Source organism: Paraburkholderia kirstenboschensis (assembly GCF_032806925.1).
In the GTDB taxonomy this organism is placed as follows: Bacteria; Pseudomonadota; Gammaproteobacteria; order Burkholderiales; family Burkholderiaceae; genus Paraburkholderia; species Paraburkholderia kirstenboschensis.
This window is the reverse complement of sequence record NZ_CP136512.1, coordinates 2075686-2133356: the sequence shown is the minus strand read 5'-3', so window position 1 is coordinate 2133356 and position 57671 is coordinate 2075686. Positions and strand designations below refer to the sequence as shown.

Sequence of the window (57671 nt, the reverse complement as noted above, 5' to 3'; positions counted from 1 at the left end):
CCGACCATCTACGCGGCGCTCGCACTCGACTATCCGGCCGAGAAGCTGTCGATCCATGTGCTCGACGACGGCCGCCGTCCCGAGTTCAAGGCGTTCTGCGAAGAAGTCGGCGTCAACTGGACGATCCGCACGCACAACCGTCACGCGAAGGCCGGCAACATCAACGAAGCGCTGAAGATCACCAAGGGCGAATACCTCGCCATTTTCGATTGCGATCACATTCCGACGCGCTCGTTCCTGCAGATCGGCCTTGGCTGGTTCCTGCGCGACAAGCTGCTGTCGATGCTGCAAACGCCGCACCACTTTTTCTCCGCCGACCCGTTCGAGCGCAATCTCGGCACGTTCCGCAAAGTGCCGAACGAAGGCGAACTGTTCTATGGGCTCGTGCAGGACGGCAACGACCTGTGGAACGCAACCTTCTTCTGCGGTTCGTGCGCACTGCTGCGCCGGACAATGGTCGAGGAGATCGGCGGCATTGCAGTAGAGACCGTCACTGAAGACGCTCACACCGCGCTGAAGCTGCACCGTCTCGGCTACGCCACAGCGTATCTGGCGATTCCGCAAGCCGCGGGGCTCGCGACCGAGAGCCTGTCGGGCCACATCGGCCAGCGGATTCGCCGGGCGCGCGGCATGACGCAAATCTTCCGGATCGATAATCCGCTCACCGGCAAGGGCTTGAAGTTCGGCCAGCGGCTTTGCTATCTGAACGCGATGATGCACTTCTTCTACGGCATCCCGCGTCTCGTGTTCCTTACAGCGCCGCTGTCGTATCTGTTCTTCGGCGCGCATGTGATCGAAGCCGCCGCGAGCACCATCGCCATCTACGCGCTGCCGCACATGATGCACGCGAGCATCACCAATTCGCGCATGCAGCGCTCGTTCCGACATTCGTTCTGGGCCGAGGTATATGAATCGGTGCTGGCGTCGTATATCACCGCGCCTACCTTGCTCGCGCTCATCAACCCGAAGCTCGGCAAGTTCAACGTAACGGCCAAGGGCGGGCAGATCGAGAAGAACTATTTCGACTGGGCGATCTCGCGGCCGTATCTGTTCCTGCTGTTGCTGAACCTGATCGGTTTCTGCGTGGGCGTCGTGCATATCTATCTGAACTGGCATACGCGCAGCGTCGTGCAGACCACCGTGCTGAACCTCGGCTGGACCACGTACAACATGCTGATTCTCGGCGCGAGCGTCGCTGCCGCAAGCGAGCGCCGGCAGATTCGCGCGGTGCACCGCGTGGCGATGGAAATGCCCGTGATGCTCAAGTTCTCGACGGGCCGCACGCTCGCGTGCAAAACCATCGACTACTCGGAAGGCGGCGTGGGCGTCGCGCTACCCGCCGCCATTCAGGTGCCGATGCACGAGCGCGTCACCGTGTCGCTCTTTCGCGGCGACGAGGAATACGCGTTCCCCGCGACTGTCGGGTTCACGGCGCCGGGCCGGGTCGGCCTGCGCTTTTCCGCGATGACGCGCGAGCAGGAATACGAATTCGTCAAGACCACGTTCGCACGCGCCGACGCCTGGACCGGCTGGGCCGAAGGGCGCCAGCAGGACACGCCGCTGCGCGGCCTCTCGCACGTGCTGACGGTGGGCGTGCGCGGCATCGCAGGCCTCTTCGAGCATCTCTACAACGACCTGCGAAGCTCGATGAAAAGCCGTCCGGTGGACGTCAAGAAGCTAAAAACCAAAGACTGATCTATGCGCAACAGGATGGCGAAGGGAAGCATCGAACGCTCGAATCACGAGCGCAACGAGACGCACAGAGACACAGACTTGCAGCCCCGCAAGGCGCAACGCCCTCGCTCTTCACGGCTGACGCGCGGCGTCGCGTGCTGGCTCGCGTTGCAGACCGCGCTGGCAGCGCCGTTCGCGTCGGTGGCCGAAGCAGCCGCTGCGGCGTCGGGCACCGTCGGAAAGAGCGACTCAGCCGACACCGCCGCGCCACGCACGCAAGCCGCGCCGCGACCGCAGACAACGCCGGCCGCAACCGCGGCTACGAACATGGCCGCACATGCGGCCACCGGCACAGGCAACGGCCCCGCGCCGAGCCCCGCCGTGCCCTACGATCCGACGATGATCGCGCAAGCGCCGTTGGCCACGCCCACGCCGGCGCTCGCCGCGTCGGCGGTAAAAGCGCTGGGCGTCAAGACGCCGACCACCGCCGAACCGGGCACGCTGGTGCCGGGCGGCCGTCGCCAGACGCTCACGTTCGCCGACCTGGGCGCGCTCGATCCGCTGCAATTGCGCGGCACCGACGGCCAGAACGGCGTCGCGTTTTCGGTGCGCGGCGACGAGGTGGTGACGGGCGCGATCCTGCATCTGATCTACAGCTACTCGCCCGCCCTGCTGCCTAACATCTCGCAACTGAAGGTGCTGGTGAACGGCGAGGTCGCCGCAACGCTGCCCGTGCCGCGCGATCAGGCCGGCATGCTGGTCGCGCGCGACGTGTCGCTCGATCCGCGCTTCGTCACCGAATTCAATCATCTGAACGTGCAGTTGATCGGGCATTACACGGCGAGTTGCGAGGACCCGGCGAACTCGTCGCTGTGGGCCACCGTCAGCAATGCGAGCTCGCTCGATCTGACGTATGTGTCGCTCGCCAGCAAGCCGGATCTCGCGGCCTTGCCGCAGCCGTTCTTCGACCGACGCGACGTGCGGCGCCTCGAACTGCCGTTCGTGTTTCCGCAGAAGCCGACAGCCGGCACGCTCGAGGCAGGCGGCATCGTGGCCTCGTGGTTCGGCGCGCTCGCCGGCTATCGCGGCGCGCTGTTCCCGGCGCAGCAGGACAACGTGCCGCTGTCGGGCAACGCCGTCGTGTTCGCCACCGACGACCAACGCCCTGCCGGCGTCACGATTCCAGCCATCTCCGGCCCGACCGTCGCCGTGGTCGACCGCGAAGCGCCGGCGCGCGGCAAGCTGCTGCTGGTGCTCGGACGCACCGACGCCGAGTTGAAGATCGCCGCGCGCGCGCTCGGTATCGGACAGAACACGCTGACCGGGCAGAGCGTGACGATTACGCGGCTCACCGAACTCGCGAAGCGCGCGCCATACGACGCGCCGAACTGGTTGCCGACTCATCGCCCGGTGCGTTTCGGCGAGCTTGCCGATGCGCGCGACCTGACCGCCTCGGGCTACGACGCCGACGCGGTCCACGTGAATCTGCGCGTTCCGCCCGACCTGTTCATGTGGCACACCAAGGGCGCGCCGATCGACCTGCGCTACCGCTACACGGTGCGTCCGCAGCGCGACCGCTCGTCGCTGAACGTGAGCGTGAACAACGGCTTCGTGCAGGCGCTGCCGATTCCGGCCGAGTCGAGTTCGGTATTCGACCTGAGCCATTACTTCGCGCGCGTGCTGCCCGACAAGACGGCCGAGGCTCGCCGCACCGTGCATATTCCGCCGCTGCTGCTGACCCCGCGCGCGCAACTGCGCCTTCACTTCTACTACGACATTCCGAATACCGGCGAATGTCATGGGCGTCTGCTGGAGAACGTGATCGGCGCGGTCGATCCGAATTCGACGATCGATCTGTCGTCGTTTCCGCACTACATGGCCTTGCCCGATCTCGCGGCGTTCGCGAACAGCGGCTTTCCGTTCACGCGCATGGCGGATCTGTCGGAAACCGCGGTGGTCCTGCCGAACGACGCCGATTCGAGCGACTACAGCCTGTACCTGCTGACGATGGGACGCATGGGCGCATCGACCGGCTATCCGGTGGCGGGCGTGACAGTGGGCACCGCCGACGACGTCGACAAATACGCGGACAAGGACCTGCTGATTTTCGGCGCGCCGGGCAAGCAGCCGCTGCTGCAACGCTGGGCGAAGTCCATGCCGTTTTCGAGCGACGGCGACTCGCGCACCTTCCAGCTGTCCGACATCGTTTTCAAACTCGAGGACTGGTGGCACGGCGAGCGCGGCGTCGAGCGCCTGCCCGCGCGCGCCGACCTCACGCTCGTGAGTTCGAACGGCGACGCGCTCCTCACCGGTTTCGAATCGCCGCTCAAAAAGACCCGCAGCGCGGTGGCTCTCGTGAGCGCGGCCGGGCAGTCGGACGCCGATCTGTCGGCCGCCCTGCTCGACGCCGACGTGCTGCCGGAGATTCAAGGCGCGATGGCCGTGATCCACGGCCGCACGGTCACGATCACGTCGAACGGCGACGCGTACTATGTCGGCCATTTGTCGCCGCAGGAGTATCTGCGCTGGGCACTCTCGTCGCATCCGCTGTTGCTGATGCTAGGCGGCGTGCTCGCGGCGCTGATCATCGCGGCGCTGTTCTACCGGATGCTGCGCTCGGTCGCGGCGCGCCGTTTGAAGGACTAACAGGACTGACATGCGGGTTCGAATCAACAAGAAACAACGTGTGGTACTGGCGCTCTCGGTGACGCTGGGAGTGGCCGCATCGGCGGCCTGCGCGAACGTGCTGAAGGTCGCGCAGAATGCAGCCGCGCCCGGCGCGTGTGGTGACTGGGCCGGCTATCGCACTTTCGTCGAGCGCTTCGTGCAGGCCGACGGCCGCGTGATCGACTACTCGACGCCGACACAGCAGACCACCTCCGAAGGCCAGTCGTACGGCCTCTTCTTCGCACTCGTTGCGAACGACCGCGCCACGTTCGACCGGCTTCTGAACTGGACGCGCACCAACCTCGCAGGCAATCAGTTCGATCCGCAAAACCTGCGCTTGCCGTCGTGGCAATGGGGCAGGAAAGCGGACGGCTCGTACGGCGTGCTCGATCCGAATTCCGCGTCGGACTCCGACTTGTGGATCGCCTACGATCTGCTGCAGGCCGGGCGCCTGTGGCATGACGCGAGCTACACGCAGCTCGGCCAGGCGCTCGCGGCGCGCATCGCGCGTGACGAGATGACGAATCTGGCCGGCGTCGGTCCGATGCTGCTGCCGGGGCCCGAAGGCTTCAAAAGCGGTGGCGTGACGCGCCTCAATCCGAGCTACCTGCCGCTGCCCGTGCTGCGCGCGCTCGCTCACGAGGTGCCGAACGGTCCGTGGGCGAAGCTCGCCGACAGCGCCTACAAGCTCGTCAAGACCACGGCGCCGCAAGGCTTCGCGCCCGACTGGGCGGCGTGGCAAAACGGCCAGTTCGTGGTCGATCCGAAAAACGGCGACACCGGCAGCTACGACGCGATCCGCGTCTATCTGTGGGCGGGCATGGCGTCGCCTGCCGATCCGCTTGCGAAGCCGTGGCTCGCCGCGCTCGGCGGCATGCGCGCCAAGGTCCAGCAAAGCGGCTTCCCGCCGGCGAAGGTGTCGTCGACCAACGGCTCGGCAAGCGGCGAAGCCCCTCTCAGCTACTGGGCCGCGCTCGCGCCGTACTTCAAGGCGCTCGGCGACGCGCACGGCCTCGGCCTCGCGCGCACGCATCTGGCCGCGCTCGACGCCAGCCTGCCTGGCCACGAGCCTGTTTACTACGACAGGGTGCTGGGCTTGTTCGGCACGGGTTTTATCGACGGACGCTATCGCTTCGACGAAAGCGGACGTCTCGTGCCGAGCTGGAGGACCGCATGCGATTGAGCGCCCTCGCGTTGTCATTGCGTTTCGCGCTGAGCTTCCCGCTCGCCTGCTGCCTCGCGGCGGCCTCACCCGACGCGTTGGCGCAGGTGCCGGCGCAAGGATCAAAAGATCCGATGGGCGTGCTGATCGATCAGGGCAAGTACTGGCAATCGCATCAGCGCGGCGACCTCGCGGAACAGGCCTGGCTGAAGGTGTTGCGCATCGACCCGAAACAGCCCGACGCGTTGTTCGGGATGGGCATGGTGCTCGCCGACCGCAAGGACGGCGCCGGCGCGCAGCAGTATCTGTCGCGTCTGAAGGCGGTCGCGCCGAACTACCCGAGCCTCGATGAACTCGGCCGGCGGCTCGGCGAATCGAGTCTGCGCGACCAGACCGTGAACGACGCGCGGCGGCTCGCGCAAAGCGGCCAGAGCGCGAGCGCGGTGCAGGAGTATCAGCGCGCCTTGAGCGGCAAGCCCGCCACGCCGGCGTTGCAGCTCGAGTACTACCAGGCGCTGTCGGCTACGCCGCAAGGGTGGGATCAGGCGCGTCGCGGGCTCGAACAGCTCGCGCGTGACAATCCCGACGATCCGCGTTACGCGCTCGCCTACGCTCAGCATCTGACCTATCGCGACGTCACGCGCCGCGACGGTATCGCTCGGCTGCAAAAGCTCGCCGGCGACAGCACGGTGGGCGCGGCGGCGAAAAAGAGCTGGCGGCAGGCACTGCTTTGGCTCGACGCGCGGCCCTCGGACGCCGCGCTGTACCAGGCGTACTTGCAAAGCGCGAACGACGACGCCGCGGTCAAGGCGCGCTTCGATTCGATGGTGCAGCAGGACAAGGCGGCCCGTGAGCGTGCGCAGGAAAACGCTTCCGTCGACGCACGCGGGCGCACCGTCGCCGAGGGCTTCGCCGCGCTCGATCGCAACGACGCGGCCACGGCGCGCGCGAAATTTTCGTCGGTGCTGGCCACCAGCCCGAACGACACCGACGCGCTTGGCGGCATGGGCATCGCCGCGCTGAAGCAGGAGCACTTCGCGGAAGCGCGCAACTATCTGGAGCGCGCGTCGCGCAACGGCAACCCGGCTCGCTGGAAAACCGCGCTGGATAGCGCGACCTACTGGACCTACACGAGCGACGCGATCGGCGCGCGCAGCAACGGCGAATTCGCGAAGGCTAAGTCGCTGTTCGAGCGCGCAATCGCGATGAATCCTTCAGATGTCACCGCGCAAGTGCTGCTCGGTGAAATGCTGCTTGCGAACCACGACGCGGCCGGCGCCGAACAGGCATACCGGATGGCGCTGCGCCGCCAGGCAGACAACCCCGATGCAATTCGCGGACTCGTCGGCGCACTGGCCGCCCAGGGCCGCGGCGACGAAGCGTTGCAGTTCGCCAATCGCCTGAATACGGAACAGCAGTCGAAGGCCGGCGGCATCAACCGTCTGCGCGGAGAAGCGCAGGCGGCACAGGCGCGCGCGGCCGAAGCGCACGGCGATCTGGGCAGCGCGCGCAGTCTCTTCGAAGACGCGCTGCTCAACACGCCCGACGACCCGTGGCTGCGTCTGGATCTCGCGCGCATCTACGTGCGCCAGGGCGCGGTCGCGAACGCACGCAGCATGATGGACGGCTTGCTCGCCGCGCATCCGGACATGACCGATGCGCTGTATGCGAGCGCGCTGCTGTCGGCGGAAACACAGGACTGGTCAGCCGGTCTCGCGCAACTCGAACGCATTCCCGCCGCGCAGCGCACCGACGCGATGGCGGCGTTGCAGCATCGGCTGTGGGTGAATCAGCAAGCCGAACTCGCCACGCGCATGGCGCGCAGCGGTCAGAACCAACAGGCGCTCGCAACCCTGCATGCCGCCGAGCCCGTGGCGGGAAACAGTCCCGAACTGATCGGCGTGATCGCGGCAGCCTACCAACAGGCCGGCGATTCGAACCGCGCGCTCAGTCTCGTGCGCGGCGCGATGAACGCGGCACCCGGCAACACCGATCTGCTGCTGCAATACGCGGGCATTCTGTCGGCCACCCAGCAGCAAGCAGAGCTCGGCATGGTGATGCGCCGCCTGTCGTCGATGCAATTGACGCCGCAGCAGCGCACGGACTTCGGCAATCTGAACCTCGGCATCGTCATCAAACAATGCGATGCCGTGCGTCAGCGTGGCGACCTTGCCAGCGCCTACGACGTGATCGCGCCGTGGCTCGCGGCGATGCCCGACAATCCCGATCTGCAGGCTGCTCTGGGCCGCCTGTATGCATCGGCCGGCGACGACCGCAACGCGCTCGCAAGCTATCGCGTCGCATTGCGGCGCAAGCCGGACGACCTGAACCTGCTGCAGGCGGCGATTTCCGCTGCGTCCGGCGCGAAGCAGTTCAGCTACGCCGAATCGCTGGCGACTCAGGCCTTGAATGCGGCGCCCAACGATCCGGGGGTGCTTGCCACCGTCGGCCGCATGTATCGCTCGGAAGGCAAGCTGTCGCTCGCGTCGACCTATCTGCAACGCTCGCTGGTCGCCGCCAATACACCGTTGATGGCGAATGCGCCGCGCAATGGCGCGGCGAGCAACGTGCCGCGCGGCTGGGAAGCGGCGACGCGCCGTATCGGCGCGACGCCGCTGCCCGGCACCAATCCTTTCGAGGGAAAAACCTCGACGCTCGCGCCGACCGACGCCGATAACGCAGCGCCCGGCTTCAATGCTTCTTCGAATGCCGCGCGAGCTTCCCTTCCGTACTCGCAGTCCTCCTTGCCGACACAGACCGTGCCGAACTATCCGCCGCCCACGCAGCCCGCGCCGTACGTCGCCCCCTACGCGGCGCCCGCGCAGCCCTACACGCCGAACAGCGCGCCCGCCTCGCTGCCGTACAACGCGCCTCGCCAGGGGGCCGATGCAGGCGGCTAGGCGAGGACAGCTACGGCTCGAGCCAGTCCGGCGCGCCGTTGCAGCCCTACCCGGGCCAGAACGGCCAGGCCGCCCAGCCGCAGATGCCGACGCAGGCTCCGATGCAGCCGATGCCGCAGCAATACAACCCGGCTTACGCGCAGCAAGCGCCGTATCCGCAGCAGCAATACGGCACGCCCGATGGCTATGCGCCGACGCCCTGGCCGATGTCGCCCGCCGCACGCGAAGCGCAGGCCAACGCAGGGGCGATGCAGCCACAGCCGTATGGCTCGACGACAACAGCCGCAGCTAACGGCAAAAACGGGAAACGCACCGCGAGCAATAAGCAAAGCGCGTCGAAGAACAACCGTAATGCAGCCGGTTACGCTCACCAACAGCAACCGTATTACGGACAACAAGCCTATCCGCAACAGCAGCAACCGCAAGGCTACGCGCAACAGCCTTATCAATCGTATCCGCAGCAGCAGGGTTACGGCCAGCAGGCGTATCAGCCGTATCCGCCCTATCCGCCGCAGCAACAGGCTTACGCCAATCAGGGCTATTACGGGCAGCAACAGCCGTACATCCCGCAGCCGCCCAGCGGCTACGCGCAAGCGTATTACCCGCAACAGCCTGGCATGAACGGCAATGGCGCCAGTGGCGCGAACTACGCGCAGCCGAACGTCGCGAATATGCAGACGCTCGGCGTGGCCGAGGAACTGGCGCAGGTCAATCGCGAGCAGGCGAGCACGATCTCGGGCGGCATCGTGTTTCGCAACCGCAGCGGCGAGGACGGTCTGTCCACGCTCACCGACATCGAAGCGCCGATACAAGGCCGCATCAAGGCAGGCAACGGCCATGTCGTCGTGACGGCGACGCCCGTCACGCTCGATGCGGGCACCGCGGCAGGCAACGTCTCGACGCTCGCGCGTTTCGGCGCGGGGCTATCGAACAGCACGTCGGCAGCAGCGGCCGTTGCGGGCGCCAACAACTACGGCAGCCAGACGGCGAGCGGCGTGGGCCTTTCGGTCAGCTACGAAAGCCGCAAGCTCAGCGGCGATATCGGCGTGACGCCGATCGGCTTTCGCGAGACGAACATAGTAGGCGGCGCGCAGTACAACGGCGGCATCACCGACAAGGTCTCGTATTCGCTCGCCGTCGCCCGGCGCGCGGTGACCGACAGTCTGTTGTCCTACGCGGGCACGCGCGACGCTGCGTCCGGCCTCGAATGGGGCGGCGTTACATCGACCGGCGGCCTCGCGAGCCTTGCCTGGGACGACGGCACCAGCGGTCTGTACGTGAACGCCGCGTTCCAGTACTACGACGGACACAACGTCGTGACGAATACCGCCTGGAAGGGCGGCGGCGGCATCTACACGCGCCTCTTCAAGGACGCCGACCAGACGTTCACCATCGGTGTGAACACGACGCTGATGGGCTACGACAAGAACCTGTCGTACTTCACGTATGGCCAGGGCGGCTACTTCAGTCCGCAACAGTACGTGATCCTGAATTTGCCGATCGAATGGACCGGCCGCAACGGCGCCTTCACGTATGACCTGAAGGGATCGATCGGCGTGCAGCATTACCGGCAGGACGGGTCGAACTATTTCCCGCTCGGCAACTCGGGCACGTTGCAAGCGGCGGCTGCGGGCGAGGCGGCGCTGATCGGCAGCAGCGTCGATAGCGGCGCCCAGTACCCGGGGCAAAGCAAAACCGGCGTGTCATATTCGCTGAGCGCGGTGGGTGAATACCAACTCGCGCCGCAACTGGCGTTCGGCGCAACGGCTTCGCTCGGCAATGCTTATCAATATCGCGAGTGGCTTGCCGCGGTCTACGTGCGCTACAGCTTTACGAAGCAGACGGGCCTGCAGCCGTTCCCGCCCACGCCGCTCAGTTCGCCGTATTTGTCGCTCTCCAACTAGCGTACGTTGGACCCGGGTCGTGCGTCTGGTCCCGCGGCGGGCCCGTCCGCTGGACCGCCGCCACCGCCGCCACGGTCCCATTAGCCCGCGTCGGGGCCGGTTGCGTATCTGCGGCAATGCTCGAGGTATCCGGCGGCGTGACTGCTCACCAGTTCCACGATGCTTTTCCAGAGCCAGCCGGGTGCGTCGAGTGTCTTCGAGCGGTTCTTGCGCAACTCGCCGAGCCACGCCTTGCGTTCGGCGACATCCATTTGCCGCGCGTGCGCCTTGCCCACTACCAACGCAAGAAAACGCGCCGCCTTCGTCGCTTCGTCGCGAGTCAGTTGCTCGATCGTCAGCTTCATATCCTGTGGCAGCAACTCGCGTATCACCACCGCGCGATCCGCAAGGCGCGCCGATTTCATCCGGTCGCCGAGCAAAGGCGACAGATGCCGCGCGCCCTCCACCACGCGCTCAGCGTTATCGCGCGGCATTCTCGCGCCCGCATAGCGAGGCGCCGCAGCGGGCGCTGCCTCCTTGATGTCGATCAGACACAGGTCGTCGCCGTCCACTGCGGCGCCGTCGATGTCGAGCAGCACTGCGTAACGCAGCCGTCCGAGCGAGCTGCAGCCCTTGACCCAGTAGGCGGCGTCGAGCACCTCGACGTCCGCTTCGTCGCCTGCGCCCCGCAATACAGTGGCGAGTGTGGCAACCGATGTCTTCCTGAAGAACTCGTCGATCTCGCGCCGCTCGTTTTTGGCAAGCGGCCAGAAACGCGAACCGAGCGGAATAGTCGGCTCGCTATCCTCGATACGCTCTTCGGCGAGATGGCGCCATGAGCGCCGCACCGCTTCCTTCATCACGACGCGCACCGCCTCCGGTTTCTCCGCGTGAATGTCGGCCTCGCCCGCGCTTTCGTCGAAGGCGCGTTCATAGCCGTCGGCCAGCGCCTCCATCATCTGCACGGTCGTCACACCGGGCAGGTCGGAGCCGCGCGCGGCCGTCGCGAGCGACAGCCCGAGCCGGATCAGATCGTGCGCGGGATTGCCGATCACCGTCTGATCGAGATCGCGAATCTGTATCTCGACCCGGCCATGCGCATCGGCCACGGGCCCGAGATTGCCGGTATGGCAATCGCCGCAGATCCACACCGCGGGACCTTCGGGTAGCGCGTGCCCTTCGATTCCGTCGAGCCACTCATAGAATCTGTTCGTGCTGCCGCGCACATACGCATGCGCGGAGCGCGCCATTCTCGCGTTGCGGCGCGCGGTCAGAAGCGGCTGGCGCGCTTCGGCTTCGGGAAGCTTCTTCGCCCGCTTGTTGAGCGGCTTGCTGGACAGCTTGTTTGTTGCGACGGGCTTCTTCGGCATCGTACGGTCCGCTCTTATCGACATTCGAAGCCGGCGCGGCACTTGTCCTCGCCAGCGCTTGTCGCGCGCGTCGTCACGCGCGCAAGCAACGACCTTTAGCAGGAATCGCGCCTATGGCGTGAAGCACTCTGTGAAGACACATGCGGCTTCAACGATAAGTCACGCGAGATAGAAAGCGCCGCCAGAAAAACGTCCTGAAGTTCTCTTCAACGCATGTGCATCGGCGCTTCTTTCCGTTTCCAGATGCGCTTGCGCACATTGCACAGGTAAAACTTGCGAGAGCATATAAGCGGCTGGAGACTAAAGCGTGCTGGCGCCGTGCGAAACCTTTACGCGCGCTATGTGAACCGGCAGACTGGAGGCCCCACTCATCATGTGACCCCTATGGAGCGCAGCATGCCATTTCCGGCACAAGATCACGGCTGTCCTGGCTGGAGCGGCGAAATGGCGCGGCGCATCAGTGATTTTGACTGGTCCGCAACCGAGGTCGGCGCGATCCCGAACTGGCCTCGCAGCCTGACCGCCACCGTGCAGCTGCTGCTTGCCTCGCCTGTGCCGCTCGTGCTGCTGTGGGGCAGATCCGGCCACATGATCTACAACGACGCTTACGCCGTTTTCGCGGGCGGACGGCATCCGTATCTGTTGGGCTGTCCCGTCGAGACAGGCTGGCCCGAGGTTGCCGACTTCAATCGTCACGTCATGACTACGTGTCTTGCCGGCGGCACGCTGTCGTATCGCGACAAGGAACTCGTGCTGCTGCGCGAAGGCAAACCCGAAGACGTGTGGATGGATTTGTACTACAGCCCCGTTGCCGACGACAGCGGCGCGCCCGCGGGCGTACTCGCCATCGTCGTCGAGACCACGGGGCGTGTGTTGACCGAGCGCTGGCGGCAACGCGCCGAAGCGGAGCTGCACGAGACCAACGAACGCCTGCAACTCGCGCTCAATACCGGCGCCGTGCTCGGCACCTGCGTCGTCGATATCCGCACTCAAAAGATCACTGGCGACGAGCGCTTCGCCCGTACTTTCTCGTTGTCGGTGGACGAAACCGCTCGGGGTGTCGATCACCGCGCCGCGGCCAGAATGATCCATCCGGACGATCAGTCGCTGCTCGAACATCTAACCACCAAGGCGCTGTCCGGCGGCAAACCGTTTCGCGCCGAGTACCGGATACGCCGCCCAAATGGCGACTACGTGTGGGTGCAAGCGAACGGCCAGTGCGAGTTCGACGATAACGGCGTGCCCACTCGTTTTCCCGCCGTGCTGATCGACATCCACGAACGCAAGATCGCCGAACAGTCGCTGCGTCAGTTGACCGAGACGCTCGAACAGCGCGTCGCCGATGCGGTCGCCGCACGCGCATTCGCAGAGGAACAGTTGCGCCAGGCGCAGAAGATGGAAGCGATCGGCAGCCTCACGGGCGGCGTCGCGCACGACTTCAACAACGTGCTGCAAGTGATCAACGGCAATCTGCAGATGATGGCCGCCGACGCCGGCGATAGTCCCGCAACGCTGCGCCGGTTGTCGGCGGCAACCGATGCGGTGAAGCGCGGCGCGAAACTGGCCGCGCATCTACTGGCGTTCGCGCGCCGCCAGCCGCTTTCGCCGACGGTGCTCAATCCCCGCCGGCTGCTCGCGGGCATGAGCGAGATGCTGCATCGCGCGCTCGGCGAGACCATCACGATCAAAACGGTATTGAGCGACGATCTGTGGAACGTGCAGGCCGACCGGAACCAGCTCGAAAACGCGCTGCTCAATCTCGCGATCAATGGACGCGACGCGATGAATGCCGACGGCACGCTCACTGTCCGTGCCGCGAACCGTGTGCTGGATGCCGCGTTTTGCAGCGACAAGGCGGAGCTGTCGCCAGGCGAATATGTCGTGTTCTCCATCACCGATACCGGCGCGGGCATGCAGCCAGAGGTGCTTGAACACGCGTTCGAACCTTTCTTCACGACCAAGCCCAACGGTCATGGAACGGGCCTTGGCCTCAGTATGGTGTTCGGCTTTGTCCGGCAAAGCGGCGGTCATACGCTGATTGAAAGCGAGGTGGGACAGGGCACGACGGTGTCGCTGTTCTTCCCGCGCTGCTGTGAGCCCGAAACACCCGAAACCGTCGATCAGACCACGACACCGCTGGGCGGCGGGGAAACGATCCTCGTTGTCGAAGACGATGCCGATGTGCGCCTGACCGCCGTCGAAATGCTCGCGCAACTCGGCTACAAGGTGCTTACTGCATCGAGTGGCGATGCGGCGCTCGAATTCATCCACAGCGACGTGCCGATCGACCTGTTGTTCACCGACGTGGTGATGCCGGGCAAGATAAAAAGCGTCGAACTGGCACGCCGTGCCGCGGCGCGCTCGCCCGCGGTGCCGACTTTGTTCACGTCCGGTTATACGCGCGACGAGATCGTCCATCACGGCAAGCTCGATGCCGGCATTACGCTGCTGTCGAAACCGTACCGCCGCGACGATCTCGCGCGCAAGCTGCGAAGCGTACTGCGCGCCTCGGCAGGGCCGGTTGCCGGTGCAGCACATGTCGGCAAGATGACCGACAGGGAGATCGCTGCCTGCGTGCCGCCCGTGGCTTACGATCCGTCGAGCGTCGAGATGCCGGGCGTCGACACGCCGGGCGGCGCCGCGCGCGGGCGAGAAGCTCTACAAGGGGTCGCCCCCCAAGTTGCGCCGGCGCGCTCACCGGCTCACGTGCTGCTCGTCGAAGACGACGCCGATTCGCGCGAGGCGCTGAGCAGCCTGCTCGGCGCGCTGGGCCTCGACTGCACGTCGGTGGCGAGCGCGGAAGAAGCGCTGCCGCTCGTGCCGGTGCAACGCTACGACATCCTGTGCACCGACATCACGCTGCCGGGCATGTCGGGCGACAACCTCGCGCGCGCGGTTCTGCGCGCACAGCCGCACGTGCAAGTGCTGCTGGTGTCCGGTTACGGCGCGCATGCGCCGATCGGCGACAGCATCCCCGGCGCGCGGATGCTCGGCAAACCGCTCGACATCGCTCAATTGCGGCGCGAACTTGCGCAGTGGCTCGATCCAATCGAAGCGGCCTCGTGACGCCGAGCGCCACTGTGCCCGGCATGCGCTTTTCGCACCGCACGCCGGAATGCGGCATATATTGGTTTATATCGATGAAGCCACACGCGGCGCGAAGTGCGCAGCGCATACGCGCCCTGGTATGATGCCGGGCGCGCCGGCTTTTTCTGTTGAATGGGCGCTTCACCGTCCGCCGCTTTTTGTCACGAGAGCTATCATGCCTGCCCAACACGACCCAGCCCCCGCTGCGAGCCCAAGCCCTGCCAAGCCCACGCGCAAAGAGCTGTCCATCACGGCGCGCAATCTTCTGATGGTAGCCGTCGGCGTGCTCGTCTTCGCGATGGTCTCGGGCGTGGTGCTGTATCAGCCGATCGCCTACGGCGACGCAATCCCGAACTTCGGCATCATTCTGATGCTGACGGTGCCGGTGATCGCGGGCGTCGCGTTTCGGGTCGGACTGGATGCGTGGCTCGAACGCAAGTAATGAATGAGTGGGCAGCGGTTCGTCGCCGCCCGCTACCCCGCCCCGCCCGGCACCACCACCCACACCTCCAGGCCGCCGCCCTCGCGCGCGTGAAACTCCACCCTGCCACCGTGCAGCCGCGCGATCCGCTCGACAATCGCGAGCCCAAGCCCGGTGCCGCCGCTATGCGCTCGCGCGTTCCTGCCGCGTTGGAAGGGCGCCTTCAGCTGTTCGAGTTCTTCCGCCGATAACCCCTTGCCGCGGTCGCCGACTGCGACATACACCGCGTCGTCGGTCGCCCAGCTACGCACCGCCAGTCCGCTGCCGCCGTACACGATCGCGTTCTGCATCAGATTCATCAGGAGCCGCATCATGCTCACCGGGCGATAAGGAATCAGCGGCAAGCGCGCGAGCGACAGTTCGAACTCGTGCCCGAGTCCCGCGAAGTCTCCGGCAAGCCGCTCGATCAGCACGTTCAGATCGCCGGGCTCGGCCGGCTCCCGCTCGCCGCTGCCTGCGTAATCCATGAACTGTTGCAAGATGGTTTCGATCTGGTCGAGGTAGGACTCCGCCGCCACCACGAAACTGCTGTCGCTGCTCTCCGGCATCGCCATGGCCATCGAAAGGCGTAGCTTGGTGAGCGGCGTTCGGATGTCGTGCGAGATGCCGGCCAGCATCAGCGCGCGCGTCGCTTCCGCTTGTTGCAACGCGTGCGTCATCTGATTGAAAGCGCTGCTCACCGCGGCAATTTCCAAAGGACCGCTGGTCGGCAGCGGCGGCGGCGTGTCGCCGTCGCTGAGGCGCTGCGCCGCGCGCGTCAACTCCTGAAGCGGCCGGTTCAGGTGAAGCTGGATCGCATAGCCGGTCAACGCCGCCAGCGCGGCGAGGCCGAGCGACAGCAGGATCGCCGCGTCGAGCCCATTGCCCTGGGCGTCTTCGGGAATCGGCAGCGCGATCCAGTACGGCGTAGCGGATGTGTCGGCACCGGATGCAGCAGGGCCCGGCGCAGCGGATGTGTCGGCACCGGACGCCGCAGGGCCCGGCGCGGCGGACGTGTCAGCCCCGGATGCAGCAGGGCCCGGCGCGGCGGATCTGCCAGCCTCGGATGCAGCAGGGCCCGGCGCAGCGGCTCCAGAAGCAGCGCCTGCCGACGCAGCGGCTGCCGACGCACCGGTTGCCGGCGCAGCGCCGCCCGATCCATCGGCGGGCGCATGCATGCGAATCCAGAGGCGTTGGCCGCCTTCCGTCTGCCAGCGCGCTTCCATGTCCGCCGGAAGATGCTCGCGCAGACTCGCGAGAAACACCTTGCGCTGATAGTTGCGGTATCCGCGCAAAAGACCCGCTGGCGGCTCCGCCAGGGCATTGCCGGGAAGCCGTGTATGCGCGTCCAGACGCGCGGCCAACGCATCGCGCGCGGCGCGCGGCGTGGTTTGCAGCAGGTTGTCGAGCGTCGTCACATAGGTCGCGAACACTGCGGCCGCGCGCTCCACGCGAGGCCGCTGCACATAATGCAGCAGCACGCCGAGCGAGCACACCTGGCTCAATACGACGAGCGCGATCAGCAATGCAATATTGCGCGCGAGCAGCGTGCGCGGCAGCGCTCTTTGCAACAGTGAGCGCCTCATGAATCGACGTCCGCGATCAGCATGTAGCCGACGCCCCACACTGTCTTGATGAAGCGCGGCTTGGACGGATCGTCCTCGACGATCTGCCGCAAGCGCAGCACCTGCACGTCGATGCTGCGATCGAGCGCATCGTGATCGCGCCCTCGCGCGCGTGCGAGCAGATTGTCGCGACTTACCGGCCGGTTCGGCGACGACGCGAGCGCAACCAGCAGCAGCATCTGCGCCGAGTGAATTTCCAGCAGCTCGCCGCCGCGCATGAGTTGCTGCTTGCCGACATCGAGCGCGAATTCGCCGAAGCGCACGCATTGCGACGTGACGGTCACTTCGCCCGAAGCCATCTTCTGACGGCGCAGCAGCGCATTGATTCGCGCCACCAGTTCTCGCGGAAGAAACGGCTTCGCGAGATAGTCGTCGGCGCCGGTTTCGAGACCCAGCACCCTGTCGAGCGGATCGCCCTTCGCGGTCAGCATCAAAATTGGCAACGTCTGGCCCTGCTCGCGCAAACGCGCACAAATCGCGAGCCCGTCTTCTTCGCCGATCATCAGGTCGAGTACCAGCAGATCGAACGGCTCGCGCTCGAGATAGCGGTCGAGCCGCTTGCCGTCCTCCGCGACTCTGACGTCGAAGCCCTGCCCGCGCAAGAAACGCTGCAGCATGTTGCGCAGTTCGACTTCGTCGTCGAGCACGATGATTTTAGCGGGGCGATCCATGCGAAAGCTCCTCGTTTCAGACATCGTTTCGTGTCCTGCGCGCGGCCTGGCGTTCGGCAATGCGCTGCAACAGCACGTAGAACGACGGAATGAACAGCACGGCAATGCACGTGGAAGCGAGCATACCGGAGAACACCGCGATACCGAGCGAGCGGCGCGCGCTCGCACTGGCGCCGGTGGCTATCACGAGCGGCACGACGCCGAGAATGAACGCGAACGACGTCATCATGATGGGCCGAAAACGCAGGCGCGCGGCTTCTACGGCGGCCTCCGCAATGCCTACGCCTTGCGTGCGCAAATGCCGAGCGAACTCGACGATCAGAATCGCGTTCTTCGCCGACAACGCGATCAACAGAACGAGGCCGATCTGCGTGTACAGATTATTCGCGGCGCCGAGCAGTGCAAGCGTGCCGGCCGTGCCGAGCAACGCGAGCGGCACCGCGAGCACGACCGCGACCGGCAACAGCCAGCTTTCATATTGCGCGGCGAGCACGCAGAACACGAGCAGCACACCCACTGCGAAGACCCAGTAAGCAGAGTTGCCTACCAGCTTCTCCTGATACGACATCGCCGTCCATTCATAACCAACGCCGGCCGGCAGGATGCGAGCGGCTTCCTGCTCGAAAGCCCGGATCGCGTCCCCGGTGCTGTAGCCGCTCGCCGGATTGCCGTTGATGGCCGCCGCCGGTGCAAGGTTATAAAGCGTCGCGACCGCCGGACCGACGCTCGTATGGGCATCGATGAAAGTGCCCAATTCGACCATATGTCCGCTGTTGCTGCGAATCTGCAAGCGGCGAATGTCGTCGGTCTCGCGGCGAAACGCGCCGTCCGCCTGCACGAATACGGGGAACGTGTGATTGAATGCGGTGAACTGATTGACGTAGGCCGAGCCCACGTAGTCTTGCAGAAGATCGAATACGTTGCCGACCGGCACTTGCAGCGATTCCGCCTTCGTGCGGTCGAGCGTCAGTTCGACGCTCGGCACCGAGGCGCGAAACGGACTGAACACGCGCTGCAGTTCCGGACGTTTCGACACGCTCGCGATCAGCGCATCCGTCGCGCTTTGCAGCCGTCGATAGTTCTGCGAGCCGTCGGTGAGCATCACCTGCATCTGCACGCCGCCGCTGTTGCCGATCCCCTGGATCGGCGGCGGCACGATCACGACCGAGCGCACGTCGGGCAGCTTCGCCAGCTCCCTGTTCATACGCAGATACAGCGAGCGCAGGTCTTCGCCCTTGCCGCGCTTGCTCCAGTCGTCGAGCGTTACGTAAATCAGCGCGGAATTCGGCACCGACGCGTTGTTATCGAGCGGCGATATACCGCCAATGGACACCACATGACTCACGCCGGGAATCGCGCCGATGCGCTTCTCGATCTGAGTGCTGGCCTCGCGTGTTCGCCCGAGCGATGCCGCGTCGGCGAGTTGCGCGGCGATCAGCATGTACCCCTGATCTTCGAGCGGAATGAAACTGGTCGGCACGCGCGTCAGCAGGAACGCCGATGCCGCGCCGAGCGCGAGCGCGATAACGAGCGCGAGCTTGCAGCGCGCAACGAACCACGAAACCACCTTGACGTAGCCGCTCTCCACGCGCGCATAGGCCCTGTCGAACACGCGGTACACCACGTTCGGTTTGCCAGGCCGCTGGTGCCGCAGCCAGCGCACGCTCTGCACCGGCTTGAGCGTCACCGCATTGATCGCGCTGATGACCGTGGTCGCGACCACCACGAGCGCGAACTGCCGGTACATCTGGCCGGTGACGCCGCCAAGAAACGCGGAAGGCAGAAACACGGACACGAGCACGAGCGTAATGCCGATGATCGGGCCGAGCAATTCATGCATGGCGTCGATGGCGGCCTGCTTCGGCGTCTTGCCCTGCTCGATATGCTGCGTGATGCCTTCGACGACGACGATTGCATCGTCCACGACAATGCCGATCGCAAGCACGATCGCGAACAGCGTCAGCAGATTGATCGAGAAGCCCATCATGTAGATGGCGCCGAACGTGCCGACGATCGTGACGGGAATCGTCGTGGCGGGCACGAGCATCGCGCGCCAGTTTTGCAGAAACAGCAGGATCACCGCGAGCACGAGCAACGCCGCCTCGAAGAGCGTCTTGTACACGTCGATCACGGATTGCCGCACGAAGGTCGTCGTATCGAAGGGCAATTGATAGGTGACGCCCTTTGGCATGTCTTTCGCGAGGCGCGCCATGGTCGCCTTTACCGCATTGCCGACCTCGAGCGCATTTGCTTCGGGCAACTGATAGATGGCGATACCGGCCGCGGGCTTGCCGTCGAGATTGAAGAACTGGCCGTAGCTCGACGAGCCGAGCTCGGTGCGCCCCACATCGCGAATGCGCACGAAGTGGCCGCCGTCGTTAGAATCCGCCTTCACGATGATGTCGTCGAATTCATGGGGATTGGAAAGCACGCCGCGCATCGTCACGGTGAGCTGGAACGCCCGGCCGCCCGCGTTCGGTTCCGAGCCGAGCTGGCCCGCGCTCACGTCCTTGCTCTGGCTCTGTATGGCCTGCATGACGTCGGCAGCGCTCAGATTGCGCTCGCTGAGCTTTTGCGGATCGAGCCAGACGCGCATGCTGTACTGCCCGGTGCCGAACACGGTCACGTCGCCGACGCCCGGCAAACGCGCAAGTGTGTCGCGCAGATAAATGACCGCGTAGTTGCTGAGAAAGAGCGAATCGTATTTCGGGTCCGGCGATTGCAGCGTGTACAACTGCAGAATCGCGGTGGAGCGCTTCCTCACGGTCACGCCCTGTTGCTGCACTGCCTGGGGCAGTTGCGCGGTGGCGGCCGACACACGGTTCTGCACGAGCACCTGCGCCTTGTCGACGTCGGTGCCCACGGCGAACGTGACGGTGAGCGTGTAGGTGCCGTCGTTCGTACTGGTCGACTGCATGTACAGCGCGTTTTCCACTCCGTTGACCTGTGCTTCTATCGGCAACGCGACGCGGTCGATCACCGTCGTCGCGCTCGCGCCCGGAAAGTGCGCGACTACCTGCACAGTAGGCGGCGTGATCGGCGGATATTGCGCGATGGGCAGATTGATGAGCGCGACCGCGCCGAGCAGCATCGCGATCAACGCAATCACGTTGGCGAATACGGGGCGCTCGACGAAGAAGCGAATCATGAACGGCCCTGCGCTACGGCATCGACTGTCTGCACCTTGATGCCCGGCGCGACGGCGAGGCCCCCGCCGGTCACGACCCGGTCCGACGCACCGAGCCCGCTTTTGATCGCGCGCAGCGAACCGTACAGGCTGCCCGTCGTGACGCCGCGCTTCTCGATCACGCCGCCGGCGTTCACGACCAGCACCGATGCGCCGGCCTGCTCACGCAGCAACGCGGTATCCGGCACGAGCAGCACCTTTTGCGGCGCACCCGCCGGAATATGCACCTCGACCGACATGCCCGGGATCAGATGCGCGTCGCGATTCTCGATATCGGCGCGAAGCTTGATCGCGCCGCTCGCCGGATCGACTCGCGTATCGACGAATTCGAGCGCGGCGTCCTCGCCTTGCTCCGGCTTGGCGCCGATCAGATTGACGCGCACGCTGCGCGGCGCTCGCGTGAAGAGGCCGATGCGATTCGCGTCGCGCTCGTTCAGCGTGAAGTTCACATATACCGGCTGGATGCGATCCAGCGTGGCGAGCCTGGTCGAATCCGATCCGCCCACCACGTTGCCGACGTCGAACGCGCGCGCGCCGATGCGGCCCGCGAACGGTGCGCGTATTTCTGTGTAGCCAAGGTTGATGCGCGACATGTCGCGCTTCGCAAGCGCCTGGTCGCGGGTGGTCTGCGCCTTTTGCAGCGACGACTCCGAAGTCGCGTTGTCCGACGTGAGCTCCTTCTGGCGCGTCAGTTCCTGGTTGGCGTTATCGAGCGAGGCCTGGTCGTAGACGAGTTGCGCGCGGTATGTGTCCGGCTCGATGCGAAACAGCAGTTGCCCTTGCTTCACATTAGCGCCGTCCGTGAAGCCGATTTCCTTTAGTACGCCCTGAACGCGCGCGACCAGCGTGACCGTTGCCGACGGTGCGACGCTGCCGGTCAGATCGAGTTGGTCGCGCACCTCGCGCGACTCGGGGCGCATGACGATGACTTGCGGCAACGGCGCGGTCTGTGCAGCTGGCGCGTTGTCGTCGTGGCATCCGCTCAATACAGCGATTAACGCCGTCAGCAGGGCGACGCAAGGCACGGCGCTAAACGGGCGGTACGATGCGGCCCGAAACGCGGGACATCGCGGCTCTGTCAGCACATAGGCATTCGCTGTGCCCTCGCCCACTCCTCTTCGTTTGGCCATGTTGTTATTCCCGCGTCGTTATTTACTGTCCGCCGGCGAGTTCGCGCTCGCGCGCGCCAGCGCGGAATTGGCAGGCGGGTTCAACAGACGTCCCCAATCCGTGCGCCGCGCCATCTCTCCGGCGATCCGTTCGCTCACCACCTGCTGACCTTGCGCGACTTCCCATCCTCCGCCGAGTGCGCGATACAGCGACACCGCCGCAAGCGCTGCAATCCCCTGGTTCTGCGCGAGCGAATCGCCGTCGCGCAACGCCGAGCGTGAAGCGTCCAGCACCGAGTCGTAAGTCACGGAGCCGGAGCGATACTGGATGTTGGCAAGCCGCAATGCGCGCTGCGATGCGTCAGAAGCGCGCGACGACGCCGCGAGCGCATCGAGCGATGTGCGAAGCGCGGCAATCGCGTCTTCCACTTCTTTCTGCGCTTGCAGCACTGTGTTTTGATAGTCGAGCACCGCTTCCTGGAACGCCGCGTCCTGAATTCGCACCGCGTTCTGCAATTGCGCCCGGTCGAGAATGGGTAACGAAATGCCCGCCGAAAAGAGGCCAATCGTCTTGCCGCCCCATTGCGTTAGTCCAATGCCATGCTGTTCGCCGGATGACAAGCCGAACAGTCCCGTCAGCGATAACGACGGATACAGCTTCGCCTTCGCCGCGCCGATCAGCGCCGACTGCGCCGCCGCGTTGAGCGCAGCCTGACGCACGTCGGGACGGCGCCGCAATAAATCGGCGGGAATGCCTACGTCGATCTGGGTGGGCGGCACGGGGATCGCACTGCTGCCTTTCAGTTGCGCGTCGACAGCGTCGGGCGGATCGGCGAGCAGCACCGCGAGCGTGTCGCGATCCTGCACGCGCGCCTTGATGAGCGGCGGAATCTGCGCCTCGGTTTCGGCTACCAGCGTGGCGGCCTGCTCGACGTCGAGCTGGCTCGACGCGCCGCGTTTGTAGCGCGCCTGCGTGAGCGTGAGGCTGTCCTGAACGGACTTGAGGTTCTGCCGGGCCACGACGATGCGCTGCTCCAGCGCGCGCAGGTCGATGTATGCGTTGGCGACATCGGCGAACATGGACACCAACGCGTTGTCGTACGCCGCCTCGGACACGCGCAATTGCGCACGATCCGATTCGATCTGCCGGCGGTATTTACCCCAGAAATCGATCTCCCACCCTGCGTTCACGTGCAGATGCTCGGCCCATAAATGAGCCGGCGGTATCGGCCCGACCCCGCTCGTGTTGATATGGCTCGCGCCAACCGACGCGCTGCCCGATTGCGGCAGGAGATTTTCCGCGCTGATCGCAAGCTGTGCCCGCGCCTTGAAGATATGCAGACCCGCTACCTGCAGCGACAGGTTGCGCTCATAAGCGCGTTGTTCGAGGGCGCTCAGCACCGGATCGTTGAACGCTTTCCACCACGCGGCCTGAGCGGCGGGCGCGCTCTGCACTGCAGGCGGCAAGCTCTCCAGCCACTGGTTCTCCAGCGTGACGTCGGGCTCCTTGAAGTCCGGGCCAACGCTGATGCAACCGCTCAGCGCCGTGCCCATCGACACGACGATCGATGCGCTTACAAGACGCAAACGGCTTGACGTAGCAGGCTTCATCGCGTGAATCGGGCGTCAATGGCTGGGTGAGGGGTTCATGACGGCTGGGGCAAGCGCGCGGCGCCGGCGTCGTGCGGTATCGCGGCAATGCGCGCCGCTCAGTGCACCGTTTGGTGCGCCGTTTAGTGCGCTGCACCGCGTTCGCGCATATATGCCTCGATCTCCGGCAACGTGACGTAGCCGAGCTTCTGCGTGTCGATCTCGTCGAAGTGGCTTGCGACCATCGGCATGCCGGCCACGGCCTGCTCTTTCGTGAGCTTGCCGTCATGCGTGGTATTGGCATTCGCAAAACGCGTTTGCAGCTGCGCAACCATGCGCTCCATGCGCTGCGGATTGCCGCCTTGCGGCGCGGCCTGAGCGAACGTGACGGTGGACGCGCAGCACAGCAGGACGGCGGCGAGCAATTTTCTCATGACTGACTCCTTCGATAAGCCACCGAGCGTCGCCTGCTTGTGCCGCGATCCGTTCAATGACAGGCCGAATTCTTGTGGAACCAATGCCGCAAAGCAATTGCAGAGTTATGTCGATTAATGTCATGAAGCGCCGGCAGCGTTGGGAAGCGCCGGGCGCATGGCGGAGTGTCGCCCTGTTGCCGCCGTTTGTTGCCGCGTAATGTCGGTTACAGCTGTCCATTGCCGCGCGCGGCGACGGCCGCGGCGTGACATCGAATGAAATGAACGAGTGCTACCGTCTGGCGACGATTTGCGTAATTCTGATCTCGCGCCGCTCCGTGATGGGACAGGCCGATAGCGGCAATGGCGCGTGCTTGAGCATACGACATGCGGACTGCAAGAACGCCTGGTGAATTCCCCTTGTCCTGAGGAATCGGGGGAACACTACTTGCTCACCCATACAAGTAGTGCCGGAGCTGGTTTGCCGTTCACCTCTTTTTCCCGGATCACGTCGATGAACTACCCGAACCTGGACAGCGAGATCGCCCATCTCGAACTCGTGTTAGTGCGGATTTCGGTCAATGACCGCATCCCTCTTTCGTATTGGGAAAACCGCCTGCGCCTGCTGTCGCGTGCGTCGCTGGTGCCGGTGCAACGGGCCCGGCTGGCGCGTCTCGAAGCCGTGCTCGGCGTGCTGCGGGGTTCCGAAGAAGCCGTCTACGAAGCGCCCGGCGGGCGCTCGAAGGACGGCCGTTCATGACTGAAGCGACTAAGGAACCGCAACAGAAAGCACCCGTTGCAACGGCCCGCAACGGTGCGCCGCGCGCCGAGGACGCCGGCGCGGACTCGCCGCATCTGAACGAGGGCGAGCAGGACCAGGCGGCACATCACACCGCCCCGCACGCGCTCGTGCTGCATGAGATCGTCCGCGAGGAGGGCGAAGCCGCGCTTGAGCGGACCATCGGCGCGTTGATCTGGTCGTCGCTCGCCGCCGGTCTGTCCATGGGCTTTTCGTTTCTCACGCAAGCCGTGCTCGAAGCCGGCTTGCCGGACACGCCATGGCGCCATCTGGTGTCGAGCTTCGGTTACTCGATGGGTTTCGTGCTCGTCATCATGGGGCGGCAGCAGCTTTTTACCGAGAGCACGCTGACCGTGGTGCTGCCCGTATTGACGCGGCGCGATCCGCTCACGCTGCTTAAAGCGATGCGTCTATGGGCCGTGGTGCTCGTCTTCAACCTCATCAGCACATGGATCTTCGCGGCGATGCTACGCATTCCCGATGTCTTCTCGCCCGCGGTGGTGAATGCATTCGGCGACGTGTCGCGCGCGGCGGTCGGCTCGGAACACATGCTGCCGACCATGGTCAAGGCGGTCTTCGCGGGCTGGCTGATCGCACTGATGGTGTGGCTGTTGCCGAGCGCGCGCTCGGGGCGCCTGTTGACCGTGCTGCTGATTACCTATGTGGTCGCCGTCAGCCATCTTTCGCACATCATCGCCGGATCGACGGAGGTTGCTTATGCGTTCCTGAGCGGCGATGCCAGCCTGCACGACTACTTCTTGCGCTTCCTCGTGCCGACGCTGGTGGGCAATACCGTGGGCGGGATGTCGCTGGTTGCGCTGCTCAATCACGCGGCCATTGCGCCGGAAATCAACGGCCATCGCTAAGCGGGCAAGGTACCCGGGGCCGCCTGGCGCATGACGCGCGGCGGCCCTCTTGAGGAGCCGGCGCGTCAGCCGGTCAGAATGCGTGCGCCGAGCGCGAGCACCAGCGCGGGCAGCATGACCACGACGCCGACCTTCAGGAACTTCATGAAGCTCACGTCCTCGCCTTCGCGGCGAATCGCGTTGAGCCAAAGAATGGTCGCAAGCGAACCGGTGATCGACATGTTGGGTCCGAGGTCGACGCCGATCAGCAGCGCGTCGATCACGCGCTCCGGGCTATGCGCCTGCATCACCGTGGAACTGGCGATCAGGCCGGCAGGCAGATTGTTCATCAGATTGCTGCCGATCGCGATGGCGCTGCCGGCCCACCCCGCCGTTGTCATTTCGTTGTGCGCGGCGGCCGTGCGCGTTAGCGCTGCGAGCATGCTGATCACGCCGGTGTAGTCGAGCATTTCGACGAGAACGAACAGCGCGGCCACGAGCGGCAGCACGCTCCACGATATCTCGCGGATCATCGGCAGCGGCGATTTGCGCTCCTGGATCAGTACGACGAGCGCGGTCGCCGCGCCGAGTATCGCAGTGGGCAGCCCCAACTGAATGTCGAACGCCGACACCGCCAGCAGCACGACGGCCGTGACCGCGATGCCGGCGAGCGCCACGCGTCCGCTCGACGAAAGCCGAAGCGGCTCGAGGTTCGCCTCGCATCTGCCGGCAAGCGCCTTGCGCTGCGTCCAGCGCAGCAGCATATACGTGGCGACGATCGACAGCAGCGACGGCAGCGCGAAGCGCATCAGCCACGGCACAAGCGCGGGCGTGTGATTGCCGTACAGCACGATATTGGCCGGATTGGAGATCGGCAGCACGAAGCTGGCTGCGTTTGCAATGAACGCGCACACGAACAACAAGGGCAGTGGATCGGTCTTCGCCTTCTTCGCGGCGGCGAACACAGCCGGCGTGAGGACGACCGCGGTCGCGTCGTTCGAAAGAAAGGCGGTAATGACCACCCCGACCAGATAGACCAGCAGGAAAAGCTTGCGCGGCGAACCTTGCGCATGGTTGACGGCAAGCACCGCGACCCAGTCGAACAGCCCCTCGCGGCGCCCGACCTCCGAGAGCAGCATCATGCCGGACAGAAACAGGTAGACGTCGGTGCCCTTGCCGACGGCTTCGACCGCGAGATGCAACGGCAACAGCCCGAGCGAAACCAGCAGCAGCGCGCCGGCCACGGCCCACACCGCTTCTGGCCATTTGAAGGGTCGGGTGATCACGCCGGCCGTCGCGAAGGCGGCGATACCCCATGAAAGGAAAATCGAAGTCACAACGAAAGCCCTGAATGGATGGTTGTACGTGGGCAAGGCCCGGTGCGCAGGATACCCCAACTCGGCCCCGGCTCAGCTTGCCTTCGCCCGCCGTTGCAAGTCGCGAGCCAGAACGGCATTAACGTCACCAGTACAACAATGTGTTCTCGCGCGCCCGCCTATTCAGTCTTCATTGACCTGCCTACTATTCGCAGTCACCGCCACGACGCCTGACCGACGAGTATGAACGACATGTCCCGCCGCACCAATACAAGCCGTTACCACGGCGCCGCAATCGCCCTGCACTGGCTGATCGCCGTGCTGATCGTCGGCGGCTTTTATCTGGGCTGGATCATGACGGACATTCCCGGCTTCACGCCGACGAAACTCAAGTATTTCTCATGGCACAAATGGATCGGCGTCACCGTGTTGATGCTCGCCGTGGCCCGCGTGTTGTGGCGAGCGACGCATCGCGCGCCGGCTCTGGAGAGCGCAACGCCCGCGTGGCAAAAGGCGGCGGCCCATGTCGTGCACGGTCTGCTGTATGTGCTGATGCTGGCGATTCCGGTGTCGGGCTATCTGTACAGCTCGGCGGCGGGAATTCAGGTGGTGTATCTCGGCATCGTGCCGCTGCCGACTTTCATTGGCCCCGATCAGGCGCTCAAGGCCACGCTGCGCACGGTACACGTGCTGCTCAATTACACGCTGCTCGCGCTGGTCGCCATGCATGTGCTCGCGGCGCTGAAGCATCAGTTTGTCGACCGCGACGGACTGCTCGCGCGGATGATTCCGTTCCTCAAGTAACACTCATCGGCGCCCATTCGCTACAGCCTGTTGGCAATCAAACTCCCCGCTGTGTGCAATGGACGCCCACGGGTTCGATAGGATGCGTATCACCATGAAAAACACACTCCATCACTCCATCCTCGCCGGCGTCGCCGCCCTTTCGCTGTTCGGTGTGGGCCTCGCGCACGCGGACGTCGACACGAGCAAAAGCACCGTAATCGCCACGACAAAGCAGATGAACGTGCCCGTCGACGGCAAGTTCAGGAAGTTTTCGGCGCAACTGTCGTTCGATCCGGCGAAGCCGGCCGCAGGAAGCGCGAACGTGTCGATCGACACCGGCAGCTACGACCTCGGCGCGGACGACTACAACAAGCAGGCGCAAGGCAAGGAATGGTTCGACAGCGCCACGTATCCGGCCGCGACATTTGTTTCCAGCGCGATCGCGCCGACGGGCGGCAATCAGTACAAGATCACCGGCAAGCTGACCATCAAGGGCAAATCGCAGACCGTGGTGGTGCCCGTCACTATTGCAAGCCATGGCCCGACGCAGACGTTCGACGGCTCACTGCCTATCAAACGCTCGCAGTACGACGTTGGCACCGGCGAATGGAAGGACACGTCCGTCGTAGCCGATGAAGTCGTCATCAAATTTCACATCGTCGCTTCGAAGAAGTGACTAGAAATACCGAAGTAAAACCTCAAGCGTCATAGCACTTTCGAAAACCTGGAGAACATCTTGAAGAAACAATTCCTGCTCGCCGCCGGCGCGCTCGCCACCGCATTGTCGTTCAACGCAATGGCCGCCGACACCTACCAGCTCGATCCGACCCACACGTACCCCAGCTTCGAAACCGATCACTTCGGCGGCGTGTCGATCTGGCGCGGCAAGTTCAAGAAGAGCAGCGGCACCGTTGTGCTCGACCGCGCGGCAAAGACCGGCACGGTCGACGTGACGATCGACATGAGCTCGGTGGATATCGGCAATGACAAGCTCGATTCCGAACTGGTCGGCGACAAGTTCTTCGACGTCGCGACGTACCCGAGAGCGACCTACAAGGGCACGCAAATCCGCTTCGACGGCGACAAGCCGGTGGAAGTGATCGGCACGCTGACCATGCATGGCGTGACCAGGCCGGTCAACCTGAAGATCGAGTCGTTCAAGTGCTTCGTGAACCCGATGCTCAAGCGCGAAGTGTGCGGCACCGAGTCCACCGCAACCTTCAACCGCGATGACTTCGGCGTCGACTTCGGCAAGACCTACGGCTTCAAGATGCAGACCACGCTGCACATTCAGGCCGAAGGCATCAAGCAGTAAAGTCATGACGGGCGCTGCAAGGCGCCTGCGTGGCTGACGCACGCCCTCGCCCGCGCGGTCAGCAAAACGCGACCACGCTTTGCCTCTATCCGACCACCTCGTTCTGCAAAGGCAAATTCTTCTCGAACGCCGAGACGCTTTCGAGCGTGGTTTCGCAAATGGTCGTCAGTGCCTCGTGCGTCAGATAGGCCTGATGCCCGGTGACGATGACGTTTGGAAACGAGACGAGGCGCTGAATGACGTCGTCGGTGATGATCTCGCTGGAGCGATCGCGAAAGAAGAGACTACTCTCCTGTTCGTACACGTCGATTCCAAGCCCGCCGAGCTGACCGGTCTTCAACGCTTCGATAGCGGCCTCCGTGTCGATCAGGCCGCCCCGGCTAGTGTTGACCAGTATCGCGCCCGGCTTCGCGCGTTTGAGCGTTTCGGAATTGATGATGTGGTGTGTCGTGGGCGTGAGGGGACAATGCAGCGAAATGATGTCGGCTTGTTCCCCGATCTCGCCCGGGTTCGCATAGCTGAGACCCAGCGCCTCGAATTCCGCCGACGGGTGCGGATCGAAGCCGATCACCCTGCAGCCGAAGCCGAGCATGATCTTCGCGAACACGCAGCCAATCTTGCCCGTTCCGACCACCGCAACCGTCTTGCCGAAAAGATCGAAGCCGGTCAGCCCCTCCAGTGAAAAATTCGAGTCGCGGGTGCGATTGTACGCACGGTGGACCTTGCGGTTGACGGCGAGCAGTAGCGCCACAGCGTGCTCCGCCACGGAGTTCGGCGAATAGGTCACGACGCGCACCACCTTGATGCCGAGCCTTTTCGCCGCCTCGAGATCCACGTTGTTGTAGCCCGTGCAGCGCAACGCGAGCAGACGCGTTCCACCCTCGTGCAGTGCGGTCAGTACCGGCGCGTCCGCCTTGTCGTTGACGAAGATGCAGACCGCGCCGTAACCGGCGGCAAGACCGGCAGTGTCCTGCTCCAGCAAGACGTCGAAGTAATGCAGCTTGTGCTCACCGCTTCTGTTCGCCTCGTTGAGATACCGGCGTTCATAGCGCGTCGAGCTGAAGATCGCCACTTCCATGATGGACTCCTTGTGTATCGAGGGCCGACTTCGGTCACGTCTGCTCACGTAGTGCCGGTCTGTGCAGCTACGCTCAGCCGGCCGCAATCGCTATTGCGATCTGCACGAACAGCACCTTCACGATCGTCATCGACGGGAAAATCATTGCGTACATGATGTCGGGCTGATCGGTCGGCGCAACGCGGTTGGCGAACGCCAGAATCGCCGGGTTGCCGGTCGCGCCGCATATCACGCCGACCGACGTGTCGAACGACAGCCTGAAGATCCACAGGCAACATATAGCCGTCACGCCGACGAGCACCAGCAGCGTAATCACGCCATAGAGCAGCAACAGCGGCCCGGCGGTGCTCACGGTCGAGATGAACTTGGGTCCGCAAGCGATGCCCACTTGCGCGAGGAAGATCGTGAGCCCGAGATTGCGCAGCACGAGATTGGCCGAAAGCGGCATCACCCAGACGAACGGGCCGGTGCGGCGGGCCTTCCCCAGACAGAGCGCGACCAGCAGCAACGCCGCGAGGCCCAGGCTGAACGCGCCGAGACCAGGAAAGCGCAGCGGTATCGCGCCGACTAGCAGCCCCGCGGCCGCGCCTATGCCTAGACAAATGAAACTGAGGTCGGCCGTGCTTTTGATCGAATCGCCGAAGAACGCCCGAACGCTCGCCTGGTGCGCGCGATTGACCAACAGGCCGACCCTGTCGCCCGCTTCGAGAATGAGGTCTGGAGTGGATAGCAGATCGATGTCCCCGCGCCGCACGTGTGCGACCGAGCAGTTCACGCCTTCGGGGTAGCGCAGACTGCGCAGCGGCATTCCGACGACCGCCGGATTCGATGCGAACACGCGCATATAGTCCAGGTCTTCCCGATGACTCGCGATTCGGCCGGGCTGCAACTCGCCGCAAAGCGCCGTTGCTTCGTCGAGCAGGCGGGGGTCCGTCGCGGTGACGAGGAGGACGTCGTCACCGCGCAGAATGAAATCGTCGGTGACGAGCTGGTTGTGATGCGCGCGCCGCACGGCCGCGACTGCCACTCCGCCAGGCAGGCGTGCCAACAGATCCGACACTTTCACACCGAAGAGAGCCGCGTTGTGTAGCGCGATTTCCGCAGTCTCCAACACCTTCGCGGGCGGCTTGCGTATGTCGACTTTCAGGGCCAGCTTCAGCGCATAGATGAAGAGAATCGGGCCGGCCACGCCGAACGGATATGCAACGCTATAGCCCACGGCGGCATCGTTGCTCTTCATAGCCGCGATCGCAACCTGCAAGCTCGCCGTGCTCGTGCCGCTGCCCGCGAACATGCCGAGAGCATCCGCGAGCGAAATGCCGAAATGGATCAAGCCGCACGCGACGAGACCCGAAGCGATCACACCGAGACACGCGGCTGCATTGGCCTTCATGCCCTCGCGGCTCGTGAGCCCGCGAAAGAACTGCGCGCCATACTGAATGCCGATGCCATAAAGAAACATCAACAGACCGAGCGTGCCGAGCAGTGCCGGCGGTGTGGATTTCGGCGCGAACGCGCCGAGCGCCAGTCCAACGAACAACACGGCTCCGGAACCGAGAGCCACGCCCTTCACATTGATTTCGCCGATCAGGTAACCAACCGCAATGGTAAAAAAGAGCGCGAAAAGCGGCTGACTTTCGACGAAGGTTCTGACTGCATCCATGCCGCCTCCCGATGATCGACAAAGCAATACTGCAGTACATAAAACTTAAAGCCGCTCGGCTGCCCATCTTCCAGCGAGACGGCGACCATTCATCGCGATTCGAGCACGACGACACTGCGCGGCTCTACGCGGCAGTTGCCGTATTCGACTTGAGCGCTCTCTATCGTCCCAACAATGTCCGACGGCGGTTGCGCAGCCGTATCGACGATGCGCCGCCAGCTCGCGTCGTCGAGAGTGGGAAGCTCTACGTCGCGCGGATCGGCATTCATGTTGAGGATCACGTGCAACATGGGCTCGCCCGGCGCAAGCCCCGCGAGCGTATACGCGACGAGGCGAGCACTCGGGTCGCCCCACGTGGGACATTCGAGTCGCTCGCCATGCCAGGCGACATCGCGATGGGTCCGCCCGTGCTCCGTAGCGCCCGTAAAGAACCGGCGACGGCGCAGGCTCGGGTGACGCTTGCGAAGCGCGATCATCTCGCGCACGAACCGCAGCATGTCGAGCTCGTCGGCGTCGAAGTGCCAGTTCATCCATGACAGCGCGTTGTCCTGGCAGTACGCGTTGTTATTGCCGCGCTGGCTTCGCAGGATCTCATCCCCGGCGAGCAACATCGGTACGCCCTGGCTCAACAGCAGAATCGCGATGAAATTGCGCGCCTGCCGCATACGCAGCCCGGCGATCGACGGATCATCCGTGTCGCCCTCGGCGCCGCAGTTCCACGACAGGTTGTCGTTGCTGCCGTCGCGGTTGTCGTCGCCGTTCGCCTCGTTGCGCTTCGCGTCGTAGCTGACGAGATCGCGCAAGGTAAAACCGTCGTGACAGGTCACAAAATTGATGCTGTTCACTGGCAGTCTGCCGTCCGATTGATAGAGGTCCGCGCTCCCCGCGAGGCAAGTGCACATCTGGCCGATCATTCCCGGATCGCCACGCACGAAGCGCCGGATCACATCGCGGTAGCGGCCGTTCCATTCGGCCCACGCCATGCCCGGAAATGCGCCAACGTGATAAAGACCCGCCGCGTCCCACGCCTCGGCTATCAGCGGCACGCGCGCGAGCACCGGCGACGCTTCCATGGCCCATGGTAGCGGTGGCGTGCGTAGCAAAGCGCCGCCCTCGCCGCGCGTGAAGACGCTTGCGAGATCGAAGCGAAAGCCGTCCACACTGAATTCCTGTACCCAGTACTCGAGACAATGCAGGATGAACGCCGACACCAGCGGATGATTGCAGTTGACCGTATTGCCGCAGCCTGTGTAGTCGAGATAGCGCCCGCCATCGGCCGGATCGACGTGATAGAAGACTTCGTTAGCAAGCACCTTGAAATTGATCACGGGACCGCTCAGGCCTGCTTCCGCGGTGTGATTGAACACCACGTCGAGCAACACGCGGATGCCCGCCGCGTGCATCGCGTCGAGCAACGCACGGAACTCCTGCGGCGCTCGCTCAGGATCGACGCAATAGCGCGGATGCGGACTATAAAAGCTATGCGTGCTGTAGCCCCAATAATTGACGAGCCCCTTCGCTGCTGCCGGTGCGGGCACATCCTGTTCATCGAACGCCATCACCGGCAGGAGCTCGACGTGCGTGATGCCCAGTTCCTTCAGGTACGGAATCTTCTCGACCAGTCCCGCAAACGTGCCGGGATGTCGAACGCCGCTCGATGGATCGCGGGTGTAGCCGCCCACATGCAGTTCGTAGATGATCGCGTCGTCGAGCGTGCGCACGGCCACGTCTTTGCGCTCGGGCAGCGGCTCCGTGACGATGGCCCGAAACGATACATGCCCGGGTTCCCGCGCACCGGTTGCGGGCTCGCGGTGCCAGTGGCGGTCGCTGACCGCGCGCGCGTCGGGATCGAGCAACTCGTGACGACCGGCCGCTTCGTCGTCCAGTTGCGGCACGCCATGCGGGCCGTACGCGCGCCATGTGTAGTAGCACGGCACCGCAAGGTTTGCGATCAACACATGCCAGAAATAGAACGTGCGGTTTCTCTCGGGCGCGAGTTCGATGATCTGGAACGGCGTAACGCTGTCCGTCGAAGCGTAAAGCAGCAGTTCCAGGTGTGTCGCATGCCGGCAAAAAATGCAGAAGTTGACGCCGTCCGGCACGACCGACGCACCGAGCGGAAATCGCGAACCGGGCCGCGCCTGATAATTGCGCGTACTCCCGACGTTAGGGCTGTCCAAGGTCGATCCTCACCGCACGCGCGTTCCAGATCCGCTCGCAGTACTCCCTGATCGAGCGATCAGACGAGAACTTGCCCGAGCGCGCCGTATTCATGATCGACATGCGCGTCCAGCTCCGGGCGTCGCGCCATGCTTCGCTCACGCGGTGCTGACACGCGACGTAATCGGCGAAATCGGCAAGCACGAGAAACGGATCCGAGTGAAGCAGATTGTCGACGAGTGCCCTGAACATTTCGGGGTCGCCGCGCGAAAAACGGCCCTGAGCTATTTGCGCGATGGCTTCGCGCAAATCGTCGTTGGCTTCCACATAGTCGGACGGCCGATAGCCGCCCTGCTTCAACTCCTCGACCTGCTGCGCGGTCAGGCCGAACAGGAAGAAATTGTCTGCGCCCGCTTCCTCGCGAATCTCCACGTTTGCACCGTCGAGCGTGCCGATCGTCACCGCGCCATTCATCATGAACTTCATGTTGCCGGTGCCGGATGCTTCCTTGCCCGCGGTGGAAATCTGCTCGGACAGATCCGCTGCGGGATAGACCCAGTGTCCGTTCTTCACGTTGAAGTCCGGATAGAAGACCACCTTCAGCCGGCCGTCCACAACGGGATCGTGATTGACGACTTCTGCAATGCCGGTGATCAGGCGAATCATCAGCTTGGCCATCGCGTAACCCGGCGCGGCCTTGCCGCCGAAGATAAAGCAACGCGGCGCAATGTCGAGCCCGGGATTGCGGCGTAGCTGGTGATACAGACTGATGATGTACAGCGCGTTCAGATGCTGGCGCTTGTATTCGTGAATGCGCTTGACCTGAATGTCGAACAGCGCGGTCGGATCGACCTCGACGCCAGTTTCGCTCGCGATCCGCGCCGCGAGTGCCGTTTTGTTATCCCGCCGGATCGCGCGCCAGGCTTCATGAAAACCGGCGTCGTCGGCATGCGCCGCCAGTGCGTCGAGTTGCGCAAGATCGGTGCGCCACTTGTCGCCGATCGTCCGATCGAGAAGACGCGCGAGCCCGGGGTTGCTCAACATCAGAAAGCGGCGCGGCGTCACGCCGTTCGTCACATTGAGAAAGCGCTGCGGGAATAGTTCGGCGAAGTCACGCAGCACGGTCTGGCGAAGCAGGTCCGAATGCAGCGCGGCCACACCGTTCACGGCATGAGCGCCAACCGTGGCCAGATGCGCCATGCGTACTTTCTTGTCGCCGCGCTCGTCGATCAGGGACATGCGTGCGACGCGCGCGTTGTCACCCGGAAAAACGCGCCGCACGTCGTCGAGAAAACGGCGATTGATTTCGTAGATGATTTCGAGCGGGCGCGGCAGCAGGCTCTTGAACAGCGGCAAGCCCCAAGTTTCCAGCGCCTCGGGCAACAGCGTGTGGTTGGTGTAGGCGAAGGTGCGCTGCGTGATGTCCCAGGCGGGGTCCCACGCAAGCCCGTGCACGTCCAGCAGCAGACGCATCAACTCGGCTACCGCGATGGACGGATGCGTATCGTTGAGCTGCGCGGCAAACAGGTCGGCGAACTGCTCGATTGACGTGCCCTTCAATGTCATGAGCCGCAACATGTCCTGCAGCGAGCACGAAACGAAAAAGTACTGCTGCGCGAGCCGCAAGCGTTTGCCCGCTTCCGGTTCGTCGTTCGGATAAAGGACCTTCGATAAGGTTTCCGAGACCACCTTCTCCTGCACGGCCTCGTAGTACTGGCCCGCGTTGAAGTCCCGGAAGTCGAACGACTCCACCGCTTCGCTTTTCCACAACCGCAGCACATTGCAGGTATCGACGCGATAGCCCTGCATCGGCAGATCGCAGGCAACGCCCTTTACCTGATGCGCTGCAATCCAGTTCACCCGCAGGCGTCCCTGGTCGTCGGTCTGGTGCTGCGTGTACCCGCCAAAGCAGACGTAGTGGCTCACGTCAGGCTGGACAATTTCCCAGGGGTTGCCGTTCTGCAGCCACTTGTCAGTCACCTCGACCTGCCAGCCGTCGCGAATCTGCTGGTCGAAGATGCCAAACTCGTAATGGATTCCGTAACCGATTGCAGGTATTTCAAGCGTCGATAGCGAGTCCATGTAGCACGCTGCCAGGCGTCCGAGGCCGCCGTTGCCGAGCCCGGGTTCCTCCTCGATCGCGAGCAGCGCGTCGAGGTCCTGGCCGAGCGCATGCATCGCTTCGCGCGCTTCGTCTTGCATGTCGAGACTGAGGAGGTTATTGCCGAGTTGCGGACCGATCAGGAACTCGGCGGAAAGATAGCAGGCAACCTTGACGTCCTCCGCTGCATAGACCTTGGTCGACGCGGCCCAGCGGGCAAGCATCCGATCGCGCACGCTGAAGGCGAGCGCCATGTACCAGTCATGCGGGCCCGCAATGTCCGGATAGCGCGCTGCGCGGCAAATCAGATTCCTCACCACGTCGTTCTGGAACGCGTCGCCGCTCACGTCGCGCGGGGCGGCTTGCGGATTGGTAGTCGCCCCTGCTACGGAAACATCGTTCATGGTCGTTTGCCTCGCCTTTCATGCCGGGGTTGGATGGCCAGCCGGCGCCCATCGCAGCGCGTTCGCCAGATTTCAGAAGTCCGATTCGGCCCAACGGTAGAGCGCCGGGCTCACTGTGAACCGCTCAATACGGCCACACCCACTCGGAAATCTCTGCGCTATCGGTGCCGTGCTCGTGCGCATAATTCAGATTGAGGATGATCGCGTTCCTCATGTCCTCGCGAAGATGCGCAGTTCTACCTTGCAAGCGCGGCACGCGATCGAGCACGTCGAGCACCAGATTGAAGCGGTCCACCTTGTTCAGGATCGCGAGTTCGAGAGGCGTATTGATGTTGCCCTTCTCGGTGTAGCCGCGAACGTGAAGATTCTCGTGATTGCGAAAGCGATATGCGAGCTTGTGAATCAGCCACGGATAACCGTGGAAGTTGAAAATCACCGGCTTGTCCACGGTAAACAGACTATTGAAGTCGCGCTCGGTCGAGCCGTGCGGATGCTCGCTCACCGGCTGCATCTTGAACAGATCCACCACGTTCACGAAGCGCAGCCTCAGTTCGGGCAGACGCTCGCGCAAGATAGCTGCGGCGGCGAGTGCTTCCTGCGTGGCGACGTCGCCGCATGAAGCCATCACCGCATCGGGCTCCATGTCTTCGTCATTGCTCGCACGGCGCCATACGCCGATGCCTTTTGCGCAATGCATGACCGCTTCGTCGATGGTGGTGAACTGCAGATGCTTCTGTTTATCGGCGACGATGACATTGATGCAATCGGTGGAACGCAGGCACTCGTTCGCCACGACGAGCAACGTGTTGGCGTCCGGTGGTAGATACACGCGCGTGACCGATGGGCTCTTGTTCGTCACGAGATCGATAAAACCGGGGTCCTGGTGAGAGAAGCCGTTATGATCCTGGCGCCATACCGTCGACGAAAGCAAGATGTTCTCGGAGGCCACCGAAGCGCGCCACGGCACATGGTTTTTGCATACGTCTAGCCACTTCGCGTGCTGGTTGAACATCGAGTCCACCACGTGCGCGAACGCTTCATAAGTATGAAAGAAGCCGTGACGGCCGGACAGCAGGTAGCCTTCGAGCCAGCCCATCAACGTGTGCTCCGAGAGCATCTCCATCACGCGGCCGTCGCGCGCGAGTTCGCCGCCGTCGTCGTCCTCGGGCAGCATGTCGGCCATCCACACCTTCTTGCTGACCTCGTAGATTGCCTGCAAGCGATTGGACGCGGTCTCGTCAGGGCCGAAGACGCGAAACGTGTTCATGTTGCAACGCATCGTGTCCCGCAGGAACTGGCCGAGCGGCTGGGTGTTCTCGCGCAGCACCTTGCCGGCATGCGTGACCTCGACCGCGTAGTCGCGGAAGTCCGGCAGCTTCAACTCGCGGCGCAATACGCCGCCGTTCGCATGCGGATTGGCGCTCATGCGGCGTGGCCCTTGCGGCGCAAGCTCGCTCAGCTCGGCAAGCAACTGGCCGTTGTCGTCGAACAACTCGTCGGCCTTGTAGCTGCGCAGCCAGCTTTCCAGCAGTTCGAGATTTGCGGGGTTGCCGGTCACATCGGAAAACGGCACCTGATGCGAGCGCCACGAGCCCTCGACCTTGTGGCCTTTGATTTCCTTCGGTCCCGTCCAGCCCTTGGGCGTGCGCAACACGATCATCGGCCAGCGAGGCCGCTCGGGATTGCCGTCAGCACGCGTTCTTTCGTGAATCGCGCGGATTTCGGCGATGATCGTATCGAGCGTGGCCGCCATCTTCTGATGCATCTCCGACGGCTCCGATCCTTCGACGAAATACGGCGTATAGCCGTAGCCCTCGAACAGTGCTTTCAGTTCCTCATGGCTGATGCGCGAGAGGATTGTCGGATTGGCAATTTTGTAGCCGTTCAGGTTCAGGATCGGCAGGACGGTGCCGTCGCGGACCGGATTGATGAACTTGTTCGAATGCCACGCGGTGGCAAGCGGTCCCGTCTCGGCCTCGCCATCCCCGACCACGCAGGCGACGATCAGATCAGGGTTGTCGAGCGCAGCGCCATAAGCATGCGAAAGGCTGTAGCCGAGTTCGCCGCCCTCGTGAATCGAGCCGGGTGTTTCGGGCGTCACGTGGGAGCCGATATGACCCGGAAAGGAAAACTGCTTGAAGAACTTCTGCATTCCCTCGGCGTCTTCGCTTTTGTCCGGGTACACCTCCGAATAAGTACCTTCCAGATAGGCAGGACCGAGTACGCCCGGCGCGCCATGTCCAGGCCCGGCCATGAAAATCACATCAAGATCGTCGCGCTTGATCACGCGGTTCATGTGCGCCCAGACGAACGACAGCGCGGGGCTTGCGCCCCAGTGTCCGAGTAGGCGTTGCTTTACGTGTTCGACCTTCAAGGGCTCCCGCAACAGCGGATTGTCCCTGAGGTAAATCATGCCGACAGAAAGGTAATTGCACGCGCGCCACCACGCGTCGATGCGTCGGAGTTCGTCGTCGGTTAGGGTTGCGTGAGACGAAGTGTTCGATGCGCGCTCGTGGCTCATGCTGGCGTCTCCTGTTCTTGTAGCCTCGATCACAAGTGAACGGTGTCTGTCCCAATGACGTCGACATGAACGGACGCCCGGGACGGTGTGCCGATTGCCAGCGTAGCGCATGCGCGCAGGAGAGGACATGGGACTTTGGTCCTAGCGCATCGCGCCTCGACGCTGTCATCCTATGCGGCTGGCCGTTCAGAGCGTGGCAGCGACCACGCGTTCCCGTGCACTCACTTGAACCCCGGTTTGCACTGGCCGGCTGCTCTCACCTGGAAACATTGCAATCGCCAGCGGTCCAACTGCCTGTGCCCTTATGTTTTAGCGAAATGGTGAGCGTGCTTCCTCTGTTCGCCGTTATCACCTGTCCGTAACTGACGGTCGGAATGAACTGGATATCCGGCGCGACCGCTACCGGGGGATTGCGTGACCCATCGATTGTCAGGTCGAGTTGCACGGTGATGGAGTCGATATCGACGTCCCCCTCCCGCTTGCGAGCCGCTTCCTGCTTCCTGAAATTGCACAATCCGTCGAGGACTTGCTCCAGGGCAGTCGGGATATCTACCGGCTTACCGGGAGAAATCGGCGGCGTGTTGCAGCCGACGAGCAGCAAGGGAAAAGCGAAAGCAGGCAGACAGAGGTGGGCGCGCATCAGCATCTCCTTTTCCGATCGGTATGACGAACGGCATCGTGGGTCGCCGCGGGTTAGATACGCCAACTAGAAACTCACGGCAAACCCGAATGACACGCCATGCACATTGTGTCCGAACACATATCGCACCAAGGCACGCGTCCTGGTAATGATGACCGGATACCTGGTGCTGTCGAGTTCGAGGCCGACGCCCAACGAGGTGAGATCGTTGAAACCCAGCACGCCCGCGCTGTCGCCGAAATAATGTGAGTAAGCCGCTTCGAGCACATAGCGGACTGGCCGGTCCAATGCGTGCCATCCCGTAGGCGCGCGCCAGCGAGTCCACAGGCTGACTTGCTGCGCCATGGCGGACCCCTGCACTGCCTGGGAAGAACCACCGAAGCTGCGCAGATAAATGTCCGTGGCCCGCAACTCAGCGTCGATTTCGTAGTTGTCACGGTAGCGCTCATAGTCGAGCATCAGCGAGCCGCCATAGCCATACGCGTCCAGCGAACCGTTCTCGAGAAACTGGAGGTTGGCATCGGTGGCGCGATTGAAGATGGTCTGTCCCACCTTCAAATCGCTGGAGACGCGACCTAGCGTTCCGTTCAGGATCGGACGAAACACCAGTTCATTCGTGATCCGGAAATCCCATCCAATGCCGACTGTGCCACTGAAGGTGTTCCATTTCGTCGGCACCGGACGCTGTCCCGAGCCGTCGGACGCGACAAAAACCGGATCGTAACGACTATAGGCAAGCGTGCCCTCCAGGTACAACGGAAACGACCGGCTCATCGTGAACCCGCCGCCAAACTGTGTCTGGCCGAAGCCGGGGTTGCCGGTCGTGCCGCTATTGACCGACAGGTTACTGGTAGTGACGTCCGGGACAGTCGTGTAACTCATGACGGCAAGCACGGCGTCCGCGTGCTGTCTGACGTTACCCCCGACCACGGCAGGCCCCGACGACCGGCCCGGAAGGTCCTGCGCAATCGAAAGACAAGGCACCAGGCTGAAGGCTATGGTCGCGCATGCCAACGACGCCCGGCGTGGCCAATGGAGCCGCAGTACATGTATCGCCCGATCGACTGACGATCTGTCCGCGTCCAGTACGAACCAGCACACAGCGTACAGAATGCACATTGCACACTCCTGTATGTTGGGCCATTGCTTCCTTGTTCCCGGGACACGCGCTCCGTGCGGCGCATGAAGTTTTCTCTGGCCTTCTTCGAGCACCCCAACGCGGCAGGCACACGTCGAATTCAGAATAGACAAAATACGCCGCCGTGGCGGGAATATCGCCACCGCGCAGCGGCGCAGTCGTTCAGACGCTCCGTCACGGCATCGTCGTGCCGGGCGGGCTTGCGGAAGCGGGAAACGGCATTTGCGCGGGTTGTTCGTCGACGGGATCCGCCAGCGACGCCGCAGGCGGTCCGATAAACACTGGCAGTAGAACGACATCCCGCTCGGCAGCCGGCATTCTCGCGAGAGCATGCAGCGTCACTCTTGTCATCCAGCAGACATCGGCCGGGGTCGCCGTGGAAGGCTTCGCTGTATATGCCATATACCGATCGACGTTGGACGGGTCGCCGCCCAGTTCGATGACCACGGCACGAGACATTGCCTCGGACGCTGCCGCGTATTCTTCCCGCGTCGGCACGGGTACCGGCGCCGCGGAACCGCTGCTCACCATTACCTTGTACATAAGATCGAGGTAAAGCTCCGCTTCGGCGTCGGACATCTGCGCGATCGTGATGCGGTTCATTACCGTTACGATGTCGACGAGGCCAAAACAATTGACCGGCACCAGCTCGTCGAGCACACGGGTAAGCAGCACGAGGTAACGCGATCGGTCCGCCGGCGTGAGGCGAGCGAGGCCACTCGACATCATGGCTTCCCGCTGTTGCGGATCGAGCAGCACATGAACGAGCGACGGTGCGCCGCCTGGAACATGGGCAGCGATAACCGGGTCGTGCATTACCTTGTCGAACCACGCGAAAATGATGCGGGCTTTGGGCGAGCCTTGGCTGATCCCGTACTGGCGCAGGATGTCATCGATATCGATGGCGCCGGGCTGGGGCGCAGCCGACCCGGCTGCAGCGGCGTCCGGCGACCCATCATGGAAGTCTTGATGAACCGCCGCACTCGCGCTCAACGAGATGAGAAGCGTGAACCATACAGTCAGCCGCAGCATCTCTCTCTCTCCGCAATAGCGACAAGCGCAGGGCTCGCGATACGTTTCGAAACGCATCCGGTTCTTTGTGCATGGACACGTTCAGCGGCATGAAGATCGACGCTTCGAGGCTCGCCGCCAGCGGCTCGACATCCGGCTGCGCCTTCTCATCCGCGTATTCGACGGCAAGAGGTCGCCGCCAGATTCACGAAACGCTATCGCGCATCAGCAGGAGATCGAACGCTTGCGTTGGCACTCCCGGAGACAAGCGTCTTCGCGCCTTTTAACGGCTGCTGTGAGACATGCCGTCTCATCGTGATTCTCCTTGTGCTTACGCGCCGATCAGGGCGCGAGTGTGACGGGCGATCATCAGTTCCTCGTTGGTCGGGACGACCCACACGCCGACCCGGCTCGCGGGCGCGCTGATGCATGAACCGTTCGCTTCGTTCGCGCCGGGATCGATGTCGATGCCGCACCACTGCGCCTGCTCGCCGACACGCTGCCGCACCTGCGCCGCATGCTCCCCGATGCCTGCCGTGAACACCAGTGCATCGATGCCCTGGAGTGCGGCGATCAGCGAGCCGAGTTCTCGACAGATACGATATACATACAGTTCAACGGCGAAGCGGGCACGAGGATCGTCGCTCGCCAGTAGCACGCGCATGTCGCCGGAAATGCCGGAAACGCCGAGCAATCCCGACTGGCAATACAGCAGGTTTTCCACTTCGCGCGTGGTCATCTTCATTTCGTCCAGCAGATACAGGATCACGCCCGGGTCGAGGTTGCCTGAGCGCGTGCCCATCATCAGGCCGTCGAGCGCAGTGAAACCCATCGTGCTCGCGACACTGCGGCATGCCGACAGCGCACACAGGCTCGCGCCATTGCCGAGATGCGCGACCACCGTGCGGCCGGCCGCGGCTCCCGGTGCGATCTCCTGGAGCTTGCTGGCGATGTACTCGTACGACAGTCCGTGAAAGCCATAGCGGCACACCCCGCGTTCGGTAACTGCAGCGGGCAGCGCGAAGGCCTTCGCCTGTTCGGGCTGCGTTGCGTGAAAGGCCGTGTCGAAACAGGCGATTTGCGGCAGCGCCGGATTGCGTTCCGCGATGATTGCGATCGGCTTCAGGTTATGAGGCTGGTGCAGCGGCGCAAGCGGCGTCAGCGTGTGCAGTTCCGCGAGCACGCCGGCATCGATGAGCACTGGTGCGATGAAACGCGCGCCGCCGTGCACGACGCGATGCCCGACCGCCACCAGGCGATGCCCTTCCCGATGCCCGCGCAGAAACTCGGCGATATACGCGATCGCCCCGGCGTGTTCCAGGCCTGCGCCGTCTCCCCATGCGTGAGCGCCGGCCTGCTCGCCGGACGCATCGAAGGCGGCGAAGTGCGGCGAACTGAACAGCCCGTCGATCTGCCCTCGCAGCACGCAAGCGAGCTCGGGGGTTTGCGCATCGAAGGCGCTGAACTTGATGCTTGACGATCCAGCGTTGAGTACCAGGATGACGTCGGCCATGATCTACACCAGCAACCGAGCTTCACGGCCTTTGCTCGCCACCAGCGACGCGACGGCGCACGACGCGAGCCGCGTGATGATCGAATCGGCGCGGCTCGTCAGGATGATCGGCACGCGCGCGCCGAGCACGATGCCCGCCGCGTCCGCCCCGGCCAGAAACGACAGGCTTTTGGCCAGCATGTTGCCGGCTTCGAGATCGGGCACCATCAGAACATTGGCGCGCCCCGCCACCGGCGAATCGATCTTCTTCATGCGCGCCGCTTCGGGGTCGATCGCATTGTCGAGTGCGAGCGGCCCGTCGACGAGCGCACCTGTGATCTGATGACGATCGACCATCTTGCAGAGCGCCGCAGCTTCGATCGTCGACGGGACCTTCGGGTTCACGATCTCCATCGCCGAAAGGATCGCAACCCGCACTTCCTCGACGCGAAGCGCATGGCCGAGATCAATCGCGTTTTGCAGAATGTCGGCTTTCTCCGCGAGCGTCGGTGCTATGTTGATCGCGGCATCGGTGATGATCAGCGCGTCTGCGTGACCCGGCACGTCCATCACGAAGCAGTGGCTCACGCGCCGTTCGGTGCGCAAGCCGCCCTCGCGGCGGACGACGGCGGCCATCAGTTCGTCGGTGTGAAGGCTACCCTTCATGATCGCTTCGGCCTTGCCTTCGCGCACCAGTTCGACCGTTTTCGCCGCCGCCGCGTGACTGTGCGGCACGTCGATCAGCGGATAGTCGGCTATCTGCAGCCCGCATTCTTCGGCGACGGCGCCAATGCGCTCGCGCGGTCCCACGAGAAGCGGCGCAATCAGCCCCATCCCCGCCGCCTCCACGGCGCCTTCGAGCGATGCGCGATCGCATGGATGCGCTACGGCAGTGATCAGCGGCGGCTGGCTTTGGCAAAAGGCGATAAGCCGTTGATACTTCTCGTGCGTACGCTCCACGATTCCTCCCGTGCATTGCGACGGTCGTTGCGCCGCGCGCGGCAACGCCGGCAACGCTGTCATAGCTGTTGCAGGACGACTATCGCCGCCGCGCGACACTACGGCAATAGGACTTTGGACCGATCTCCCGCAGCTTGACTTCGCGAGCCGCGAGTCGATCGACGCCTAGAATGTCAGCGCGAAAATCAATGCACATGTGATCTGGCTATTCATGAACTTCTCCCGTCGATGATGAAGCCTCGCTGTCCCGTTTCACGAGACAGGCGCCTCGTACGGCATGGCGAACTGCTTGCTCCTTAGCGGCAGATCCGCTATCCCCGCCGGAACTGTCGCGCGAGGCCGTCCGCGTCCTTTGGCCAGATCAAAACGGCGGCAGGTTTAGCGCACCGGACTCCGGTCCATGCGTTCAGTTAGCCTTTCCGAAATTGTTGCGAGCGATGGCGGCATGAGGCTATCGGACAAAGGTCTTACGCTCGAAACTGCGGAACGATGGCTACAATCAGACTTTCGGCCATTCTCAATGCAGGCAGGACAAGCGTGACACGAGGCAGCCGGGTCGCCAGCAGAAACGGGGCATCAAGTATTGAGGGAAGGTGCTGGTCGAATGCCGTGCGCGCCCAACAGCCATCGTTCCGGTTGGCAACTATCAAAGCCGGCACTCGAAACAATGAAAGTCAACGTCCAGTTCAAAAGGGATTTGTTAAGCACGACGTTTTTTCCCGTAACCGTCATGGCAAGGCTGGAGGGCCACGAGTCGATGCTATGCCCGCTTACTGCGTTAGCGGGCTCCTCGTTGACACTAAATTTGTCAGCGGTTAGACCGCCGTTCGGTCTGGAAAGAATGCGACGAACCATGCATGATCCGCGGCGACAGTTAGCGCCTTTCGTGGCGATTACTGCTTGCGGCAATGCGCGCGACGATCGGTACCAAGCGAGGATTGAACATGGGGATCGAACTGGCACGACCACTCGCCCGCGCGACGATTGCATCAATGGTGACTCGCGCGACCGCGCGTTGCGCCCGTCTTGCAAACTGCTTCATACGGCGGTTACTGACCGGATGCCTCGCCCATACCAGCGCTGCGAACCACCCGATAACCGTCCATCCAAGCAGAATGTTCACCATGGTCACCGCGAACGCGTCTTCGCGTTCTCTGGCGTCTGCAATCATTGCGGGTACCAGATACAGCATCAGCGCGCCCACAAACAATGCACCCTCGATAATTTTCGACATTTCGATATCTCGTCACAGCTTCGCCTAGCAGACGGCTTGTTGATTAGTGGCCAAAGTACACACGACTGACAGACTCGACGGATTGACGGCCGCCAGATTCTGAAGAGGACGCAGCTACGCCACCATACGAATCACTGACAGAGCCGACTGCACCGTTGCGTTCTGCTGCAACGGTTTGGGCACTCGGGCCTCGCTGCGAAGCAGGTGCCCCCACCGACGGGCGGTAGGAAGGTGCAGGACCGTAGCCGCTGGCAAACACAGGGGCGGCAAACGAAGTAGTGGCGGCGATGAGCACAGCTGCAAGAAGTTTGCTTTTCATGATGACTCTCCGATGCGATTCTGAGGAAGCGCGAATCGGGTGAGACGCGCGCCGTTGACAAGAGTCAGTGTAGACGGCGCCTATCCTTTTTCTATGCCTATAGCGTGAAATCACAATTGCTGCAGACCGAACAATACTGCGCTGCATGGCGGATTCGCGGGCATGCTGCGGTTGGAATGGTCCGCATCGGGTAAGTCGGGAGACCTCCGTATCGGGGTCCCCATAAACGTAAATGAAACAGGACTGCGCCATCGCGGCCAGCCACGTCGACCATGTCTCAGCGCGAGCGCCCGGTGCTGTACCGTTTGCTCGCGCGCCGTCAGTTTATTGTCAGCTCCCGCCGAAGAAGATGTTGCATTGCGGGTTCACCCTGCAGGGCCGGGCATGTTTCGCGCCGCTCTGTACCATCGTATCGGAGGTGCCACCGTACGCTTCCATCCCCGCACTGGGGTTGGAAACCTGTGTCTGACCGCTCTGTTGCGGAGCGGGCTGAGGAGCTTGGGGCGTGCCTTGCGAATGCGCCAACCCGGCGATGAAAAGCAGCCCGACAACCGATCCAACCATCCGTCGTAATTTCACATTGCCTCCTTGATCTGCGTAGGGTTATCCATTCACGCCGTTCGTTATTCGCGGCGAACTCGAAAACCGACACGCGGTTTTCGGATTCAGAAGCGCGCCTGCGGCCTGCGAGTCGAGTCGATTCGCCCAGGACCGTGATCCAGGAAAGTTGGGAAGATACGAAGCGCAGTGCGCCCGGCCGAGACGGGGACGCAAGTTGGCGTGCGCATTGGCAATGCCGATGGATTTTGTGGACCCCTCGACACGAATAGTCGCCCTGCAACTACGTTATAGCGCGTGGGATGACGAATAGTTAGTGATTATTCGACCTGTCTGTTGCGGAGAACTGCGGCGAGATTGTTGGCCACGTTTAGCCGACGATGATCTCCAGAGCGGCCCTCTTATCTTTGACTAAGTACCGCCAAGGTGGTGTTGGTTTTTGGCCCGCAACAAGACGTTCCCTGTGTTTGGCCGGGTCCAACAACGCCTCGCTGTTGCGGAGCCGCTGTCTTCATTCGTTGCCCTGCCAGCGGGCTTTGCACGCGTGTCAGCGGTAAAGCATCGCTACCGGCACAGTAGTTGCAAACGTTAGCTGCGCCACCAGGAGACAGCCATGATGCGGCTCTTTGCAAACTCACTGCAATCGAAACCAACGTGCAACAACGCAATCGTCGTCATTGGCGCTATCGCATTCGTTGCGGTATGCGCGACCGGGATTGCTGCATTCGCCGGGCTATTGCCCGAATCGGAAGGTGTCGCTGTCACAGTGACCGCGACACCGTTGATAGACCTGCAGACCCAAATTAAACAAACAATCGCGAGTCCATGATTCGAAAACCGCGAGAGGCGCCGATCGCATTTGCATCGAGTCGCGAACAGTGGCCACCGGTCGGCCATATTCTTCGCCTTTGCGTTTCGTTGTCCTACCATATCAACTGCGATAGGTTGGCACGCATCGGGCTGACCCCTGCCTTCACATCTTGCTTCGTGTCCCGTCGCGTTTTGCGCAACTCATCCGCGTTGCCGCGCCGCTCATCGGGCAAATCGGCCGCGCAAACATCTCTGGTCAGGAGCGGCCATGAAACGAATCGTCGTGATCGGCGGTGGCTTTGCGGGCTTGTGGAGCGCCATCGGCGCGGCCCGCAAGCTCGATGAGCAAGGTGCGAGCAATCAGGTCGAAGTCGTCATGGTCAATCCTCACGCGCACCACAGCATCCGGGTGCGCAACTACGAAGCGGATCTCGGGGCGACGCTGGTACCGTTGAGCGATGTGCTAAGCCCCGTCGGCGTGCAATGGATCCAGGGCGCAGCCACGGACATCGATGTCGCCGGCAAACAGGTCACGGTGAGCGTCCGCGGACGCACCGCGCCGCTGCCTTTCGACAAGCTCGTGCTGGCATCGGGAAGCCGCCTTGTCGATGCGCCGATTCGGGGGCTCGCCGACCATGCGTTCAACGTCGACACATACGAAGGCGCCGAACGCCTCGAACGACGGCTCCTCAGAATGGTGCATTCACACGGTGCTGGAAGCCTGACCTTCGTCGTTATCGGCTCAGGCCTCACGGGAGTGGAGGTCGCCTCCGAGTTGCCGCACCGTGTGCGCGACCTCCTGGTAGCTAGCGGTGAGCGCCTGCGTGAGTGCGAGGTTCGCGTCGTGCTAATCGAGCGTGCGCCGCGGATCGCAATGGCGATGGGCGGAGCGCAACCGGTCATCGAACAGTCATTGACGCAACTCGGCGTCGAGATGATGACCGGCGTTGAGATCGAGCAGATCGACGACACCGGGATGACGCTCGCGGGCGGCAAGCGCATCGACACATCGACGATTATCTGGTGTGGCGGCATGCATGCGAGTCCGTTGACACGCTGCATTCCCGTCGAGCGCGATGCGCTTGGCCGGGTGCCGGTCGACAAAACCCTGCGCGTTGAAGGTGTCCCCGACGTCTTCGCAGCCGGTGACGTGGCGCGTGCGCTCTTTGAAGACGGCAGGCACGAATCCGTCATGTCCTGCCAGCACAGCAGGCCGATGGGGCGTTTCGCGGGGCACAACGTCGTCTGCGATTTGCTCGGTCTGCCGATGCTGCCGCTCGACATCGACTGGTACACGACCATTCTCGACCTCGGCCCCTGGGGCGCGGTCTACACCGAAGGCTGGGAGCGCAGGCTCGCGGCACAGGGCCAGCAGGCGAAAAACGTCAAACGCGTAATCAACACTGAGCGGATCTATCCGCCCCGCACAGGCAACCGCGCCGATCTTTTCAACGCAGCGGCTCCGATTGTGCAGGCGCCGCCGCCCATCCGCGGGTGACACGCCACAAGCGCGTTATGCGCTCGTGAAGTGGCGTCCGGCAAACGGACTGCCGGCTTCGGTCGCGCACTTTTGCCAGACGCCGTCACCAGCGCGCATCGAACCTTCCGGGCGATGCGCTCAAGTCACCGTGCGGCAGTGCTCACAAATTGTTGCACTTTGTTTCAATCTGCTGAAGTGCCCACCTGGCAACGCTTTGCGTCCCACGAGATAGCCGACGCACGGTCGGAGCGGCCGCGGCAGGGTGAAGATTTCAAACGATAGACCGTTAAAGAACTCAACAAGTGAGGCACACACACCATGAAGATTGAACCCAGCAACTACCCACTCGCGGCCCCGGGCAACAGTACGCAGCGCGCAACGAACAACAGCGATACGAATGGCGCGGTCGAATCCGTGAACCCCGTCGGCGCTCCCGCCGCGCAGAATGCTCAGGTGAATCTCACGTCAATGTCCGCGCTGCGCACGTTCAGTGATCCGGATATCGACACGGTGAAGGTCGAGTCGATCAAAGCCGCGCTGCGTGAGGGCACCTACAAGATCGATTCGGGCAAGATCGCCGACGGCGCCCTGAGCGTTGCGCGCGAGTTGCTGCAAACGACAACTCGGTAACCGGCGGCTAAACCTGGCGGCACCGCCGCGGAGGTAAGGCACGTCGCCGCGCAGCTTCCAACGCCTGCGCATACGAAGATGGCGCTCGCTCGTGACCCGCCGCGGTCCACCTACCGTTTTCCCCGGAGGGCTCGCGTCAAGCCTAGCTCGTCATAGGGCTTCGCCAGAATGACCGCCCCGGCAAGCCATTCGTTGCTCAACGCGCTCGGGTCCGGGTTGCCGGATGCAATCACGACGTGCAGGTCCGGGTATTTCTTGCGCGCCTGAACTGCAAGCTCGCTGCCTGACATACCGGGCAAGCCCAGGTCAACAATCAGCACGTCTACCGGTTGAGCGTCCAGAATCGGGAGCGCCTGTTCGGCACTAGCCGCGGTGAACACGCGGTGCCCGAGACTTTCGAGCATGTCTCCGGTGGACATCAGGATCAATTCCTCGTCCTCGACCAGCAGCACGCGCAGCGCGAGGTAAGCAACGTCGTTGACAGGCCGTTCGCGGACGGGCCGGGAACGGACCGCCGGGGCGGGGCGCTGGCTGTTTAGTTGCCGTTGATTTGCCAACACGTGACGCAGCCGTCGCGCCAAAGCCTCGCGGGTGTATGGCTTACTCAGCAACTCGATGCCTTCATCGAGGCGGCCGCCATGCACGATCGCATTTTCCGTGTAGCCCGACGTAAAAAGCACTGCGATGTCCGGCAACCGCTCCCTGGCCTTACGAGCAAGTTCGGGGCTGCGCAACGGGCCAGGCATGACCACATCGGTGAAGAGCAGATCGATCGGCACGCCGCTCTCTATGATGGCCCATCCGCTTTGCGCATCTCTCGCTTTCAGCACCCGATATCCGAGGTCCGTCAGCATATCGACGACCGTGTTGCGCACGTCTTCGTCATCCTCTACTACCAGGATCGTCTCCGTTCCCCAACCGCGGGTGCGGTCTCAGTCTCCGGCGTGCGATCCTCCTCCTGGCGAGACCTTGGCAAGTAGATACGGATGGTGGTCCCTTCGCCCAGCTCACTGTAGATTTTGATGTGGCCTTCTGACTGCTTGACGACGCCCCACACCATGCTCAGGCCAAGGCCGGTTCCCTGCCCTTCCGGCTTCGTGGTGAAGAATGGTTCAAACGCGTGCTCGATGACTTCTCCCGACATTCCGGAGCCCGTATCGGTGACCGCGAGCATCACGTACTGGCCTGGCCGGACGTCGGGGTGGGCAGCGGCGTAAACGGCATCGAGCGACGCATTTCCCGCCTCGATCGTCAATTTGCCACGGCCTCTCATTGCGTCGCGCGCGTTGATGGCGAGATTCAGCAACGCGTTCTCCACCTGGCTCGGATCGACCATCGTGTTCCAAAGACCGCCGGAGATGACGGTTTCGATCTCTATTTCCTCACCCAGAGCGCGGCGCAGCATATCGTCCATCTCGCGGATGAACCGGCCAAGATTGACCACCTTGGGTCGCATCGGCTGGCGCCGCCCGAAAGCGAGCAATTGCGAGGCAAGTTTCGAGCCGCGTGTGACCCCGGCTAGCGCGTTACGTAAGCGCCTTTCCCCGGCTTCATGGCCGGCGACGTCTCTCGCCAACAGCTGGAGGTTCCCCGCGATCACTTGCAGCAGGTTGTTGAAATCATGAGCCACCCCACCGGTCAGTTTGCCGATCGCCTCCATCTTCTGTGCGTGGCGCAGCGCCTCTTCGACGCGCTCGCGTTCCGCGGCCGCGGTACGTAGTTGCTCATTCGCAGCCTGAAGTTCTAACGTCCTTTCGACGACCTTCGCTTCCAGCGTCTCGTTCAAGCGTAGCTGCCGTTCCTCGCTTTCACGCAAAGCCTGCTCGGTCACGGTGCGTTGTGCGATCTCCGTCTGGGCGGCCTGATACAACCGTGCATTGTCGATGGCGATTGCCGCCTGGGCCGCGACACCAATCAGCAGGCGCTCGGCGCGCTCGGTAAATACATCAGGTTCGGGATGACCGAAGAAAAGACCGCCCAGCACTTCGCCAGAGCGCGAAATGACCGGAGCTGCCAGGTAGCTGCACACGGGCAGATGCCCTTCAGGCATGCCGAAGTACGGAGCGCTCTTGCCATAGCGCGGATCGCGGGTGATGTCGGCGGAGCGCACGATAGCCTCGCCGTTGAACGTCGGCGCAAACACCTTCGTGTTGCGCGGCATCGGAAATTTTGAAAACGCTTCGCGCGGCACGCCCGAGATGGAATAGAGCGTATAGCGCTCGCCACGCTCGTCGAGCACATTGTAGAAAAACGCGCCAAAAGCGGCGCCCGTGAGCTCTTTCGCGGCATCGGTGACGACTTGCACAGCCTGGTCCAGATCCAGCTCGGCCGCGATCGTCGCGCCGATTTTATTGAGGACCTCGAGCAGGTTGGCCTCGTCGCGCAGAGCGTGGCTCATCTGTTTGCGAAGTGTCGCCATGGCGAGCGCTGCGTTGACCCGGGCGACGAGTTCGCGCGCCGAAAATGGTTTGACGAGGTAGTCGTCGGCGCCGGCAGCGAGACCATCCAGGCTCGCCTCTTCTCCCGCTCGCGCCGACAATGCGATGATGGGCAGGTCCTTCAACGCCGCGTCGCCACGGATGGAACGTATCAAGCCAAAGCCATCCAGCCGGGGCATCATGATGTCGGTGAGCAGAAGATCGGGACGGCGGTGGCGAATCGTCTCCAATGCAGCCTGCCCATCCGCGACGACTTCGACATGGTGCGAACCGCCTAGCAGACGTTGCACGTAGGCACGCATGTCGGCGTTGTCGTCGGCCAGAAGAATGTGGGCCCCATCGGTCACCGGCGGTGCCGGCGTCGTAGCGGACTCGCTGATCCTGTCTCTGCCGGAAGTCTCGCGAGGCGCCTGCCCGTCGGGCAACCAGCGCTCAGCCTCGCCGACGTAGGCCTCGACACGTAAGGCGCTGGAGCTCAGCGGTCCTTCATGTTCGATCTGCGGCGTTGCCAGATGTCGCGTGCCAAAAGGAATGGCAACGGTGAAGACTGTCCCTTTGCCGATTTCGCTTTCTACCCGAACGGTGCCGCCATGCAGCCTGACAAGTTCCTCGACGAGCGCAAGGCCTATGCCGCTGCCCTCGAACGAGCGACCGCGCGCCCCCTCGATACGGTGAAACCGCTCGAAGAGCCGCGGCAGTTCCGCCGCGGGAATACCCGTCCCAGTATCCCGAACGACCAGTTCTGCCGTGTCGCGCTGCCTGAGTTCGACCGATACGCCGCCCTCGAACGTGAACTTGAACGCGTTCGAAAGCAGGTTCAGAACAATCTTTTCCCACATGTCACGGTCCACGTAGACCGGCTCCGTCAGCGTCTCGCACTCGACGGTCAGCGTCAGCCCAGCACGCTCCATGGCCGAGCGGAAATTGCTGGCGAGGTCCGTGGTGAGCTGCGCAAGATCCGTGGCTTGAAAGCTGGCCTGCAAGCGCCCCGCCTCGATACGCGAAAAATCCAGCAGGGAATTAACGAGTTTCAGGAGCCGCAGGCCGTTGCGGTGGGCGAGCTCAACCTGCCGGAGCCCTCCTTCGCCGAGTTGCTCCGGATCGGCGAGCAACTCTTCTATCGGCCCCAGCATCAGGGTCAGAGGCGTACGGAACTCATGACTGACATTGGAAAAAAACGTCGTCTTGGCGCGATCGATCTCGGCCAACGCCTCGGCGCGTCGCCGTTCTTCTTCGTAGGCGCGGGCACTGGCCAAGGTGGACGCAATATGTGAGGCGGCTCGCTCCAGGAAAGCCTGGTAGTCGTCGTCAATGGCGCCGCGTGGGCTTATCCCCGCGACGAGAATGGCGGCAACCGCTCCCGGGTGCGCCGTCGCCTGAATCGGAAGGATGAGCGCATGAGTACACGGCTCGGGCCACGGACCGCCAGGGAGCGGGCTCGTGAAACGTTCGGCAAGATCGTTCACGAGAAGTTTCTGCCCTGTCCGCAGCACGCTCGCGAGAGGCCATGGCGCGTCGGCGTGGGCAATGTCGATTACCGTCGGTGCGGCGGGATCGCCCCGGTCGATCCCGGTGAGTCCCATCAGGTGCGCCTGCTGTCCTTTGTCATCGATCCGGTAAAGGAGACTGAATGGCACATCAACGCTTTTCGTGGCGAGCAGCGTCGCCGCGACTGCAAACACCTCTTGCTCGTCTCGCCTCGCCGTCAGTGCCTCGGCAAGCTCGCGCAGCGCACGTTCACGCCGCTCTGCAAGGACAGCGGAAGTCGTTTCCAGGACGGCATTGAAGATGCCCTCTACCTGACCACCCTCGCCCCGGATCGGGCTGAACGTGAAGTTGAAATAGCACTCTTCGGTGTACCCGTGACGGTGCATGGGAAGCAATTGGTCATGCTGCCATACGCCGGCTCCGGTCTCCTGCACTTGATGGAACAGCGGACCGATAGTGTCCCAGATCTCGGGCCAAACTTCCCTGCCTGGCCGGCCCAAGGCCCAAGGGTGCTTCTTGCCGGGAATCGAACTCCAGGCGTCGTTGTAGAGCAGCGCCAGTTCCGGTCCCCAGTAGATGGCGATGGGGAAGTTGGCTCCCAGACAAATGCTCAAGGCGGACCGCAAGCTTTGCGGCCAGGTTTCAGGTTCACCCAGGGGCGTGGCACTCCAGTTGTGGGCACGCATCAGCGCGCCCATTTCGCCGCCGCCATACAGGAAATCATGAGCCACAGACGGTGCTGTACGGTATGTGTCGGATGATGTCTGGTCGCTCACGGCTACCTCAACTGGACAAAAAGGCAGACATTATCCTTCAAATGCGGGGGTTCGTAGTGTGTCCACGTGGGAGGTTCCTTATCTGTCTCCTGCTGACCTTTCACCCTTTCGCGGCCATCGCATCAGGAGGGCAGATAAGCGTGCAAAAGGCGCGCCGACTTTGCGAAATACCTACCGGCGACGTTTCGAGGCAGCGGTCATTGATACCGCTGTTTGGATAGTCAGCACTGCGCGCACGCACGCACAGAATGTGGACACGCTTCGAGAAAGAGCTCGTTGAGCTTGGCCGTGCCGGTCAGGACCTTCATTGCAAGCAAGGCGTTCCAAGGTTGAACACGTGCGGTCAGCCGCCTCGCCTCGGCCGCGGCAAGCGGAACAGACCGTTAGTTGCGTAAGACGGCGCCATTGCCTGGCGCAAACTGCACCGACAGGGCGAGGCGGAAACGATCGCCAACAGCCTCCGGCAGGTGGCATTCAGCGAGTCGTGTACGGGGCCCTCCGCTCGCCGCGCGACTTGCGCAGCGCCCCGCCCTTATGAACCGCGCGCTTGCCGCCCTTCTCGCTCTCCACTTCATATGACGGACTGCACGGCGATGCCGCAACAACATGTCCATCCACTTTTGCGCGCTCAGTAATGACGCGTTTGACGTGCCCGTGCGTTTCGCCCTGCGATGTGTTCCAGCTAACACGATCCTTCGGTTTGAGATCGTCGCTCATTGCGACCCTCCGTTCGTCAAGTTGATGGGAGTCGGATGCGCAATCGACATGCCGCGCACACAGGACGTCGATCTTGCAGCGTCGCGCGGACACCCGGCGCCCCGAGGCGCTGTTGTGAGGCCCGCCTTCGGCCAGCAAATAGCAGTCTCACTGCAGCAAGCCATCAGCAGTCAGGTCGGCATCGCTCCGTCGTTAGGACGATGGCGCTCCTCGCCTGCGATGGCCGCGCCTGTACGGTCGTTGCGCACGTCGCCTTGCTGCCACGTCGACGCCTCGTCCTCCGGCAAGCAATCTCCCTTGCTGAGCGAGAGCAGCACGGGCACAGACTTATACGACGGCGTCCCGCTGCGCGCGTCGCAGTCATGCAATGCGATGAGCCCGTTCGCCTCGGGATAGTAGGCCGCCATCGATCCGCGGGGAATGTCGTAAGCGACCGCCGTCAGGCCGCACAAGCGACGCGATCCGCCGAGGCTCACGGTATCTTCGATCGCCTCGACATCGACGAGATCGCCATGCTGCAGTCCGCGCGAGTCGAGATCCTGCTCGTTGACGAAAACCACATCGCGACGACCCGATATGCCGCGATAGCGGTCGTTGTAGCCGTAAATGGTCGTGTTGTATTGATCGTGGCTGCGTATCGTGGCGAGCAGTAGCGCGTCACTGCGATTCACGCGCGGATCTTCCATGACGCCGCTATGGGCGATGAAACGCGCGCGGCCGTCGGGCGTGTCCCAGCGGCGCGCAGACGCGGCGTTGTAAAGCCGGAAGCCGCCCGGTTCGCGTATCCGCTCGTTGTAGTGCTCGAATTGCGGAAACACCGCTTCGATCAGGTCGCGAATACGGCTGTAGTCGGCGACCCAGCCATCCCAGTCCAGCGCCGGATCGTCGAGCGATGCTTTAGCAATGCCCGCGACGATCGCCGGTTCGGAACGCAGATGCTCGGACGCCGGCGGCAGTGATCCTTGCGACGCATGCACCATCGACATGGAGTCTTCGACGGTGACAGACTGCGGCCCGCTTGCCTGGATATCCAGTTCGGTGCGTCCGAGACACGGGAGCAACAGCGTCTCTTTCGCAGCCAGCAGATGCGAGCGGTTCAGCTTCGTGGCGATATGCACAGCGAGGTCGAGCTTGCGGATCGCGTCGAAGCAGACGCCGGGGTCCGACATCGCGACGGGCAGATTACCGCCCAGACAGATCAGCGCCTTCGCGCGCTCGTCGCGCATGGACTGCATCGCGGCAATTGCGCCGTGCCCGTGCTCGCGCGGAGGCTCGAAGCCGAACACGCGCTTGAGCGAATCGAGGAACGCAGGCGGCGGCACTTCGGTGATGCCCACCGTGCGATCGCCTTGCACGTTGGAGTGACCGCGCAGCGGACAGATGCCTGCGCCATCGCGTCCAATGTTTCCTCGCATGAGTAACAGGTTGGCAATCTGCTGGACGTTCGCGGTCCCGCTGCGATGTTGTGTGATGCCCATTCCATAGCATGCGATCACGGCGCGAGACTCTGCATAAATGCGCGCAAGCTTTTCGATCTCGTCGCGCGCAACGCCCGAGGTCGACACGATCTGGTCCCACGGCGTGGCTTCCAGATCGCGCACCAGCTCGTCGAACCCGGTCGTGTGTTCGTCGATGAACGCGCGATCCACTACGCCCTCGCCTCCGTTCTCGCGGCTCTCCCGGTCCATGTCGAGCAGCGTTTTCATCATCCCTTTCAGGGCCGCGACGTCGCCGCCGATCTTGAGTTGCACATAGTCGGTGGCAATGGGCGTAGAGCGCCCGGTGACCATTTCCACAGCATCTTGTGGCGAAGTAAAACGTTCCAGTCCGCGTTCGCGCAGCGGATTGAGGACCACGATCTTCGCCCCGCGCCGCGCGGCGGCGCGCAGCGTCGCGAGCATGCGCGGATGGTTAGTGCCGGGGTTGTGTCCGATGCAGAATATCGCGTCGCAATGGTCGAAATCAGCGAGCGTGACCGTGCCCTTGCCGACGCCGATTGATTCGGGAAGGCCCACGCTCGTGGGCTCGTGGCACATGTTCGAACAGTCGGGGAAGTTGTTCGTGCCGAATCGGCGTGCGAGCAGCTGGAACAAAAACGCCGCCTCGTTCGACGCCCGGCCCGATGTGTAGAACTCCGCCATGTTCGGATCGGGTAAGGCGCGCAGCGCGGCGCCGATGCGCGCGAACGCGTCGTCCCACTCGATCGGCACATAGCGGTCGGTGGCGGCGTCGTAGCGCATTGGATGAGTCAGCCGTCCTTCGTCTTCAAGCGCGAAGTCGCTCCAATGCCAGAGTTCGCTGAGCGAGTGCCGTGCGAAAAATTCGGGTGTCGTACGTTTGCTCGTCGCTTCCCACGACACAGCCTTCGCGCCGTTTTCACAAAACTCGAACGACGAGGTGCTGCGCGGGTCCGGCCATGCGCAGCCCGGGCAATCGAAGCCGGCCGGTTGATTCACCTTCAACAGCATCGTCGCCTCGCGCGCCACACCCATCTGCTGGCGCACGGCGCGAGCAACTGCCTGCAACGCCCCCCAGCCGCCAGCCGGGCCGCCATAGGGACCAACTCCTGGTACATCACGCTTGCTCATTTCTCGTCCTCCGGTAAGCATCCGGGGAAAGGCGCAAGCGATGTGCCCACGGGGTCGCGCTGATGCAGACTTCGTGGGGATCGGAGATGGGGGCAGACACCGCTAAGGGCAGCCAGCGCCACAAGTTTACAAGCGCGCCGAATTCGTTAGACTGCGCGTCCCCAAAAATCGAGACCTTGCCAATGAATTCAGTCAGGACTCGAGGGCCTCGCGAAACCGACTAAATTAGACTTGCCCGATTTGTGATGCGAATTTGTTGGACTCGCCAGAATATGGGCGCGGCCTGCGTTGCGCCGATTGCCAAGGCGGAGTGCCGAGCATGAACAGATAATGGACCGAAAGTCCGGATTGACGACGCCCCCTCGGCGCAGTACGCGGTTACTTTCTCAAAATATCTCGCTCCATCTTCAGGCGAGCCACTTCGACACTTCTTCCTTGGGTACTTGACCGTCGGCCCCTTCTCCCCTTGCATATTGCCACTGTCGTGATACCGGCCCCAAACCTGCTTAAGAAGCCCGTATGGCTTCTCCCATGGCCCGAGACCATAGGGGCCATAGGGGCCATAGGGGCCATCAACTGTACCGGAACCCCACCCAAGTAAGCATA

General features: G+C 63.2%; 36 protein-coding genes and 2 pseudogenes (2 of these 38 only partly in view). 14 read left to right on the top strand and 24 right to left on the bottom strand.

Features of this window, described 5'->3' with window-relative positions; genetic code table 11:
- The 4 genes and pseudogenes from bcsA to RW095_RS18360 form a co-directional block, all read left to right on the top strand.
- Window positions 1-1695, top strand: partial view of a UDP-forming cellulose synthase catalytic subunit gene (gene bcsA, locus RW095_RS18375; RefSeq protein WP_317017424.1) — the 3' portion only. The gene continues 510 nt to the left of window position 1, outside the view; the window shows 1695 of its 2205 coding nt (coding positions 511-2205); its start codon lies beyond the left edge, outside the window; its stop codon occupies window positions 1693-1695.
- A gap of 3 nt (window positions 1696-1698) precedes the next feature.
- On the top strand, window positions 1699-4320 hold the full coding sequence (gene bcsB / locus RW095_RS18370; protein ID WP_317017423.1) for a cellulose biosynthesis cyclic di-GMP-binding regulatory protein BcsB: 2622 nt from the start codon (window positions 1699-1701) through the stop codon (window positions 4318-4320).
- Window positions 4321-4330: 10 nt separating this feature from the next.
- A complete protein-coding gene (gene bcsZ / locus RW095_RS18365; protein ID WP_317017421.1) occupies window positions 4331-5524 on the top strand; it encodes a cellulose synthase complex periplasmic endoglucanase BcsZ in 1194 nt (397 codons plus the stop codon).
- A pseudogene (locus RW095_RS18360) lies at window positions 5515-10307 on the top strand (cellulose synthase subunit BcsC-related outer membrane protein). The gene bcsZ and the pseudogene RW095_RS18360 overlap by 10 nt, the downstream one beginning before the upstream one ends.
- A gap of 80 nt (window positions 10308-10387) precedes the next feature.
- Here the strand turns inward: RW095_RS18360 and RW095_RS18355 are convergent.
- Window positions 10388-11656, bottom strand: coding sequence for a DUF2252 domain-containing protein (locus tag RW095_RS18355; protein WP_317017420.1), 1269 nt, complete (start codon window positions 11654-11656; stop codon window positions 10388-10390).
- Between the two features lie 396 nt (window positions 11657-12052).
- Between RW095_RS18355 and RW095_RS18350 the strand changes: the two genes are divergently transcribed.
- Entirely contained in the window at window positions 12053-14722 is a 2670-nt protein-coding gene (locus tag RW095_RS18350) for a response regulator (RefSeq protein ID WP_317017418.1), read from the top strand.
- Between the two features lie 196 nt (window positions 14723-14918).
- Entirely contained in the window at window positions 14919-15185 is a 267-nt protein-coding gene (locus RW095_RS18345; protein ID WP_128597354.1) for a hypothetical protein, read from the top strand.
- Between the two features lie 32 nt (window positions 15186-15217).
- Here RW095_RS18345 and RW095_RS18340 read toward each other — a convergent pair whose 3' ends face one another.
- From RW095_RS18340 to RW095_RS18315, 6 genes are all read right to left on the bottom strand, one after another.
- The gene (locus tag RW095_RS18340; RefSeq protein ID WP_317017416.1) at window positions 15218-16789 is read right to left on the bottom strand and encodes an ATP-binding protein; all 1572 of its coding nucleotides are present in this window, start codon (window positions 16787-16789) and stop codon (window positions 15218-15220) included.
- Window positions 16786-17499 carry a response regulator gene (locus RW095_RS18335; protein WP_128597479.1) on the bottom strand — a complete coding sequence of 238 codons (714 nt, stop codon included), beginning with the start codon at window positions 17497-17499 and terminating at the stop codon, window positions 16786-16788. Before RW095_RS18335 ends, RW095_RS18340 begins: the two co-directional genes overlap by 4 nt.
- 16 nt (window positions 17500-17515) lie before the next feature.
- Window positions 17516-20647 carry an efflux RND transporter permease subunit gene (locus RW095_RS18330; protein WP_317017414.1) on the bottom strand — a complete coding sequence of 1044 codons (3132 nt, stop codon included), beginning with the start codon at window positions 20645-20647 and terminating at the stop codon, window positions 17516-17518.
- Window positions 20644-21816 (bottom strand): efflux RND transporter periplasmic adaptor subunit, encoded by a 1173-nt coding sequence (locus RW095_RS18325; protein WP_317017413.1) that lies wholly within the window; start codon window positions 21814-21816, stop codon window positions 20644-20646. The genes RW095_RS18330 and RW095_RS18325 overlap by 4 nt, the downstream gene beginning before the upstream one ends.
- Window positions 21817-21834: 18 nt before the next feature.
- Window positions 21835-23406: an efflux transporter outer membrane subunit gene (locus tag RW095_RS18320; protein WP_317017411.1), complete on the bottom strand. Its 1572-nt coding sequence runs from the start codon at window positions 23404-23406 to the stop codon at window positions 21835-21837.
- Between the two features lie 122 nt (window positions 23407-23528).
- Window positions 23529-23819 (bottom strand): EF-hand domain-containing protein, encoded by a 291-nt coding sequence (locus tag RW095_RS18315; protein WP_317017410.1) that lies wholly within the window; start codon window positions 23817-23819, stop codon window positions 23529-23531.
- 427 nt (window positions 23820-24246) lie between these two features.
- Here RW095_RS18315 and RW095_RS18310 point away from each other — a divergent pair, with 427 nt between their 5' ends.
- Together RW095_RS18310 and RW095_RS18305 are read left to right on the top strand one after the other, a co-directional pair.
- Window positions 24247-24558 carry a hypothetical protein gene (locus RW095_RS18310; protein WP_394365095.1) on the top strand — a complete coding sequence of 104 codons (312 nt, stop codon included), beginning with the start codon at window positions 24247-24249 and terminating at the stop codon, window positions 24556-24558.
- A complete protein-coding gene (locus RW095_RS18305) occupies window positions 24555-25463 on the top strand; it encodes a formate/nitrite transporter family protein (RefSeq protein WP_317017407.1) in 909 nt (302 codons plus the stop codon). Before RW095_RS18310 ends, RW095_RS18305 begins: the two co-directional genes overlap by 4 nt.
- 65 nt (window positions 25464-25528) lie before the next feature.
- On the opposite strand, the gene RW095_RS18300 is transcribed toward RW095_RS18305, so the two are convergent.
- Window positions 25529-26779, bottom strand: a complete 1251-nt coding sequence (locus RW095_RS18300) for an arsenic transporter (protein WP_317017406.1) — start codon at window positions 26777-26779, stop codon at window positions 25529-25531.
- Window positions 26780-27001: 222 nt separating this feature from the next.
- Here RW095_RS18300 and RW095_RS18295 point away from each other — a divergent pair, with 222 nt between their 5' ends.
- From RW095_RS18295 to RW095_RS18285, 3 genes are all read left to right on the top strand, one after another.
- On the top strand, window positions 27002-27562 hold the full coding sequence (locus tag RW095_RS18295; protein WP_317017405.1) for a cytochrome b: 561 nt from the start codon (window positions 27002-27004) through the stop codon (window positions 27560-27562).
- Window positions 27563-27656: 94 nt separating this feature from the next.
- Window positions 27657-28220: a YceI family protein gene (locus RW095_RS18290; protein ID WP_317017404.1), complete on the top strand. Its 564-nt coding sequence runs from the start codon at window positions 27657-27659 to the stop codon at window positions 28218-28220.
- 60 nt (window positions 28221-28280) lie between these two features.
- Complete coding sequence (locus RW095_RS18285) at window positions 28281-28859, top strand: YceI family protein (protein ID WP_317017402.1); 579 nt, start codon at window positions 28281-28283, stop codon at window positions 28857-28859.
- A gap of 85 nt (window positions 28860-28944) precedes the next feature.
- Here the strand turns inward: RW095_RS18285 and RW095_RS18280 are convergent, their stop codons facing one another.
- From RW095_RS18280 to RW095_RS18225, 12 genes are all read right to left on the bottom strand, one after another.
- Window positions 28945-29937, bottom strand: coding sequence for a 2-hydroxyacid dehydrogenase (locus tag RW095_RS18280; RefSeq protein WP_317017401.1), 993 nt, complete (start codon window positions 29935-29937; stop codon window positions 28945-28947).
- A 73-nt stretch (window positions 29938-30010) separates the two neighbouring features.
- On the bottom strand, window positions 30011-31600 hold the full coding sequence (locus RW095_RS18275) for an aspartate:alanine exchanger family transporter (RefSeq protein WP_317017399.1): 1590 nt from the start codon (window positions 31598-31600) through the stop codon (window positions 30011-30013).
- Between the two features lie 89 nt (window positions 31601-31689).
- On the bottom strand, window positions 31690-33780 hold the full coding sequence (locus tag RW095_RS18270) for a glycogen debranching protein (RefSeq protein ID WP_317017398.1): 2091 nt from the start codon (window positions 33778-33780) through the stop codon (window positions 31690-31692).
- Entirely contained in the window at window positions 33767-36265 is a 2499-nt protein-coding gene (locus RW095_RS18265) for a glycogen/starch/alpha-glucan phosphorylase (protein ID WP_317017396.1), read from the bottom strand. Before RW095_RS18265 ends, RW095_RS18270 begins: the two co-directional genes overlap by 14 nt.
- Window positions 36266-36389: 124 nt before the next feature.
- Window positions 36390-38786 (bottom strand): phosphoketolase family protein, encoded by a 2397-nt coding sequence (locus tag RW095_RS18260; RefSeq protein WP_317017395.1) that lies wholly within the window; start codon window positions 38784-38786, stop codon window positions 36390-36392.
- Window positions 38787-39042: 256 nt separating this feature from the next.
- Window positions 39043-39426, bottom strand: a complete 384-nt coding sequence (locus RW095_RS18255) for a hypothetical protein (RefSeq protein ID WP_317017394.1) — start codon at window positions 39424-39426, stop codon at window positions 39043-39045.
- Between the two features lie 66 nt (window positions 39427-39492).
- Window positions 39493-40413, bottom strand: a complete 921-nt coding sequence (locus RW095_RS18250; RefSeq protein ID WP_317019885.1) for a hypothetical protein — start codon at window positions 40411-40413, stop codon at window positions 39493-39495.
- Window positions 40414-40738: 325 nt separating this feature from the next.
- A complete protein-coding gene (locus RW095_RS18245; RefSeq protein ID WP_317017393.1) occupies window positions 40739-41596 on the bottom strand; it encodes a hypothetical protein in 858 nt (285 codons plus the stop codon).
- A 310-nt stretch (window positions 41597-41906) separates the two neighbouring features.
- The gene (locus RW095_RS18240; RefSeq protein WP_317017392.1) at window positions 41907-43088 is read right to left on the bottom strand and encodes an acetate/propionate family kinase; all 1182 of its coding nucleotides are present in this window, start codon (window positions 43086-43088) and stop codon (window positions 41907-41909) included.
- 3 nt (window positions 43089-43091) lie between these two features.
- Entirely contained in the window at window positions 43092-44027 is a 936-nt protein-coding gene (locus tag RW095_RS18235) for a phosphate acetyltransferase (RefSeq protein WP_317017390.1), read from the bottom strand.
- A gap of 874 nt (window positions 44028-44901) precedes the next feature.
- Window positions 44902-45261: a superinfection immunity protein gene (locus RW095_RS18230; RefSeq protein ID WP_317017389.1), complete on the bottom strand. Its 360-nt coding sequence runs from the start codon at window positions 45259-45261 to the stop codon at window positions 44902-44904.
- A 43-nt stretch (window positions 45262-45304) separates the two neighbouring features.
- Window positions 45305-45580, bottom strand: coding sequence for a hypothetical protein (locus tag RW095_RS18225; RefSeq protein ID WP_128597493.1), 276 nt, complete (start codon window positions 45578-45580; stop codon window positions 45305-45307).
- A 1171-nt stretch (window positions 45581-46751) separates the two neighbouring features.
- On the opposite strand from RW095_RS18225, the gene RW095_RS18220 reads away from it, so the two are divergent.
- From RW095_RS18220 to flgM, 3 genes are all read left to right on the top strand, one after another.
- A complete protein-coding gene (locus RW095_RS18220; RefSeq protein WP_317017386.1) occupies window positions 46752-46967 on the top strand; it encodes a hypothetical protein in 216 nt (71 codons plus the stop codon).
- A gap of 249 nt (window positions 46968-47216) precedes the next feature.
- A complete protein-coding gene (locus RW095_RS18215) occupies window positions 47217-48446 on the top strand; it encodes an NAD(P)/FAD-dependent oxidoreductase (RefSeq protein WP_317017385.1) in 1230 nt (409 codons plus the stop codon).
- Between the two features lie 300 nt (window positions 48447-48746).
- Window positions 48747-49058, top strand: coding sequence for a flagellar biosynthesis anti-sigma factor FlgM (gene flgM, locus RW095_RS18210; protein WP_317017383.1), 312 nt, complete (start codon window positions 48747-48749; stop codon window positions 49056-49058).
- A 110-nt stretch (window positions 49059-49168) separates the two neighbouring features.
- Here flgM and RW095_RS18200 read toward each other — a convergent pair.
- The 4 genes and pseudogenes from RW095_RS18200 to RW095_RS41495 form a co-directional block, all read right to left on the bottom strand.
- A pseudogene (locus RW095_RS18200) lies at window positions 49169-53760 on the bottom strand (response regulator).
- 474 nt (window positions 53761-54234) lie between these two features.
- Window positions 54235-54477, bottom strand: coding sequence for a hypervirulence associated TUDOR domain-containing protein (locus RW095_RS18195; protein ID WP_317017380.1), 243 nt, complete (start codon window positions 54475-54477; stop codon window positions 54235-54237).
- 170 nt (window positions 54478-54647) lie between these two features.
- Complete coding sequence (locus RW095_RS18190) at window positions 54648-57065, bottom strand: FdhF/YdeP family oxidoreductase (RefSeq protein WP_317017378.1); 2418 nt, start codon at window positions 57063-57065, stop codon at window positions 54648-54650.
- A gap of 378 nt (window positions 57066-57443) precedes the next feature.
- Window positions 57444-57671, bottom strand: partial view of an RHS repeat-associated core domain-containing protein gene (locus RW095_RS41495; protein WP_394365094.1) — the 3' portion only. Its footprint extends 117 nt past the window's final position; 228 of the gene's 345 nt are visible here — the last part of the coding sequence; its start codon lies beyond the right edge, outside the window; it ends in the stop codon at window positions 57444-57446.

Coding starts and splice junctions, on each gene's coding strand:
- bcsB (WP_317017423.1), top strand. CDS start 1,699: ATGCGCAACAGGATGGCGAAGGGAAGCATCGAACGCTCGAATCACGAG.
- bcsZ (WP_317017421.1), top strand. CDS start 4,331: ATGCGGGTTCGAATCAACAAGAAACAACGTGTGGTACTGGCGCTCTCG.
- RW095_RS18355 (WP_317017420.1), bottom strand. CDS start 11,656: ATGCCGAAGAAGCCCGTCGCAACAAACAAGCTGTCCAGCAAGCCGCTC.
- RW095_RS18350 (WP_317017418.1), top strand. CDS start 12,053: ATGCCATTTCCGGCACAAGATCACGGCTGTCCTGGCTGGAGCGGCGAA.
- RW095_RS18345 (WP_128597354.1), top strand. CDS start 14,919: ATGCCTGCCCAACACGACCCAGCCCCCGCTGCGAGCCCAAGCCCTGCC.
- RW095_RS18340 (WP_317017416.1), bottom strand. CDS start 16,789: ATGAGGCGCTCACTGTTGCAAAGAGCGCTGCCGCGCACGCTGCTCGCG.
- RW095_RS18335 (WP_128597479.1), bottom strand. CDS start 17,499: ATGGATCGCCCCGCTAAAATCATCGTGCTCGACGACGAAGTCGAACTG.
- RW095_RS18330 (WP_317017414.1), bottom strand. CDS start 20,647: ATGATTCGCTTCTTCGTCGAGCGCCCCGTATTCGCCAACGTGATTGCG.
- RW095_RS18325 (WP_317017413.1), bottom strand. CDS start 21,816: ATGGCCAAACGAAGAGGAGTGGGCGAGGGCACAGCGAATGCCTATGTG.
- RW095_RS18320 (WP_317017411.1), bottom strand. CDS start 23,406: ATGAAGCCTGCTACGTCAAGCCGTTTGCGTCTTGTAAGCGCATCGATC.
- RW095_RS18315 (WP_317017410.1), bottom strand. CDS start 23,819: ATGAGAAAATTGCTCGCCGCCGTCCTGCTGTGCTGCGCGTCCACCGTC.
- RW095_RS18305 (WP_317017407.1), top strand. CDS start 24,555: ATGACTGAAGCGACTAAGGAACCGCAACAGAAAGCACCCGTTGCAACG.
- RW095_RS18295 (WP_317017405.1), top strand. CDS start 27,002: ATGAACGACATGTCCCGCCGCACCAATACAAGCCGTTACCACGGCGCC.
- RW095_RS18290 (WP_317017404.1), top strand. CDS start 27,657: ATGAAAAACACACTCCATCACTCCATCCTCGCCGGCGTCGCCGCCCTT.
- RW095_RS18280 (WP_317017401.1), bottom strand. CDS start 29,937: ATGGAAGTGGCGATCTTCAGCTCGACGCGCTATGAACGCCGGTATCTC.
- RW095_RS18275 (WP_317017399.1), bottom strand. CDS start 31,600: ATGGATGCAGTCAGAACCTTCGTCGAAAGTCAGCCGCTTTTCGCGCTC.
- RW095_RS18265 (WP_317017396.1), bottom strand. CDS start 36,265: ATGAACGATGTTTCCGTAGCAGGGGCGACTACCAATCCGCAAGCCGCC.
- RW095_RS18260 (WP_317017395.1), bottom strand. CDS start 38,786: ATGAGCCACGAGCGCGCATCGAACACTTCGTCTCACGCAACCCTAACC.
- RW095_RS18255 (WP_317017394.1), bottom strand. CDS start 39,426: ATGCGCGCCCACCTCTGTCTGCCTGCTTTCGCTTTTCCCTTGCTGCTC.
- RW095_RS18245 (WP_317017393.1), bottom strand. CDS start 41,596: ATGCTGCGGCTGACTGTATGGTTCACGCTTCTCATCTCGTTGAGCGCG.
- RW095_RS18240 (WP_317017392.1), bottom strand. CDS start 43,088: ATGGCCGACGTCATCCTGGTACTCAACGCTGGATCGTCAAGCATCAAG.
- RW095_RS18230 (WP_317017389.1), bottom strand. CDS start 45,261: ATGTCGAAAATTATCGAGGGTGCATTGTTTGTGGGCGCGCTGATGCTG.
- RW095_RS18225 (WP_128597493.1), bottom strand. CDS start 45,580: ATGAAAAGCAAACTTCTTGCAGCTGTGCTCATCGCCGCCACTACTTCG.
- RW095_RS18220 (WP_317017386.1), top strand. CDS start 46,752: ATGATGCGGCTCTTTGCAAACTCACTGCAATCGAAACCAACGTGCAAC.
- RW095_RS18215 (WP_317017385.1), top strand. CDS start 47,217: ATGAAACGAATCGTCGTGATCGGCGGTGGCTTTGCGGGCTTGTGGAGC.
- flgM (WP_317017383.1), top strand. CDS start 48,747: ATGAAGATTGAACCCAGCAACTACCCACTCGCGGCCCCGGGCAACAGT.
- RW095_RS18195 (WP_317017380.1), bottom strand. CDS start 54,477: ATGAGCGACGATCTCAAACCGAAGGATCGTGTTAGCTGGAACACATCG.
- RW095_RS18190 (WP_317017378.1), bottom strand. CDS start 57,065: ATGAGCAAGCGTGATGTACCAGGAGTTGGTCCCTATGGCGGCCCGGCT.